Genomic DNA, 55,847 nt, shown 5'->3' with positions numbered 1-55,847 from the left:
ACATGGGCCGGGACCATTAAGGGTCGCATCGAGGCGAAATGACAGTCGGATGACCGGCTGTTTTGGCTGGCGCTAGTAGAGCACGGAACTGTTACGGATGTTTACAGAAATGGTCACGATATTGTGGAGATTTGTGGTGTCGTGACCATGGACTGCTTCAGTCGGTCCGTTTTGCCGCCTTTTGCGGCGCGATTACCGGCCCCCGCCGACGTCGAGCAGGGCGCCCGTCGTATATGACGCCGCGTCGCCCAGCAGCCAGACGATCGCTTCGGCGATCTCCTGCGCTTCGCCCGCGCGGCCGAGCGGTGTCTGCGCGCCGAGGCGCGCCGCGCGGCCCGGCTGGCCGCCGCTCGCATGGATTTCGGTCTCGATCAGGCCGGGGCGCACCGCGTTGACGCGCACGCCGTGCGGGCCGAGTTCCTTCGCGAGGCCGATCGTCAGCGAATCGACCGCGCCTTTTGAGCCTGCGTAGTCGACGTATTCGTTCGGCGAACCGAGCCGGGACGCGATCGACGACACGTTGACGATCGTGCCGCCGCGCCCGCCGCGATCGGTGGACAGCCGGCGCGCGGCTTCGCGCGCGCACAGGTAGGCGCCGAGCACGTTGGTATCGAACATCCGCCGCAGCCGGTCGACCGGCATGTCGGCGAGCGGCATCGATGGCGCGACGATCCCCGCGTTGTTGACGAGCGCGTCGAGGCGACCGAACGCCGCCGCGACGGTGTCGAACATCGCGATGACGTCCGCTTCGTTCGCGACGTCGCCGGCGACGACGCACGCGCGTGCGCCGGCGTCGCGAACGCCTTGCGCGGTCAGTTCGGCAGCCGCCGCGTCGCGCGCGTAGTTGATGCCGACGTCCCAGCCGCGCTCGGCCGCGAGCACGGCGGTCGCGCGGCCGATGCCGCGACTCGCGCCGGTAATGAGGACGACCCGGCGCTCGGACTGTGCTGGCATCGCGTGCGGCTCCCGATGAGTGTTACTTGGCCGCGTCGGACGCCCACTTGTCGCGGACGGGCGGCTGGTAGCGGCGCAGCTGTTCGATCAGTGCGACCGGATCGGAGTCGATGCACAGCGCGTCGAAGTAGGCCGGGCGCATGAAGCCTTCGTCGACCGTATGGCGCAGCAGCGCGATCAGCGGATCGTAGAACGAATCGATGTTGTACACCGCGACGGGCTTGCGGTGATAGCCGAGCTGCGCCCACGTATAGACCTCGAACAGTTCCTCGAGCGTGCCGGCGCCGCCGGGCATCGCGACGAAGGCGTCCGAGAGGTCGGCCATCATCTTCTTGCGGTGGTGCATGTCGGGCACGACGTGCAGCTCGGACAGCCCGGTATGGCCGACTTCCTTGTCGACGAGCAGCTCGGGGATCACGCCGACCGCGCGGCCGCCGGCCGCCATCACTTCATCGGCGATCACGCCCATCAGGCCGACGCGGCCGCCGCCGTAGACGAGCGTGAGGCCCGCATCGACGAGTGCGCGGCCGAATGCGCGCGCGGCGTCCGCATAGACGGGCCGCACGCCGGGTGACGAGCCGCAGTAAACACAGACTGCCTTCATTGTTTCGTATCCTTCGCGGCGGGCCTGGCGGTGACCGGGCTGCCGGCGGGGCGCGGGGAACCGTCGCGCGGCGGCAGGTAGTCGGTGAACTGGCGCTTGGGCAGCTTGCCGGAGACGAGATCGTCGAACAGCTGGCGCGAACGGCCGCGCAGGTACGGGGCCATGACCGAGATCACGTGCATGCTCACCTGGTGCAGCTCCTCGCGGATCGCGTCCTGGTCGTTGTACTTGCGCGGGTGCATCACGTACTGATACGACAGCCAGTACGTCGAGATCACGGCCATGTTGGTGGCGATGACTTCGATCTCGGCGGGCGTCGCGACCATTTCGGCATCCGACACGAGCAGCTCGCACATGTCGTGCGCGAAGCGCACCTTGTGGCTGATGATCTGCTTGAAGTGCGTCTCGAGCGTGCGGTTGCGCGCGAGCAGGTCGTTGAGGTCGCGATACAGGAACCGGTAGGTCCACATGAAGTCGGCCATGTACTGCAGGTACGACCAGGTCTCGTCGATCGTCGGACGGTGATCGTCGGGGAAGCGCAGCCGCCGTTCGATCTGCTGCTCGAACTGCGCGAAGATGCTGTTGATGATGTCGTCCTTGTTGCGGAAATGGTAGTACAGGTTGCCTGGACTGATTTCCATTTCCTCGGCGATCGTCGTGGTCGTGACGTTCGGCTCGCCGATCTCGTTGAAGAGTTTCAACGACAACTCGAGAATCCGTTCGCGGGTGCGGCGGGGAGGTTTCGCTTCCATGTCGTCCGGCCCTGTGTGTGCCGGACTGGCGGGCGCTGCAATCGATGCTGCGAGATTCGTCCGGCGCGGGTTGCTGTTCTAAGTCTGGCGGACGATTATAAACCGCTGTTTCCTTACAACGGGCGCATTTCGTGATCGCGATGCGTTCGACGCATGGTGCACCGCCGCACGCAGGCGATGCCGCGGAGGCTGCTAGAAGCCGAGCCAGCGTGCGATCACCGGGCCGAGCACGAAGCCCCACGTCGTCACGCACGCGAACAGCGCGACCGTGACCGCCGCGCTGCCGAGGTCCTTCGCGCGCTTCGACAATTCGTGGCGCTCGAGCGAGATGCGGTCGATCGCGGCCTCGACGCTCGAGTTCAGCAGCTCGACGATCAGCACCAGCAGCACCGACGCGATCAGCAGCGCGCGCGAGGCGGCGGGGACCGGTGAGAACGCACCGATCGGCAGCATCAGCGCGGCGAGCGTGAGCTCCTGGCGAAACGCGCTCTCCTCGCGGATCGCGACGCGAAACCCGTTCAGCGAATGCTTGAGCGCGTACCACGCACGCGTGATGCCTCGGTGGCGCTTGTACGGGTTCGGCGGCAGCGGCGCCAGCCGATCGTCGGGGCCGAGCGGTTCGTGCGTGTGCACGTCCGCGTCGGCGTGCGGCTCTTCTTCGTCGAACGGACGATGCGCTCGTTCCGTCGCGGCAGGGGGCGGGGTCTTGTCGTTCAGGTCTCGTTTCAAACGGCGGCACCTTCGGCGGGCGAGTACGCGGTCTTCGGCAGCGGCTTCAGATGCGACGCGAACTGCTCGGACGCCGCGCGCCACGAGAAGCGCTCGGCCCACGCGCGGGCCGTCTCGCGTTCGATCTTGAGCGCCTCGAGGCAGGCTTCCTGCAGGTCTTCGTGCATCGCGCCGGCATCGCCCCCGCCGAGCACGTCGATCGGGCCCGTGACGGGGTACGCGGCGACCGGCGTGCCGCACGCAAGCGCCTCCAGCAGCACGAGGCCGAACGTGTCGGTGCGACTCGGGAACACGAACACGTCGGCCGCAGCATACACCTTGGCGAGCTCGGCTTGCGACAGGACGCCGAGATAGTTTGCTTCCGGATAGCGCGACTTCAACTCGGCGAGCGCCGGACCTTCGCCCGCGACCCACTTCGAGCCGGGCAGGTCGAGGCGCAGGAACGCCTCGACATTCTTCTCGATCGCGACGCGGCCCACGTACAGGAAGATCGGCCGCGCGGTATTGAGCACCTTCGACTCCATCGGCCGGAAGATGTCGAGATCGACGCCGCGCGTCCACAGCACGACGTTCGTGAAGCCGAACTTCTCGAGGTCCTGCTTCACGACCAGGGTTGGCGCCATCACCGCGAGCGACGGTCCGTGGAACCAGTGCAGGAACTTGTAGGTCGCCGACAGCGGAATGCCGAAGCGCGCCTGCACGTATTCCGGAAAGCGCGTGTGATACGCGGTCGTGTACGGCAGCTTGCGCGAGCGTGCATAGCGTCGCGCGGCGAGGCCGAGCGGGCCTTCGGTCGCGATGTGCAGCGCGTCGGGTGCGAACGCATCGATCCGGGCGCGCAGCTTGCGGTACGGCAGGATCGACAGGCGAATCTCGGGGTAGGTCGGGCAGGGCACCGTGCGGAATTCCAGCGGCGTCAGCATTTCGACCCGGTGGCCGAGCGCGGTGAGTTCGCGGGTGGTGCTCTTCAGCGTGCGCACGACGCCGTTGACCTGCGGTTCCCACGCGTCGGTGACGATCATGATCTTCATCGCGGCATGTGTCCTGTAAGTGGAGTTGTGTCAGGCGGTGGCCTTGGCCTTGCGCGACGGGGCAGCGGACGGCGCGGTGCGCATCGCCGTCCAGTAGACGATCTTCAGTTCGCCTTCCATCGTTTCGACGAGCGCGGACAGGCTCTCGACCCAGTCGCCGTCGTTGCAGTACAGCACGCCGTCGATGTCGCGGATCTCCGCCTTGTGGATGTGTCCGCACACGACGCCGTCGCAGCCGCGGCGGCGCGCTTCATCGGTCATCACGGTCTCGAACTGCGAGATGAAGTTCACCGCGTTCTTCACCTGGTGCTTCAGGTATTGCGACAGCGACCAGTACTGGAAGCCCAGCCGGCTGCGGATCCGGTTGAACCAGCGGTTCAGCACGAGGATCAGCGTGTAGAGCGTGTCGCCGAGATACGCGAGCCATTTCGCGTGCTGGATCACGCCGTCGAACAGGTCGCCGTGCACGATCCACAGGCGTTTGCCCGCGAGCGTCGTGTGAAAGGCCTCGCCGCGCACCTGGATGTCGCCGAACGCGAGGTCGCAGAACTGCCGCGCGCCTTCGTCGTGGTTGCCCGGGATGTAGACCACCTGCGTGCCCTTGCGCGCCTTGCGCAGGACCTTCTGCACGACGTCGTTGTGCGCCTGCGGCCAGTACCAGCCTTTCTTCAGCTGCCAGCCGTCGATGATGTCGCCGACGAGGTACAGGTATTCCGAATCGTTGTGGCGCAGGAAGTCGAGCAGGTACGGCGCCTGGCAGCCGCTCGAGCCGAGATGGATGTCGGACAGCCAGATCGTGCGGTAGCGATGGGTGGACGGCTCGTGGTCGTCGTGCTGCGTGGCGTGCGCGGCCGCCGGCTCGTGTGACGCAAGGGCATCGGTTGCGGCCGAGCCGGACAGGAAGGCGGTGACGGCGCGGGCGCCGAGCGGTTGACGGAACAGGGAGGTCGCGGACGTTTTCTGGCCCATGCATGACTCGCGCCGGTTGACATTACCGGCATTGCGCCATGCGGGCGTGACTATGCCATGACAGTCACGAGACGTTCTTATTACTGTCGTTGCGGCGTGTTTAGCAGTGAATGCGGCGGCGTTGTGTGACCTGCCGAACCGACGTGTCTGTCGTGATCGGGCAAGGCGCGCAGGGCGGTCGCGCGGGCGTTTTCGAGGGGTTTCGTCTGACGGATGCGCGGATGCGCGGATGTGCGGATGTGCGGATGTGCGGAAGCGCGGAAGCGCGGAAGCGCGGAAGCGCGGAGCCGGCAGCGGTCGCGCGGCGCGTCAGCGCGGAATCGCGACGATGCGCGTGCGGGCGATGCGGTCGTGCGGGAACTGGCGATCGGCGTGCAGGCGGGCGGCGCCGGCCCATGCGCCGATCCACGCGGCGGCGAGCGCGAGCGTGACGGGCACCGACAGGCCGAGGAGCGGATGCAGCGCGAGCGGCGGCAGGAACCACAGCCAGCCGAGCGCGTAGCGGACGAGCGCGTGGCCGGTGTTCAGCGGCCGGCCGCTCGACGATTCGAGCCGCAGCCGCCAGGTCTTCATCGGCAGCGTCTGGCCGCCGTGGGTCCAGAACCAGACGAAGTACGCGCCGACGACGAGCGCGATCCAGGCGGCGAGGAGGTTGTGGTGGACGAGGCCGTTGCGCTGCTGCGTCGCGAGGCTGAATGCGAGGCCCGCGAAGAACACGACGCCGAACAGCAGCACGGCTTCGTACAGCAGCGCGGCGAGGCGCCGCCGCACGGACGGCGCGGCGACGGCCGGGGCCGCGGGTGCGGGGGCGCTCGCCACGGCGGGTCAGGAACCCTTGAACATCGACGGGGCGTCGGCCGGCGACACCGGCGTGACGGTCGCAGGCGTGGGGGCGGTGCCGGACGACGACGATGCCGTCACGGGCGGCGCGCCGACGCCGGCCGATGCGGGCGCCGGTGCCGGTGCAGGGGTGCTCGCCGGGTGCTCGTGCGAATTGACGAGCCGGCGTACATCACGGTCGGCGGCGGTCGGCGGCGCGCTGACGACGCTCGGCCGGCGCCGGCGCTCGGTCGCGGCGAGGCGCTGCTTCTGTTCTTCGGGCAGTTGCTGGTAGGCCTTCCACGCGCGCTCGCGCGCCTGCGCGGACAGCTCCTTCGCGCTCTGGTAATTCTCGCGCGCGACGCGGCGTTGCTCGGGCGTCATCCGCGCCCACTCGGACATCCTGTCTTGCAGGTGTTTCTGCTCATCAGGCGTCAATTTCGCGAAACGCGATGCGATCTTCAGCCATTTACGCTTGCGTGCATCGCTGAAGCCGTCCCACTGATCCGCGAACGGCGCGAGTGCCGCGCGTTGGGCGGGCGTCAGGCGCGCCCAAGACAGCGGGCCGTTGGCGGCCGGCAGCGGCAGCGGGGCGAGTTCGGTGGTCAGCCCGGCGGCGGCCGAGGTCGGCGCGGGCGCGCTGCTGGCCGCGGCGGAGACCGTCGCGGGGGGCGGGTTGAATCGGGAATAGGTGGCGACGTAGGAAACGGCGATCGCGATCACGCATCCGAAAAATACGGCCAGGCCGCGTTTCTGACTCACCCGTGCGATCCCCTCGTTATTGTCTGTTAGCGTGCGTGCGAAAGATACGCGTTGAACCCGTGATCGAGATACGCGTTGAGCGGCAGGTCGTCGCTGAGCATCGCCGCGTCGATGTCGGCGAGTTCGGCGGTGCGCTGCATGTCTTCCCAGTAGGCGATGCCGACCAGCCCCGCGAGCAGCAGGGCGAGCGGCCACGCGCGCAGCAGGCGGCGCGCGAACGACACCTGCGGGCGGCTCGCGGGCGGCGTGCCGTATGCGCCGGCCGCACCTGCGAAGGCGGGCACGAACACCGGCGCGGTCGCGGCTTCCGGCTTCTTGCGCGCGAGCGCGGCCCGGCGCGCGACGGCCAGACGGTCGGTGGTCGCGGCAGGCAGCGCCGCGGCACGTTCGTCCAGCGCGCGGCGGACCTTCAGCGCGAATTCGTGTTCTCGATTTACGGGAGCGGAGCTCATAGCGTGATTCCTTTGGCCTTGAGCGCTTGCGCCAGGGTATGGGTGGCCCGCGAGCAGTGCGTCTTGACACTGCCTTCGGAGCACCCCATAGCGGCGGCAGTCTCGGCGACATCCATATCTTCCCAATAACGCATCAGGAACGCTTCCCGTTGACGTGTCGGAAGTTTCTGGATTTCTTCGTCGATCAGGGCCAGAACCTGCTCCCGCTCGAGGCGGTGCTCGGTGCTCTCGACGCCCGCGTTGTCGTCCGCGGACTCGAGCGTTTCCAGCGGATCGAAGTCCTCGTCGTCCGTGTTGTTGAGCGACGAGAAGAGCGTGACCCAGGTATTGCGGACTTTCTGCCGGCGGAACCAGTCGTGGATCGCGTTCTGCAGGATCCGCTGGAACAGCAGCGGCAGTTCTGCCGCCGGCCGGTCGCCGTATTTCTCCGCCAGCTTGATCATCGCGTCCTGCACGATGTCGAGCGACGCATCGTCGTCACGCACGGCGTACGCAGCCTGCTTGAACGCGCGCCTTTCGACGCCCGCCAGAAAGTCGGCGAGTTCCTTGTCTGATGCCATTCCGTAAAGGTATGCGCTGCGGACTGCGGCGTGTGAAAGGTCGAAAAATTTCGTAAAACCCGCGGATGCTAACAAATTTTCGCGCGATTTGGCACCGGGGACGGCTCGGTACGTTGCGCGCGAGCCGCGTCCGCGGGCCGCCGGACGGGGCGCATGATGCGCTGCGGGATATTTTGCTTGACGCCCCAATCATGACCCGCTATCGTCAACGATTCGCAACATGAAGTGATGGTCTCATTTGAGGCTGGCCCAAGAAGCCCGCCCTTCAAACTGGACGCGCCGCTTGAACCCGAGCCACAAGCCCGGCAGAGAGCACCCGATCAATTTTTTGCCGAAAATTCGAAAGGTCAACATGAACATGCCCAGCGCGGAATTCTCCACGTCGGAACCCCTTTCCCCTCCCGATAGCGACTCCATCGGCGCCACCGTGCTCATGAAGGCACTGGCCGACGAGAACGTCGAATTCATCTGGGGCTACCCCGGCGGCTCGGTACTCTACATCTACGACGAGCTTTACAAGCAGGACAAGATTCAGCACGTGCTGGTGCGCCACGAACAGGCGGCCGTGCACGCAGCCGACGCGTATGCGCGTTCCACCGGCAACGTCGGCGTCTGTCTCGTGACGTCCGGCCCCGGTGTCACCAATGCGGTGACCGGCATCGCGACGGCCTACATGGATTCGATCCCGATGGTCGTGATCAGCGGCCAGGTGCCGACTGCCGCGATCGGCCAGGACGCGTTCCAGGAATGCGATACGGTCGGCATCACGCGTCCGTGCGTGAAGCACAACTTCCTTGTGAAGGACGTGCGCGACCTCGCGGAAACCGTCAAGAAGGCGTTCTACATCGCCCGCACCGGCCGTCCCGGCCCGGTGCTGATCGACATCCCGAAGGACATCTCCAAGACGCCGTGCCAGTACGAGCCGGTGAAGAGCGTGTCGCTGCGGTCGTATAATCCCGTCACGAAGGGCCATTCGGGCCAGATCCGCAAGGCCGTGTCGCTGCTGCTGTCGGCGAAGCGTCCTTACATCTATACGGGTGGCGGCATCATCCTCGCCGACGCGGCGCGCGAGCTGAACCAGTTCGCCGACCTGCTCGGCTACCCGGTCACGAACACGCTGATGGGCCTCGGCGGCTATCGCGCGTCGGACAAGAAATTCCTCGGCATGCTCGGCATGCACGGCACCTACGAAGCGAACATGGCGATGCAGCACTGTGACGTGCTGATCGCGATCGGCGCCCGCTTCGACGACCGCGTGATCGGCGACCCGGCGCACTTCGCGTCGCGTCCGCGCAAGATCATCCACATCGACATCGATCCGTCGTCGATCTCGAAGCGCGTGAAGGTCGACATTCCGATCGTCGGCGACGTGAAGGAAGTGCTGAAGGAGCTGATCGAGCAACTGCAGACGGCCGAGCATGGCCCCGACACCGAAGCGCTCGCGCAATGGTGGAAGGACATCGAGGGCTGGCGCTCGAAGGACTGCCTGAAGTTCGATCGCGAAAGCGAGATCATCAAGCCGCAGTACGTGGTCGAGAAGGCGTGGGAGCTGACGGACGGCAACGCGTTCGTGTGCTCGGACGTCGGCCAGCACCAGATGTGGGCGGCGCAGTTCTACCGTTTCAACAAGCCGCGTCGCTGGATCAACTCCGGCGGCCTCGGCACGATGGGCTTCGGCCTGCCGGCAGCGATGGGCGTCAAGATGGCGCACCCGGACGACGACGTGCTGTGCATCACGGGCGAAGGCTCGATCCAGATGTGCATCCAGGAACTGTCGACCTGCCTGCAGTACGACACGCCCGTGAAGATCATTTCGCTGAACAACCGCTATCTCGGCATGGTCCGCCAGTGGCAGCAGATCGAATACAGCAAGCGCTATTCGCATTCGTACATGGATGCGCTGCCCGACTTCGTGAAGCTCGCCGAAGCGTACGGCCATGTCGGCATGCGGATCGAAAAGACCTCGGATGTGGAGCCGGCGCTGAAGGAAGCGCTGCGCCTGAAGGACCGCACCGTGTTTCTCGACTTCCAGACCGATCCGACCGAAAACGTCTGGCCGATGGTACAGGCCGGCAAGGGCATCACCGAGATGCTGCTCGGATCGGAAGATCTGTAACGGCGCGACGCGCGCCCAGGTCCGATGCGGCCGCCTTCACGAAGGGCGGTGCGGCACCGGGTGGCGCGCGGCGCGAGTGAATCGACACGGACACATTCTGGAAGAAGCGAACATGAGACACATCATTTCCGTCCTGCTGGAGAACGAACCGGGCGCGCTGTCGCGCGTGGTCGGTCTGTTTTCCGCTCGCGGCTACAACATCGAAACCTTGACGGTGGCGCCGACCGAAGACCAATCGCTGTCGCGGCTGACCATCGTTTCCATTGGCTCGGACGACGTGATCGAACAGATCACGAAGCATCTGAACCGCCTGATCGAGGTGGTGAAAGTGGTGGACCTGACCGACGGTGCACACATCGAACGCGAGCTGATGCTGATCAAGGTACGTGCAGTGGGCAAGGAGCGCGAAGAAATGAAGCGGATGTCGGACATTTTCCGCGGCCGCATCATCGACGTGACCGAAAAGACCTACACGATCGAATTGACGGGCGCGAGCGACAAGCTCGACGCATTCATCCAGGGGCTGGACGCCAGCGCGATCCTGGAGACCGTGCGTACCGGCAGCTCCGGCATCGGACGCGGCGAGCGCATCCTGAAGGTGTGATGCCGATATTGCCAAAGAGGCACGCCGGGTGCGCCGTCATGTCCCGGCCCGCAGTACCCAATCCGAACGAATTGTTGAATTTTTGAATTAGCGAAGGAACCATCATGAACGTTTTCTACGACAAAGACGCTGACCTCTCCCTCATCAAGGGCAAGCAAGTCACGATCATCGGCTACGGCTCGCAAGGCCATGCACACGCGCTGAACCTGAAGGACAGCGGCGTGAACGTGACGGTCGGCCTTCGCAAGGGCGGCGCGTCGTGGAGCAAGGCCGAAAACGCAGGCCTGTCGGTCAAGGAAGTCGCGGAAGCGGTGAAGGGCGCGGACGTCGTCATGATGCTGCTGCCGGACGAGCAGATCGCCGACGTGTACGCGAAGGAAGTGCACGAGAACATCAAGCAGGGCGCCGCACTGGCATTCGCACACGGCTTCAACGTGCACTACGGCGCGGTGATCCCGCGCGCCGACCTCGACGTGATCATGATCGCGCCGAAGGCACCGGGCCACACCGTGCGCGGCACGTACTCGCAAGGTGGCGGCGTGCCGCACCTGATCGCGGTTGCGCAGAACAAGTCGGGCGCGGCACGCGACATCGCGCTGTCGTACGCTGCGGCGAACGGCGGCGGCCGTGCCGGCATCATCGAGACGAACTTCCGTGAAGAGACCGAAACCGACCTGTTCGGCGAGCAGGCCGTGCTGTGCGGCGGTACCGTCGAGCTGATCAAGGCCGGTTTCGAGACGCTGGTCGAAGCCGGCTATGCACCGGAAATGGCGTACTTCGAGTGCCTGCACGAGCTGAAGCTGATCGTCGACCTGATCTACGAAGGCGGCATCGCGAACATGAACTACTCGATCTCGAACAACGCCGAGTACGGCGAGTACGTGACGGGCCCGCGCGTCGTCACGGAAGAGACGAAGAAGGCGATGAAGCAGTGCCTGACCGACATCCAGACGGGCGAGTACGCGAAGAGCTTCATTCTCGAGAACAAGGCAGGCGCCCCGACGCTGCAGTCGCGCCGCCGCCTGACGGCCGAGCACCAGATCGAGCAGGTCGGTGCGAAGCTGCGCGCGATGATGCCGTGGATCGCGAAGAACAAGCTCGTCGACCAGACGAAGAACTAAGCACGGATCGAGCAAAACGTGCTGTTCCGGCCCTTCGAGTGGAGGGTCGGTATCAAAAAGCCGCCCGAAGGCAGCAGTGCCCCGGGCGGCTTTTGCTATCCTACGGGCTTTGCAATTCACCGAACACCGAACGAATCCATGAACTATCCTCATCCGATCATCGCGCGCGAAGGCTGGCCGTTCATCGCGATTGCAGCCGTCATCGCGTTGTTGATCCACGCCGTCGGGGGCTTCGGCTTCGCGTGGCCGTTCTGGCTGCTGCTCGTCTTCGTCGTCCAGTTCTTCCGCGATCCGCAGCGCCCGATCCCGGCGCAGCCGAACGCCGTGCTGTGCCCGGCGGACGGCCGCATCGTCGCGGTCGAGACCGCGCAGGATCCGTACGCGAACCGCGAAGCGCTGAAGATCAGCGTGTTCATGAATGTCTTCAACGTCCACTCGCAGCGTTCGCCGGTCGACGGCGCGATCTCCAAGGTCGAGTACTTCCCGGGCGCGTTCCTGAACGCGGCGATCGACAAGGCGTCGACCGAGAACGAGCGCAATGCGGTCGTGATCCAGACGGCGAGCGGCAAGACCGTCACCGCCGTGCAGATCGCCGGCCTCGTCGCCCGCCGGATCCTCTGCTACGTGCGCGCCGGCGAGCCGCTGTCGCGCGGCCAGCGCTACGGTTTCATCCGCTTCGGTTCGCGCGTCGACGTGTACCTGCCGCTCGGCAGCCGCGCGAAGGTGTCGATCGGCGAGAAGGTCTACGCGTCGTCGACGATCCTCGCCGAGCTCGAACAGTAAGCGGCGGGACGCACGATGGCCGCATTCAAACCGCGTCGGCCGCGCAACGGCGCCGGCCAGACGCCACGCCCGTTCCGCCGCAACAAGGTGATGGCACCGGATCCGGCGCCCATCGAGAGCCGCCGCGCCGCGCGCCAGCGGTTCCTGAAGACGCGCGGCATCTACCTGCTGCCGAACGCGTTCACGACCGCCGCGCTCTTCTGCGGCTTCTTCGCGGTCGTGCAGGCGATGAACGTGCGCTTCGAGATCGCCGCGATCGCGATCTTCGTCGCGATGGTGCTCGACGGGATGGACGGGCGCGTCGCGCGGATGACGCATACGCAAAGCGCGTTCGGCGAACAGTTCGACAGCCTGTCGGACATGGTGTCGTTCGGCGTCGCGCCGGCGCTCGTGATGTACGAGTGGGTGCTGAAGGATCTCGGCCGCTGGGGCTGGCTCGCCGCGTTCGTCTACTGCTCGGGCGCCGCGCTGCGACTCGCGCGCTTCAATACGAACATCGGCAGCGTCGACAAGCGCTTCTTCCAGGGGCTGCCGAGCCCGGCCGCAGCCGCGCTGATCGCCGGCTTCGTGTGGCTCGCCACCGACAACCGCGTGCCGATGAAGCTCGGCTGGCTGCCGTGGGTCGCGTTCGCGCTGACGATCTATGCGGGCGTGACGATGGTGTCGAACGCGCCGTTCTACAGCGGCAAGGCGCTCGACGTGCGGCACCGCGTGCCGTTCGCGGCGATCCTGCTGGTCGTCGTCGCGTTCGTGCTCGTGTCGTCCGATCCGCCGCTGATGCTGTTCTGCCTGTTCGTGCTGTACGGGCTGTCCGGCTACGTGTTCTGGGCCTATATGGCCGTGCGCGGGCGGGCGAACCCCGCGCGCTCGTCGCAGCGCGATCACTGACGCGCAACCTGCTGCGGAAACGGCGGCCCCGGATGCGAATCCGGGCCGCCGTTTTCATTTGCCCCTTTTTCGCATCCTGCTCGCCGCCTGTTCGGATCACGCGGCCCCGCCTCCCGGGTGCCGTCCGATTGCGCACCCGGCGGAATGCCGCTATAGTCGTCGGCATGACCGCATTTTCCCGCCTCTCCCTCCTTCTAGCCGGTGCGCCGCTACGCGCGCTAGCTTTGGCGCGCCTGCCGCGCTGACCGTTCTCGCCCTCCGTCAAGCCTCGTCTGTTGTTGAGCGTCGCCAGCGGTGGCGCGATCTCATTACGTTTGATTCCCGTATAAAGAGCCCTGGAGCCCCCCATGACAGACAAGCTGATCATTTTCGATACGACGTTGCGTGACGGTGAACAATCGCCCGGCGCGTCGATGACGAAGGAAGAGAAAGTCCGCATCGCGAAGCATCTCGAGCGGATGAAGGTCGACGTGATCGAGGCCGGCTTCGCGGCCAGCTCGAACGGCGACTTCGATGCGATCCACACGATCGCCGGTCTCGTGAAGGACAGCACGATCTGCTCGCTGGCGCGCGCCAACGACAAGGACATCCAGCGTGCGGCCGACGCGCTGAAGCCGGCCAACAGCTCGCGGATCCACACGTTCATCGCGACGTCGCCGCTGCACATGGAGAAGAAGCTGCGGATGACGCCGGACCAGGTGTTCGAGCAGGCGCGCCTCGCGGTGCGCTTCGCGCGCAAGTTCACCGACAACGTCGAATTCTCGCCGGAAGACGGCAGCCGCTCGGACCTCGACTTCCTGTGCCGCGTGCTGGAAGCGGTGATCGCTGAAGGGGCGACCACGATCAACATCGCCGACACGGTCGGCTACGGCGTGCCGGAGCTCTACGGCAACCTCGTGAAGACGCTGCGCGAGCGCATTCCGAACTCGGACAAGGCGATCTTCTCCGTGCATTGCCACAACGATCTCGGGATGGCGGTGGCGAACTCGCTCGCCGGCGTGAAGATCGGCGGTGCGCGGCAGGTCGAGTGCACGATCAACGGTCTCGGCGAGCGCGCGGGCAACACGTCGCTCGAGGAAATCGTGATGGCCGTGAAGACCCGCAAGGACTACTTCGGCCTCGACGTCGGCATCGACACGACGCAGATCGTGCCGACGTCGAAGCTCGTGTCGCAGATCACCGGCTTCGTCGTGCAGCCGAACAAGGCCGTGGTCGGCGCGAACGCATTCGCGCACGCGTCGGGCATCCACCAGGACGGCGTGCTGAAGGCGCGCGACACCTACGAGATCATGCGCGCGGAAGACGTGGGCTGGACCGCGAACAAGATCGTGCTCGGCAAGCTGTCGGGCCGCAACGCGTTCAAGCAGCGCCTGCAGGAGCTCGGCGTGTCGCTCGACAGCGAAGCCGAACTGAACGCCGCGTTCATGCGCTTCAAGGATCTCGCCGACCGCAAGGCCGAGATCTTCGACGAAGACATCATCGCGATCGTCTCGGAAGAGTCCGCGCTCGCGCACGAGCAGGAGCACTTCAAGTTCGTGTCGCTGTCGCAGCGTTCAGAGACGGGCGAGCAGCCGCAAGCGAAGATCGTGTTCGCGCTCGAGGGCAAGGAAGTGACCGGCGAGGCGCGCGGCAACGGGCCGGTCGACGCGACGTTCAACGCGATCGAGAGCGAAGTCGGCAGCGGTTCCGAACTGTTGCTGTATTCGGTGAACGCGATCACGACCGGCACGCAGGCGCAGGGCGAAGTGACGGTCCGGCTGTCGAAGAGCGGGCGGATCGTGAACGGCGTCGGCACCGATCCGGACATCGTCGCGGCGTCCGCGAAGGCGTACATCTCGGCGCTGAACAAGCTGCATTCGAAGGACGACAAGGTCAACCCGCAGCGCGCGTAAGCGCTGCGCGTCGAGCGCCCGAAGCATATGAAACGCCCCGTGCGGCCTTGCGCCGCGCGGGGCGTTTTTTCATCCGCCGCTCATTCGGCGGCCGGCGCGCGGAACAACCAGCGGCGCGCGGCCGGGCGGGGCGCCGGGCTGCGGCGGCGGAATTCGACCGCGATCCCGCGCCGCGGCGCATCGGCGACGAACGCGTCGAGCAGTTCGAGCACGTCGTGATCGATGTAGTCGGCGCGCGTCGCGTCGATGATCACGGCGGCGCGGTCCGGAATGTGCCGCAGGTGATGCTTGACCTGCACCTTGCCGAGGAACGACACGTCCTTGCGGAACGACAGCAGGAAGTGATCGTCGTGCTGCGCGAGCGTGACGGGGCTCTTCAGGTTCGCCACCGCGACCGCCAGCACGCTGCAGGCGAGGCCGAGCGCGATGCCGAACAGCAGGTCGACTGCCAGCACGCCCGCGATCGTCGCGGCGAACGGCACGAACGCGGCTGGACCCTGTTTCAGCACCGAGCGGAACAACGCCGGTTTCGCGAGCTTGAAGCCGGTGTGGATCAGGATCGCCGCGAGGCTCGCGAGCGGGATCAGGTTGATCAGCCCGGTGAGCGCGAACACGCTGGCGAGCAGCAGGATGCCGTGCACGATCGCCGACATCCGGCTTTGCGCACCCGCGTTCACGTTGACCGAGCTGCGCACGATCACCGACGTGATCGGCAGCCCGCCGACCGCGCCCGCAACGAGATTGCCGACGCCCTGGGCCTTCAGTTCGCGGTCCGGCTGGGTCGGCCGGCGCTTCGGATCGATCTGTTCGACCGCCTCCAGGCTCAGCAGCGTCTCGAGGCTGGCGACGACCGCGAGCGTGATCGCGACGCGCCACACGTCCGGATTGACGAGCTGCGCGAAGTTCGGGCCGAGCTCGGCGTGCTTCAGCGAAGCCGCGAGCGCCGCGAACGATTCGAGCTCCGGCAGCGTGACGCGATGCGCGGCGCCCGGCGCGACCGACGGCGCGATGGCGCCGAGCACCAGTGTCGCGCCGATGCCGAACACCACGACCGCGAGCGGCGCGGGCACCGAGCGCACCCAGCCGAAGCGCTTCAGCGCCGGCGTGTCCCACGCGACCAGCAGCGCGACGGAGACGAGCGCGATGGCCGTCGCGGCCCAGGCGGTCGGCAGGCCGGGCCATGACGCAAACGATTGCGCGGCCGGCCCGCCGATGCCGAATGCGAACGGAATCTGCTTCACGATCAGCAGCAGGCCGATCGCCGCGAGCATGCCCTTGATGACGGGCGACGGCACGTAGGCGGCGAAGCGGCCGGCGCGAAGCATGCCGAAGCCGAACTGCAGCACGCCGGACAGCAGCACCGCGAGCAGGAACGCGGAAAAGCTGCCGAGTTGCGCGATCCCTTCGACGACGATCACGACGAGGCCCGCGGCCGGCCCGCTGACCGACAGCGACGAGCCGCTCAGCAGCGCGACGATGATGCCGCCGACGATGCCGGACACGAGCCCGGCGAACGGCTCGACACCGGACGCGTTGGCGATGCCGAGACACAACGGCAGCGCGACGAGGAAAACGACGATACCGGCGACGATGTCGCGCGGCAGGGTGGACAGGCGCTCGTTCAGTTTCATGGTTGGGGTGATTTCATTGGCGTAAGGGGGGATCAGCCGAGTGCGGCGGCCATGACGGCATGGTCCGGTTCGGCGTCGGCCGGCGGTGCCGTATAGCCGGAGTCGAGTTCCTTCAGGCGGCCGTCGGCGAGCGAAAAGATCCAGCCGTGCACGAGCGGCGGCCGCTGGCGGCCATGCACGATCGGCGACGCGCGCAGCAGACGCACCTGTTCCAGCACGTTGAGCTCGGCCAGGCGGTCGGCGGCGGCCGTGTCGTCGAGTCCGTCGAGCGTGTCGCGATGGCGCCGTGCAAGCGCGCAAAGCGGCGCGATGCGGCGCGCGACGTGCGGCAGGTCGGCGGGCGGCGGCAGCAGCGACGCGCGTACGCCGCCGCATCCGTAGTGGCCGCACACGATCACGTGGTCGACTTCGAGCACGCGCACGGCGTACTCGAGCACGCTCGCCGAATTGTCGTCGTCGGGGTGGAACAGGTTCGCGATGTTGCGATGGACGAACAGCTCGCCGGGCACGCAGTGCGTGATGGTTTCAGCGGGCACCCGGCTGTCGGCGCAGCCTATCCACAGCACGCGCGGATTCTGGCCGCGCGCGAGTGCGTCGAAGAAGCCGGGCGTGTGTTCGTGCGTCTCGCGGGCCCAGGCGATGTTGGCAACCAGCATGCTCTTGGGGCGATTCATGAGGACTCCTTTCTGATAAGGACAAACGAATACCGGACGAAGTGGAGCAATATGATGCTTTCTGAACTGAAAGGTTCAATTTCGACTGATATTAGGGGTATGCCCTAACACCCGGTGCCACTGATACAAATTGTTTCAACTGGAACTGGCGAGGTGCAGCGAATGCACCAATACAACGCATGACATGTATCGTGCATGCCTGTTTCCCGCCAGCGGACGCGTGGCGCGGGGTTCCGCATAATGGCTTTCGGAGCGTCCGGGATCGGAAAGGATTGCCGCGTCGAATTCGGAATTAATCGAATATGGCGGGAAAAACGAAATGGCCATTCACGCAATAATTCGTGAATGGCCATCGTGAAAATTGCGCGTAAATGCGCAATCGATCCGATCAGAACAGATTGCGGCGGTCGGGATCGTGCAGCGGGTCCGGCGTTTTCTGCGTGGTGCGCAGGATGCCCTGCGGGTCGAAGTAGAAGCTGTACATCATGTACCAGACGTTGTCTTCGAGATAGCGGTAGGTCCACACCTCACGCTTCATCAGCGGGAAGTAGGATGTCTCGACCGGGCGGCCGAAATTGACGAGCACGTCGGTTTTGGTCCACTTGCCGATGTCTGCGCGATAGAACTCGCTCGGTTGCAGCACCTGGCGCACGTTGACGATCCGGTGGGCCGCGTCGACGTCGGCCGCGACGGTGATCTCGCCCATCGGCTGGGTCGGCCACATCAGGCGCTTCCCGCCGCCGGGCAGGTCGTAGATCTCGCGCGGCGGGCCCATGCGCGCGACGATCGCCGACTCGTCCTGACCGGCCTGGTATTGCTGCCACGGTTGCGCACAACCGGCGAGCAGTGCCGCCGCGCAGGCGACCAGCACCGGCAGGCGCACGGGAATGCGAATGCGCATGGGATTCTCCAGAACTCTCTGACCGTTCAGTTGTATCACGGACGGCGCGCGTCGGCGCGTCGTGGCGAAAAAATCGGTGCGGATCGCCGGCAGTGTGCCGTCGGGGTGTCGTGTCGCGCCGGGCTTGCGGCCGGCGGCGCCCGCGGCCTATGATCCGCGCTTCTCGGACAGATTGAAGGGCAGGGAGCCGATGCAGCTGTGGAAACGGTGCGCGCTCGCATTGAGCGCGGGGTGGATGCTGGCGTCGTCCGCGTTCGCGGCAGGCGAGCCGGTGCGGATCGCGCTGATCGAAGGGATGTCGGGCCCGTTCGCGAACGCGGGCGCGGCGGTCGAGCGCAACCTGCGCTTCGGCGTCGAACAGGTCAACGCGGCGGGCGGCGTGAAGCTGCGCGACGGCGCGCACCCGCTCGAACTCGTCGTGCTCGACAGCAAGGGCAGCCCCGAGGAGGCGCTCGTGCAGTTGCGCGCGGCGGCGGACCGGCACATCGGCTTCGTCGCGCAGGGCAACAGTTCGGCGGTCGCGGCCGCGCTCGTCGCGGCGCTCGACAAGCTGAACGCGCGCAATCCGGACAGCCGGATGCTGTTCCTCAACTATTCGGCCGACGATCCGGCGCTGACCGGCGCGCGCTGCAGTTTCTGGCATTTCCGCTTCGACGCGCACGCCGGGATGCGGATGGCCGCGCTGGCGGACGTGATGGCGCGCGACCGCGCGCTGCGCAAGGTCTACCTGCTGAACCAGGACTACAGCTTCGGCCACGACGTCAGCACGCTGGCGCGGCAGGCGCTGGCCGAGCGGCGCCCCGACGTGGCGATCGCCGGCGACGAATTCCACCCGATCGGCCGCATCAAGGATTTCTCGCCCTATATCGCGAAGATTCGGGCGAGCGGCGCGGACGCCGTCGTGACCGGCAACTGGGGCAACGACCTCACGCTGCTCGTGAAGGCGGCGCGCGAGCAGGGGCTGAATGCGAAGTTCTATACGTTCTACGGCAACAGCCTCGGCGCGCCGGCCGCGCTCGGCGACGCGGGCGTCGGGCGGGTGGTGGCCGTCGCGGACTGGCATCCGAACGCGGGCGGCGCGAAGTCGGATGCGTTCTACCGCGCGTTCCGAACCCGTTTTCCCGCAGCCCGGGACGACTATCCCGTGCGCCGCATGAGCCTGATGGTCGAGATGCTCGCGGCGGCGATGAATCGGGCCGGTTCGGCCGACCCCGTCGCGGTGGCACGTGCGCTGGAGGGGTTGTCGCTCGACGACGGCTTCCACGCGTCGACGATGCGCGCGCAGGATCATCAGCTGATCCAGCCCCTTTACGTGATGGAAATGGACAAGGCCGGCACGCCGGGCGTGCGCTTCGACAACGAGGGCTCGGGCTATGGCTTCCGGACGGTTCTCGCGGTGCCCGCGCCGCGCACGCAGATGCCGTCGACCTGCTCGATGACGCGCCCGTGACAGGGGGCGGTGGGAACGGCGTGCAGTTGTGTTACAATGCCCGCCGGTTGTAAGTCACGGCACGGCCATTCTTCCGTGTCCGCCTGTTCAGTTAGCAAGTAGGAAACAAAGGAAATCACATGTCTGTTGCAGATATCAAGAAGTCGGAAGTCGTTGCTCAGTTCGCCCGCGGTACCAACGACACGGGTTCGCCCGAAGTCCAGGTCGCACTGCTGACCGCACGTATCGTCGAACTGACGGGTCACTTCAAGACCCACGCGAAGGACCACCACAGCCGCCGCGGCCTGCTGCGCATGGTGAGCCGCCGCCGCAAGCTGCTCGACTACCTCAAGGGCAAGGATGCCGACCGTTACCGCGCGCTGATCGAGAAGCTGGGTCTGCGTAAGTAATCGAGGCGATTGCCGCCAGCAAGATGCCTGTGTCAGTCCGCTGATGCAGGCATTTTGTTTTTGCGCGGTGCGTAGCGTCACGCGCACCGCAGGTTGTCCGGCACGTGGTTGCCGGGCTGCCGGAACGGCTGATGCCGGGGTCGGGATTTGTGTCATTCCAGCGCGCCGCTCGACGAGCGCCGCGCTGGAATGGCATAAAAAACACACCTTGCTCCGGGTGATTCGGTCGGGACGCCGCCGCGCGGGATGGCCCGGGCGGCGAATGAAATGAATGAATTCAAAGGAGCAACCATGTCCATGTTCAACAAGGTCGTGAAGGAATTCCAGTGGGGCCAGCACAAGGTGCGCCTCGAAACCGGTGAAGTCGCCCGCCAGGCGAGCGGTGCCGTGATCGTCGACGTGGAAGACACCGTCGTGCTGGCAACCGTCGTCGGCGCGAAGTCGGCGAAGCCGGGTCAGGATTTCTTCCCGCTGACCGTCGACTACCTCGAAAAGACCTACTCGGCCGGCAAGATCCCGGGCGGCTTCTTCCGTCGCGAAGGCCGTCCGTCGGAACACGAAACGCTGACGTCGCGCCTGATCGACCGTCCGCTGCGCCCGCTGTTCCCGGAAGGCTTCTACAACGAAGTGCAGGTCGTGATCCACGTGCTGTCCGTGAACCCGGAAATCCCGGCGGACATCCCCGCGCTGATCGGTGCATCGGCCGCGCTCGCCGTGTCGGGCCTGCCGTTCAACGGTCCGGTCGGTGCCGCGCGCGTCGCGTACATCGACAACGCCTACGTGCTGAACCCGACGCGTGACCAGATCAAGGCATCGAGCCTCGACCTCGTCGTCGCCGGTACGGAGCGCGCAGTGCTGATGGTCGAATCGGAAGCTGATCAACTGCCGGAAGACGTGATGCTGGGCGCGGTCGTGTTCGGTCACGAGCAGATGCAGACGGCGATCGACGCGATCCACGAACTCGTTCGCGAAGGCGGCAAGCCCGAGTGGGACTGGCAGCCGGCACCGAAGAACGAAGCGCTGATCGCGCGCGTGACGGAACTGGCGCACGGCGACCTGCTCGCCGCTTACCAGCTGCGCGACAAGCAGGCACGTTCGACGAAGCTGAAGGAAGTCTACGCGGCGACCTCGGCGAAGCTCGAGGAAGACGCGCTGGCGGCCGGCACGGTCGCGGCCGACAAGGCCACCGTCGGCAACGTCCTGTTCGACATCGAAGCGAAGATCGTCCGTTCGCAGATCCTGAACGGCGAGCCGCGCATCGACGGTCGCGACACGCGCACCGTGCGTCCGATCGAGATCCGCACCGGCGTGCTGCCGCGCACCCACGGTTCGGCGCTGTTCACGCGCGGCGAAACGCAGGCGCTCGTCGTCGCGACGCTCGGCACGAAGGGTGACGAGCAGATCATCGACGCGCTCGAAGGCGAATACCGCGAGCGCTTCATGCTCCACTACAACATGCCCCCGTTCGCGACCGGCGAAACGGGTCGCGTCGGTTCGCCGAAGCGTCGCGAAATCGGCCACGGCCGTCTCGCGAAGCGCGCGCTGGTCAAGTGCCTGCCGAGCGCCGACGAATTCGGCTACTCGATCCGCGTCGTGTCGGAAATCACCGAATCGAACGGTTCGTCGTCGATGGCATCGGTGTGCGGCGGCTGCCTCGCGCTGATGGACGCCGGCGTGCCGATGAAGGCGCACGTCGCGGGTATCGCGATGGGCCTGATCCTCGAAGGCAACAAGTTCGCGGTGCTGACCGACATCCTCGGCGACGAAGATCACCTCGGCGACATGGACTTCAAGGTGGCCGGCACGGAGCAAGGCGTGACCGCACTGCAGATGGACATCAAGATCCAGGGCATCACGAAGGAAATCATGCAGGTCGCGCTCGCGCAGGCGAAGGAAGGCCGCATGCACATCCTCGGCAAGATGACCTCGGCGGTCTCGGGTGCGAACACGCAACTGTCGGAATTCGCGCCGCGCATGATCACGATCAAGATCAACCCGGAAAAGATCCGCGACGTGATCGGCAAGGGCGGTTCGGTGATCCGCGCGCTGACGGAAGAAACCGGCACGACCATCGACATCTCGGATGACGGCGTCGTGACGATCGCGAGCACGAACAGCGACGGCATGGCCGAAGCGAAGAAGCGCATCGAGCAAATCACGGCCGAGATCGAAGTCGGCCAGGTATACGAAGGCACGGTGCTCAAGCTGCTCGACTTCGGCGCGATCGTGAACCTGCTGCCGGGCAAGGACGGCCTGCTGCACATCTCGGAAATCGTCAACGAGCGCGTGAAGGACATCAACGACTACCTGAAGGAAGGTCAGCAGGTGAAGGTCAAGGTGATCCAGACGGACGAGAAGGGTCGCGTGCGTCTGTCGGCGAAGGCGCTGCTGAACGAAGCAGCGGCAGCGTCGCAGTCGGATACGCCGCCGCAGCAGTAAGCGGACAGGCGTGAGAACGGCCGGCAGTGCGAAAGCGTGCCGGCCGTTTTTTCTGTAGCATCGTTGTGCGGCGCAGCAGCGCCGGCGAGGCGCCCGTGCCGCGCACGGGTGCGCCACCCGATTCCGATCCTGGAGCGACCACCATGAAAGCCATCGAAATCACCGAATTCGGTGCCCCCGACGTGCTGAAGCTTGCGGAGCGTCCGCGCCCCGAACCGAAGCGCGGCGAAGTGCTGATCAAGGTGGCGGCTTCCGGCGTGAACCGGCCCGACGTATTCCAGCGCAAGGGCGCATATGCACCGCCGCCGGGGGCGTCGGATCTGCCGGGCCTCGAGGTCGCGGGCGAGATCGTCGGCGGCGACCTGTCGGATGCCGCGCTGAACCCGTTCGGTTTGAAGCTGGGCGATCGCGTCTGCGCGCTCCTCGCGGGCGGCGGCTACGCCGAGTACGCGGTCGCGCCGCTGCCGCAATGCCTGCCGGTGCCCGACGGGCTGACCGACATCGAAGCCGCATCGCTGCCCGAAACGTTCTTCACGGTGTGGAGCAACGTGTTCGACCGTGCGCTGCTCGGTGCGGGCGAGGGCGGCGAGCAGGAAACGCTGCTCGTGCAGGGCGGCTCGAGCGGGATCGGCGTGACGGCGATCCAGATCGCGCACGCGCTCGGCTATCGCGTGTTCGCGACGGCCGGGAATGCCGACAAATGCCGCGCATGCGAGGCGCTCGGCGCCGAGCGTGCGATCAACTACAAGACTGAGGACTTCGTCGAGGTCGTCAAGTCGCTGACGCACGATCGCGGCGTCGACGTGATCCTCGACATGGTCGCGGGCTCGTACGTGCCGCGCGAACTGTCCGCGCTCGCGGACGGCGGCCGCCTCGTGCTGATCGCGCTGCTCGGCGGCGCGAAGGCCGAGGTCAACCTGAACGAGATCCTGCGCCGCCGGCTGACGGTGACGGGCTCGACGCTGCGTCCGCGTCCGGTCGAGTTCAAGGCGCGCATCGCCGCGCAGCTGAAGGCGCGCGTCTGGCCGCTGCTCGCGGACGGCCGCATCAAGCCCGTGATCTACCGCGTGCTGCCGGCCGGCGAGGCCGCGCAGGCGCATGCGCTGATGGAAAGCGGCGAGCACATCGGCAAGATCGTGCTTGATTGGGGTACGACCGCCTGACGGTCCGTGCGGCCGGACTTGACATGCGCGGTTTGACCGGTTCCAGCCGCGCGCAGTAAAATCGCGGGTTTGCTTCGCCAGATCCAACCTGACGGCCGGTTTCCGGTGCGTTAATGACAAGATAGTGACGAGACAGACACGATGTCGAAACAACGAACGAAGCGAGTGATCGGCAACTGGAAGATGCACGGCCGGCTGGCCGGCAACCAGGCGTTGCTGAACGAAGTGGTGCAGGGTGCGGGCGCGGTGGCGGCCGAGACGTCGATCGGCGTGTGCGTGCCGTTCCCGTATCTCGCGCAGGTTCAGGCGCAGCTCGGCGGCGGCCGTGTCGCGTTCGGCGCGCAGGACGTGTCCGCGCACGAACAGGGCGCGTTCACCGGTGAAGTGGCGGCCGCGATGGTGGCGGAGTTCGGCGCGCACTATGCGATCGTCGGTCACTCGGAGCGTCGCGCGTATCACGGCGAGCGCAACGAAACCGTCGCTGCGAAGACGCAGCGTGCGCTCGCGGCAGGCCTCACGCCCGTCGTGTGCGTCGGTGAAACGCTCGACGAGCGTGAAGCGGGCGCGACCGAGCAGGTGGTCGGTGCGCAGCTCGACGCCGTGCTGGCCGTGCTGACGGCTGGCGAAGCGGCGCGCATCGTCGTCGCGTACGAGCCGGTCTGGGCGATCGGCACCGGCAAGAGCGCGACGTCGGCGCAGGCGCAGGACGTGCACGCATTCCTGCGCGCGCGTCTCGCGGCGAAGGGGGCGGAGGACGTATCGGTGCTGTACGGCGGCAGCGTGAAGCCGGACAACGCGGAAGAGCTGTTCGCGCAGCCGGATATCGACGGCGGCCTGATCGGCGGCGCGTCGCTGAAGGCGGAAGATTTCCTGGAGATCTGCCGGGCCGCGCGTTGAGCGGTCCGGGATCGAATTGAACCATGATGGCGGCCGGTCGGTCCGGTCGCCTGATCCAATCGGGTGGGTGTGATGCTGTTATTCAAGACGCTGATTATTGTCGTGCAGGTGCTGTCTGCACTGGGTGTGATCGGGCTCGTGCTGCTGCAGCACGGCAAGGGTGCCGACATGGGCGCTGCATTCGGCAGCGGCGCGTCGGGCAGCCTGTTCGGAGCGACCGGCTCCGCGAACTTCCTGTCGCGCACGACGGGCATCCTCGCGACGATCTTCTTCGTCGCGACGCTCGCGCTGACGTACCTCGGTTCGTACAAGTCGACGCCGTCGGCAGGCGTGCTCGGCGCGGCGGCGACCGCACCGGCATCGGCGTCCGCAGCGTCGGCGCCGGCCGTCGCGGCGTCTGCCGCCGCGGGTTCGGCTGCGAGCGCGCCGGGCCAGGATGTCCCGAAATAAAAAGTTAAACTTTTTGCGTTTGTGCGTTGAACAAATCTGGAACTCGGGTTAGAATTTAATTCTTGAAGCGATTCGCGGGAAACAAGCAGTACAACCCGAGTTGCATGCAGTGCCGACGTGGTGAAATTGGTAGACACGCTATCTTGAGGGGGTAGTGGCGAAAGCTGTGCGAGTTCGAGTCTCGCCGTCGGCACCAAAGTTACTCAATGCCAGCCGCTTCTAGTGGCTGGCATTTTTCATTTGTGGGGTGTGCCTTGCGATTGTCTTGTGGTCGCACGCACTCCGAAATGATTCCTTCCGCCGGAAGTGGTATTCTCCGGACGCTCAGAACCAACCGATAGAGGATTGCCTTGAACCTCGCAGCCTATTACCCCGTCTTGTTGTTCCTCCTCGTGGGCACTGGTTTAGGTATAGCGCTGGTCAGCATCGGCAAGCTCCTTGGTCCCAACAAGCCGGACGTCGAGAAGAACGCACCGTACGAGTGCGGCTTCGAAGCCTTTGAAGACGCCCGGATGAAATTCGACGTCCGGTACTACCTCGTCGCCATCCTGTTCATCATCTTCGATCTCGAAACCGCATTCCTGTTTCCGTGGGGCGTCGCGCTCCGGGACATCGGCTGGCCGGGTTTCATCGCAATGATGATTTTTCTGCTCGAATTCCTGCTGGGCTTTGCCTATATCTGGAAGAAGGGCGGCCTCGACTGGGAGTGATGGGTTAATCGCCGGTTTGCATGGGCGGCCACGCTGGGCCGCTCGTCTGGAGTGGAAAGCAAATGAGTATCGAAGGGGTCTTGAAGGAAGGGTTTGTCACCACGACGGCTGACAAGCTGATCAACTGGACGCGTACCGGCTCGCTGTGGCCGATGACGTTCGGGCTCGCGTGTTGCGCCGTCGAGATGATGCATGCGGGCGCGGCCCGTTATGACCTGGACCGGTTCGGGGTCGTGTTCCGTCCGAGCCCGCGTCAGTCGGACGTGATGATCGTCGCCGGCACCCTGTGCAACAAGATGGCGCCCGCACTGCGCCGCGTGTACGACCAGATGGCCGAGCCGCGCTGGGTGATCTCGATGGGGTCGTGCGCGAACGGCGGCGGCTACTACCACTACTCGTATTCGGTGGTCCGCGGCTGCGACCGGATCGTGCCGGTCGACGTCTACGTGCCGGGCTGTCCGCCCACGGCCGAGGCGCTGGTCTACGGCGTGATCCAGCTTCAGGCGAAGATCCGCCGCACCAACACCATCGCCCGTCAATAAAGCCCCGAGCGTCCCCTCAATATGGCAAGCAAAATCGAGACCCTCAAGGCAAACCTCGAAGCCGCGCTCGGCGCGCGCATGGTGAGCCTCACCGAAGCGATCGGTGAACTGACGCTCGTCGTGAAGGCGAGCGATTACCTCGAAGTCGCAAAGACGCTGCGCGACGATCCGAAGCTCCGTTTCGAGCAGCTGATCGACCTGTGCGGCGTCGACTACCAGACCTACGGCGACGGCGCCTACGACGGCCCGCGTTTCGCGGCCGTGTCGCAGCTGCTGTCGGTCACGAACAACTGGCGCCTGCGCCTGCGCGTGTTCGCGCCGGACGACGATCTGCCGATCGTGGCATCGCTCGTCGACATCTGGACCTCCGCAAACTGGTACGAGCGCGAAGCGTTCGACCTGTACGGCCTCGTGTTCGAGGGTCACCCCGACCTGCGCCGCATCCTCACCGACTACGGCTTCATCGGCCACCCGTTCCGCAAGGACTTCCCGGTGTCGGGCTATGTCGAAATGCGTTACGACCCGGAAGAGAAGCGGGTCGTCTACCAGCCGGTGACGATCGAGCCGCGCGAAATCACGCCGCGCGTGATCCGCGAGGATCGCTATGGCGGTCTGAAACATTAAGGGGGCGTCATGGCAGAAATCAAGAACTACACCCTCAACTTCGGCCCGCAGCACCCGGCAGCGCACGGCGTGCTGCGCCTGGTGCTCGAGCTTGACGGCGAAGTCATCCAGCGCGCCGATCCGCACATCGGCCTGCTGCACCGCGCGACTGAAAAGCTCGCGGAAAGCAAGACCTTCATCCAGTCCGTGCCGTACATGGACCGTCTCGACTACGTGTCGATGATGGTCAACGAGCACGGCTACGTGCTCGCGATCGAGCGTCTGCTCGGCATCGACGTGCCGGAGCGCGCGCAGTACATCCGCGTGCTGTTCGACGAGATCACGCGCGTGCTGAACCACCTGATGTGGATCGGCGCGCACGCCCTCGACGTCGGCGCGATGGCCGTGTTCCTGTACGCATTCCGCGAGCGCGAAGACCTGATGGACGTGTACGAAGCGGTGTCCGGTGCCCGGATGCACGCGGCGTACTACCGTCCGGGCGGCGTCTACCGCGACCTGCCTGACGCAATGCCGCAATACAAGGCGTCGAAGATTCGCAACGAGAAGGCGCTCGCGAAGATGAACGAGGCGCGCAGCGGCTCGGTGCTCGACTTCATCGACGACTTCTTCACGCGCTTCCCGAAGTGCGTCGACGAATACGAAACGCTGCTGACCGACAACCGGATCTGGAAACAGCGTCTGGTCGGGATCGGCGTCGTCAGCCCGGAGCGTGCGCTGCAGATGGGCCTGACGGGCCCGATGCTGCGCGGCTCGGGTATCGCCTGGGACCTGCGCAAGAAGCAGCCGTACGAAGTGTACGATCGCATGGATTTCGACGTGCCGGTCGGCGTGAACGGCGATTGCTACGACCGCTATCTGGTGCGCGTCGAGGAAATGCGCCAGTCGGTCCGTATCGCGAAACAGTGTATTGAGTGGCTCCGCAAGAATCCGGGCCCGGTGATGACCGACAATCACAAGGTTGCACCGCCGTCGCGCGTCGGCATGAAGACCAACATGGAAGACTTGATTCACCACTTCAAGCTCTTCACCGAAGGTTTTCACGTGCCGGAAGGCGAGGCGTACGCGGCAGTCGAGCATCCGAAGGGCGAATTCGGCATCTACCTCGTGTCGGACGGTGCCAACAAGCCGTATCGCCTCAAGATCCGCGCACCGGGCTTCGCGCACCTCGCGTCGCTCGACGAAATGGCGCGCGGTCACATGATTGCCGACGCCGTCACGATCATCGGTACGCAGGACATCGTGTTCGGCGAAATCGATCGCTAATGGTTGCGCCGTCCGCGCGAGCGGGCGGCGAGCAGTCGGTCACACGCGAAGTCACATGTGGTATGCGCTGAACCGGCGCGGCTTCGCAAGCTGTCAACAGTGAGCGCCAGGTCTGCCGTCCATGCACAGCAGTGCGGCAGGTTGTTCGTTCGGTAGGAATTGAAAGAGTCGTGTCTGAAAATGATCTCAGCTGAAGGCCTGAAGGAAATCGATCGAGCGTTGACGAAGTATCCCGCCGATCAGAAACAGTCCGCCGTGATGTCGGCGTTGGCCGTCGCTCAGGAAGAGCACGGCTGGCTGTCGCCCGAACTGATGCAGTTCGTCGCGGACTATCTCGGCATGCCGGCCGTCGCCGTGCAGGAAGTCGCGACGTTCTACACGATGTACGAGCTCAAACCGGTCGGCAAGCACAAGATCACGCTCTGCACGAACCTGCCGTGCCAGCTTGGCCCGCACGGTGGCGCGGAAGCGACCGCCGACTACCTGAAACAGAAGCTGGGCATCGGCTTCGGCGAGACCACGCCCGACGGCAAGTTCACGCTGAAGGAAGGCGAATGCATGGGCTCGTGCGGCGATGCGCCGGTGCTGCTGGTGAACAATCACAGAATGTGCAGCTTCATGAGCCGCGAGAAGATCGACCAGCTGCTTGAGGAGCTCTCGAAATGACGTCCCTCCACGACCGTCACATCAAACCGCTGATCCTCGCTGGTCTGAACGGCGAGAACTGGCATCTCGAAGACTACGTTGCGCGCGGCGGCTACAAGCAGCTGCGCCGCATTCTCGAAGAAAAGATTACGCCTGAGCAGGTGATCGCCGACGTGAAGGCGTCGGGCCTGCGTGGCCGTGGCGGTGCGGGCTTCCCGACCGGCCTGAAGTGGAGCTTCATGCCGCGCCAGTTCCCGGGGCAGAAGTACCTCGTCTGCAACTCGGACGAAGGCGAGCCGGGTACGTTCAAGGATCGCGACATCCTGCGCTGGAACCCGCATGCGCTGATCGAAGGCATGGCCATCGGCGCGTACGCGATGGGCATCACCGTCGGCTACAACTACATCCACGGCGAAATCTTCGAAGTGTATCGACGCTTCGAGGCCGCGCTCGATGAAGCGCGTGCCGCGGGTTTCCTCGGCGACAACATCATGGGCTCGGAATTCTCGTTCCAGCTGCACGCGCACCACGGTTACGGCGCGTACATCTGCGGCGAGGAAACGGCGTTGCTCGAGTCGCTCGAAGGCAAGAAGGGCCAGCCGCGCTTCAAGCCGCCGTTCCCGGCGAGCTTCGGCGTGTACGGCAAGCCGACCACGATCAACAACACCGAGACGTTCGCCGCGGTGCCGTTCCTGCTGTCCATCGGGCCGCAGAATTACCTCGAGATCGGCAAGCCGAACAACGGCGGCACGAAGATCTTCTCGGTGTCGGGCGACGTCGAGCGTCCGGGCAACTATGAAGTGCCGCTCGGCACGCCGTTCGCGACGCTGATGGAGCTCGCCGGCGGGATGCGCGGCGGTCGCAAGATCAAGGCCGTGATTCCGGGCGGCTCGTCGGCGCCGGTGATCCCGGGCGACATCATGATGCAGACCGATCTCGATTACGACTCGATCGCGAAGGCGGGCTCGATGCTCGGCTCCGGCGCGGTGATCGTGATGGACGAGACGCGTTGCATGGTGCGTTCGCTGCTGCGCCTGTCGTACTTCTACTACGAGGAATCGTGCGGCCAGTGCACGCCGTGCCGTGAAGGCACCGGCTGGCTGTATCGCGTCGTGAATCGTATCGAGCATGGCGAAGGCCGCCAGGAAGATCTGGACCTGCTGAACTCGGTTGCCGAGAACATCATGGGCCGCACGATCTGCGCGCTCGGCGATGCGGCGGCGATGCCGGTACGCGGGATGCTCAAGCATTACTGGGACGAATTCGCGTACCACGTCGAGCACAAGCACTGCATGGTCGGCGGCCACGCGCACGCGGCGGCAGCCTGAAGCGAAGCACCGGTTGCGGAATTTGAGCGCACGGTCGGGCCAAGGCGCGAACGGGCGGAAATAGGTTAAGGACCATTCACCATCATGGTTGAACTTGAAATAGACGGCAAGAAGGTCGAGGTGCCCGAAGGCAGCATGGTGATCCAGGCTGCGCACAAGGCGGATACGTACATTCCTCACTTCTGCTATCACAAGAAACTGTCGGTTGCGGCCAACTGCCGGATGTGTCTCGTCGAAGTCGAGAAGATGCCGAAGGCCGTGCCTGCCTGCGCGACGCCCGTGTCGGCCGGCATGATCGTGCGCACGCAGTCCGACAAGGCCGTGAAGGCGCAGCAGTCGGTGATGGAATTCCTCCTCATCAACCACCCGCTCGACTGCCCGATCTGCGATCAGGGCGGCGAATGCCAGCTGCAGGATCTGGCGGTCGGCTACGGCAAGTCGTCGTCGCGCTACTCGGAAGAGAAGCGCGTGGTGTTCCACAAGAACGTGGGCCCGCTGATCTCGATGGAAGAAATGTCGCGCTGCATCCACTGCACGCGCTGCGTCCGCTTCGGCCAGGAAATCGCCGGCGTGATGGAGCTCGGCATGCTGGGTCGTGGCGAACACTCGGAAATCACGACGTTCGTCGGCAAGACGGTCGACTCCGAACTGTCGGGCAACATGATCGACCTGTGCCCGGTCGGCGCGCTGACCAGCAAGCCGTTCCGCTACAGCGCCCGTACCTGGGAACTGTCGCGCCGCAAGTCGGTGAGCCCGCACGATTCCGTCGGCGCGAACCTCGTCGTGCAGGTGAAGAACAACCGCGTGATGCGCGTGCTGCCGTTCGAGAACGAAGCGATCAACGAATGCTGGATCTCGGACAAGGATCGTTTCTCGTACGAAGGCCTGAACAGCGAAGAGCGCCTGACGAAGCCGATGCTGAAGCAGGGCGGCCAGTGGATCGAAACCGACTGGCAGACCGCGCTCGAATATGTCGCGAAGGGCCTGAAGGGCATCGCCGCGGATCACGGCGCGAACGCGCTGGCGATGCTCGCGAGCGCGCACAGCACCGCTGAAGAGCTGTTCCTCGTGAAGCAGCTCGCCAACGAACTGAAGACGCCGAACGTCGACTTCCGTCTGCGTCAGCAGGATTTCTCGGCGCCGGTCCAGGGCGCACCGTGGCTCGGCATGCCGATCGCCGACCTGTCGAACGTGGATGCCGCGTTCGTCGTCGGTTCGTTCCTGCGCCGTGACCACCCGCTGTTCGCCGCACGCCTGCGTCAGGCTGCGAAGAACGGCGCGAAGCTGCACTTCCTGCACGCGACCGCCGACGACTCGCTGATCCCGACCGCGAAGCGCATCGTCGCCGCGCCGTCGGCATGGCTCGACGAGCTGGCCGGCGTTGCTGCAGCCGTCTCGCAACTGCGCGGCGTCGCGCTGCCGGACACGCTCGCGGGCGTCACGGCATCGCCGGCTGCGCAAGCCGTCGCCCAGTCGCTCGCGAACGGCGAGCGCCGTGCGGTGCTGCTCGGCAACGCGGCCGTCCGTCACCCGCAATTCGCGAAGCTGCACGCCGTCGCACAGTGGATCGCCGACCACACCGGCGCCACGTTCGGCTTCCTGACGGAAGCGGCGAACACGGTCGGTGCGCACGTCGTCGGCGCACTGCCGGGCGAAGGTGGCCTGAACGCACGCGAAGCGCTCGCGCAGCCGCGCAAGGGCTACGTGCTGCTGAACGTCGAACCGGAATTCGACACGGCCGATCCGGCGCAGGCGCTTGCCGCGCTGAACCAGGCCGAAATGGTCGTCGTGATGTCGCCGTTCAGGCACGGCCTCGATTACGCCGACGTGCTGCTGCCGATCGCGCCGTTCACGGAAACGGCCGGTACGTACGTGAACGCGGAAGGCTCGGTGCAGAGCTTCAACGGCGTCGTGCGCCCGCTCGGCGACACGCGTCCGGCGTGGAAGGTGCTGCGCGTGCTGGGCAGTCTGCTCGGCCTGCCGAACTTCGAATACGAAACGGCGGAAGAAGTGCGTCTCGCGGCGCTCGGCGACGCAGGCGTCGCGAACCGTCTGTCGAACCAGGCGTCGGTCGCACCGGCTCGCGTCGCGGCAGTTGCCGCGAACGGCAGCTTCGAGCGCCTCGCCGACGTGCCGATCTATCATGCCGACGCACTCGTGCGCCGCGCAGGTGCGCTGCACCTGACGGCCGCCGCGAAGGTGGCGAATGCCGCAGCCCTGCCGGCCGCGCTGTTCGACAAGCTGGGCTTGAAGGAAGGCGACGCGGTGCGCGTGCGCCAGGGCGAGCGTGCGGTGCAGTTGCCGGCCGTGCGCGACGCGAATCTTGCGGAGACGGTCGTTCGCGTGTCGGCGGCAACGCCTGCCGGCGCAGCGCTCGGCAGCCTGTCCGGTGAACTGGTGGTGGAGAAGGCGTAAATGAGCTTGTTCGATACGATCAACGCGGGCGGCGCCCAGCTTCTCGGCGTCGCGTGGCCGACGGTGTGGGCAGTCGTGCGCATCCTCGTCGTCTCCGTCGTCATCCTGCTGTGCGTCGCGTACCTGATTCTGTGGGAACGCAAGCTGATCGGCTGGATGCACGTGCGTCTCGGCCCGAACCGCGTCGGCCCCGGCGGCCTGCTGCAGCCGATCGCCGACGTGCTGAAGCTGCTGCTGAAGGAAGTCATTCAGCCGAGCGCAGCGAGCCGCTGGCTGTACCTGATCGCGCCGGTCATGACCGTCGTGCCGGCGTTCGCCGTGTGGGCCGTGATCCCGTTCCAGGCCCAGGCCGTGCTCGCGAACATCAACGCGGGCCTGCTGTACGCGATGGCGATCTCGTCGATCGGCGTGTACGCGGTGATCCTCGCCGGCTGGGCGTCGAACTCGAAGTACGCGTTCCTCGGCGCGATGCGCGCCGCGGCGCAGATGGTCTCGTACGAAATCTCGATGGGCTTCGCGCTGGTGCTCGTGCTGATGACGGCCGGCAGCCTGAACATGTCGGAAATCGTCAACTCGCAGCAGCATGGCTTCTTCGCCGGCCACGGCGTGAACTTCCTGTCGTGGAACTGGCTGCCGCTCCTGCCGGCGTTCGTCGTCTACTTCGTGTCCGGCATCGCCGAAACGAACCGTCACCCGTTCGACGTGGTGGAAGGGGAGTCGGAGATCGTCGCGGGTCACATGATCGATTACTCGGGCATGGCGTTCGCGCTGTTCTTCCTCGCCGAGTACATCAACATGATCGTGATCTCGGCACTCGCCGCGACGCTGTTCCTCGGCGGCTGGGATGCACCGTTCGAATTCCTGTCGTTCATTCCGGGCATCTTCTGGCTGGTGCTGAAGGTATTCGCGCTGCTGTCGGTGTTCATCTGGGTGCGTGCGACGTTCCCGCGCTACCGTTACGACCAGATCATGCGTCTGGGCTGGAAGGTGTTCCTGCCCGTCACGGTGATCTGGGTGGTCGTGGTCGGCTGCTGGATGATGTCGCCGCTCAACATCTGGGTGAAGTAAGGACGAAATCATGACGGCTATCCAACACTTCTTTAAGACCTTCTTCCTGACGGAGCTGCTGAAGGGGCTCGCGCTGACCGGTCGTTACACGTTCCGGCGCAAGTTCACCGTGCAGTTCCCGGAAGAAAAGACCCCGATCTCGCCGCGCTTCCGCGGGCTGCATGCGCTGCGCCGCTATGAAAACGGCGAAGAGCGCTGCATCGCGTGCAAGCTCTGCGAGGCCGTGTGCCCCGCGATGGCGATCACGATCGAATCGGAAACGCGCGCGGACAATACGCGCCGCACGACGCGCTACGACATCGACCTGACGAAGTGCATCTTCTGCGGTTTCTGCGAAGAAAGCTGCCCGGTCGATTCGATCGTCGAGACGCAGATTCTCGAGTACCACGGCGAAAAGCGCGGCGACCTCTATTTCACGAAGGAAATGCTGCTCGCGGTGGGCGATCGCTACGAGAAGGACATCGCTGCGGCGAAGGCTGCCGACGCGCCGTATCGTTGATTGTGTTTGCAGTGCCGGCCCGGCATGAACGGGCCGAGCCGCCGCGACGGGTGCGGCACGCGAGAGCGTCCCGCAAGCCGCGCCTGACTATGGCCTAACGATGAACCGGTAATCATGGAATTCACGACCGTACTGTTCTACATCTTCGCGCTGCTCCTGGTGGTATCCGGGCTGAAGGTGATCACTTCGCGCAACCCGGTGGCGTCTGCGCTTTTCCTTGTGCTGGCGTTCTTCAACGCCGCCGCGATCTGGATGCTGCTGGAAGCGGAGTTCCTCGCGATCCTGCTGGTGCTGGTGTACGTGGGCGCCGTGATGGTGCTGTTCCTGTTCGTCGTGATGATGCTGGACATCAACATCGATTACCTGCGCCGCGACTTCAAGCGCTTCGTACCGATGGCGACCGTCGTCGGCGCGATCATCGTGGTCGAGACCGCGCTGATCCTGTGGCGCGGCTACGGCGACACGCACACGGTGCACGCGATGGCGACGGGCGCGATGGCCGACTGGTCGAACACGCGACTGATCGGCAAGGTGATCTACACCGACTACATCTTCGCGTTTGAAATCGCCGGCCTGGTGCTGCTGGTCGCGATCATCGCCGCGATCGGGCTGACCGAGCGCAAGGGCAAGGACAGCAAGCGCCAGCGCGTGTCGGATCAGGTCAAGGTGCGCCGCAACGACCGCGTGCGCCTCGTGAAGATGGAAGCGGAAAAGCCGCAGCCGGAAACGGCGCAGAGCGAAGCCGGTTCGGGCACCAACGGCTAAGCGGAGGAAAAGAAAACCATGCTGACTCTTGCTCACTACCTCGTGCTCGGCGCGATCCTCTTTGCGATCGCGATCGTCGGGATCTTCCTGAACCGCCGCAACATCATCATCATCCTGATGGCGATCGAACTGATGCTGCTGGCGGTGAACACCAACTTCGTCGCGTTCTCGCACTACCTCGGCGACGTGCACGGCCAGATCTTCGTGTTCTTCGTGCTGACCGTCGCCGCAGCGGAAGCCGCGATCGGTCTCGCGATTCTGGTGACCCTGTTCCGTAAGCTCGACACGATCAATGTCGAGGATCTCGATCAGCTCAAAGGTTAATTTCAGGCAACGCTGTTATGTCAACGACACTCAATGAAAACCTGCTGCTGGCGATTCCGCTCGCTCCGCTGGCCGGCTCGCTGATTGCGGGGCTGTTCGGGAACGCAGTGGGGCGCAAGGGCGCACACCGGATCACGATCCTCGGCGTATTGATCGCGTTCCTCCTGTCGGCGAAAGTCTTCCTCGACGTGATAGGCGGCGCGAGCTTCAACGCGACCGTCTATGAATGGATGAACGTCGGCTCGCTGAAACTCGAAGTCGGCTTCCTCGTCGATTCGCTGACCGCGATGATGATGGTCGTCGTGACCTTCGTCTCGCTGATGGTGCACGTGTACACGATCGGCTACATGTCGGAAGAAGACGGCTACCAGCGCTTCTTCTCGTACATCTCGCTGTTCACGTTCTCGATGCTGATGCTCGTGATGAGCAACAACTTCCTGCAGCTGTTCTTCGGCTGGGAAGCGGTGGGTTTGGTGTCGTACCTGCTGATCGGCTTCTACTTCACGCGTGAGAGCGCGATCTACGCGAACATGAAGGCGTTCCTCGTGAACCGCGTGGGCGACTTCGGATTCCTGCTGGGCATCGGCCTGCTGCTCGCGTTCGCGGGTTCGATGAACTACGGCGAAGTGTTCGCGAAGCGTGCCGAGCTCGCAAGCCTGCACTTCCCGGGCACCGACTGGGGCCTGCTGACCGTCGCCTGTATCTGCCTGTTCATCGGCGCGATGGGTAAATCGGCACAGTTCCCGCTGCACGTGTGGCTGCCCGACTCGATGGAAGGCCCGACCCCGATCTCCGCGCTGATTCACGCGGCGACGATGGTGACGGCCGGCATCTTCATGGTGTCGCGCATGTCGCCGCTGTTCGAACTGTCGGATACCGCGCTGTCGTTCATCACGGTGATCGGTGCGATCACGGCACTGTTCATGGGCTTCCTCGGGATCATCCAGAACGACATCAAGCGCGTGGTCGCGTACTCGACGCTGTCGCAGCTCGGCTACATGACGGTCGCGCTCGGCGTGTCCGCGTACCCGGTCGCACTGTTCCACCTGATGACGCACGCGTTCTTCAAGGCGCTGCTGTTCCTCGGCGCCGGTTCGGTGATCATGGGCATGCATCACGACCAGGACATCCGCAACATGGGCGGCCTGCGCAAGTACATGCCGATCACGTGGATCACGTCGCTCGTCGGTTCGCTGGCGCTGATCGGTACGCCGTTCTTCTCGGGCTTCTACTCGAAGGACTCGATCATCGACGCGGTGAAGCTGTCGCACCTGCCGGGTTCGGGCTTCGCGTACTTCGCGGTCGTCGCGAGCGTGTTCGTCACGGCGCTGTACTCGTTCCGCATGTACTTCCTGGTGTTCCACGGCGAAGAGCGTTTCCGCAAGCCGAAGCATCCGGAATCGCCGATGGGCATGGCGGCTGCGCACGGCCACGACGATCACGGCCATGGCCACGGTCATGACGACCACGCGCACGAGCCGCACGAGACCCCGTGGGTCGTGTGGGTGCCGCTGGTCCTGCTGGCGATCCCGTCGGTGATCATCGGTGCGATCGCGATCGGCCCGATGCTGTTCGGCGATTTCTTCCAGCACGGCGTCGCATTCGACAAGGTGATCTTCATCGGCGAAAACCATCCGGCACTGGCCGAGATGGCCGAAGAGTTCCACGGCTGGGTGGGCATGGGCCTGCACTCGGTGTCGGGCCTGCCGGTCTGGCTGGCGCTCGCCGGTGTCGTCGTCGCGTGGTTCCTGTACCTGAAGCGTCCGGAGCTGCCGGCGTCGATCCGCCGCGCGTTCGGTCCGATCTACACGCTGCTGGACAACAAGTACTACATGGACAAGATCAACGAAGTGGTGTTCGCCCGTGGTTCGGTGGCGATCGGCCGCGGCCTGTGGAAGGAAGGTGACGTCGTCGTGATCGACGGCCTCGTCAACGGCAGCGCCCGGTTCATCGGCTGGTTCGCCAGCGTGATCCGCTTCCTCCAATCCGGTTACATCTATCACTACGCGTTCGCCATGATCATCGGCATGCTGGGGCTCCTGACCCTGTTTGTAACGCTCGGCGGCAAATAAGGCGGGGGACAACTTAATGCACGCTTTTCCGATTCTCAGTACCGCGATCTGGCTGCCGATCGTTTTCGGCCTCCTCGTGCTCGCGGTGGGTAACGACAAAAATCCGGGGACGGCCCGCTGGGTTGCGCTGATCGGTTCGCTGCTCGGTCTCGCGGTCACGATCCCGCTGATCACGGGCTTCGACTCGAGCACGGCTGCACTGCAGTTCGTCGAGCAGTCGACCTGGATCGAACGCTTCGACATCTCGTACCACCTCGGCGTCGACGGCATCTCGATGTGGTTCGTCGTGCTGACCGCGCTGATCACGGTGATCGTCGTGATCGCCGCGTGGGAAGTGATCACCGAGAACGTCGCGCAGTACCTCGCGGCGTTCCTGATCCTGTCCGGGATCATGATCGGCGTGTTCTCGGCGGCCGACGGCCTGCTGTTCTACGTGTTCTTCGAGGCGACCCTGATCCCGATGTACATCATCATCGGCGTGTGGGGCGGCCCGAACCGCGTGTATGCGGCGTTCAAGTTCTTCCTGTACACGCTGGCCGGCTCGCTGCTGATGCTGGTCGCGCTGATCTACCTGTACACGCAGACGCATTCGTTCGATCTCGCGACGTGGCAGAACGCCAAGATCGCGATGACGCCGCAGATCCTGCTGTTCATTGCATTCTTCCTCGCGTTCGCGGTGAAGGTGCCGATGTGGCCGGTGCACACCTGGCTGCCGGACGCGCACGTGGAAGCGCCGACGGGCGGTTCGGTCGTGCTGGCGGCGATCATGCTGAAGCTCGGCGCGTACGGTTTCCTGCGCTTCTCGCTGCCGATCACGCCTGACGCAAGCCACTTCCTGGCACCGGTCGTGATCACGCTGTCGCTGATCGCGGTGATCTACATCGGCCTCGTCGCGATGGTGCAGTCCGACATGAAGAAGCTGGTCGCGTATTCGTCGATCGCGCACATGGGCTTCGTGACGCTCGGCTTCTTCATCTTCAACCAGCTCGGCGTCGAAGGCGCGATCATCCAGATGATCTCGCACGGCTTCGTGTCGGGCGCGATGTTCCTGTGCATCGGCGTGCTGTACGACCGTGTGCACTCGCGCGAGATCGCCGATTACGGCGGCGTCGTCAACGTGATGCCGAAGTTCGCGGCATTCGCGATGCTGTTCTCGATGGCCAACTGCGGCCTGCCGGGTACCTCGGGTTTCGTCGGCGAGTTCATGGTGATTCTCGCGGCCGTCCAGTACAACTTCTGGATCGCGTTCGGCGCGGCATTCACGCTGATCCTCGGCGCCGCCTACACGCTGTGGATGTACAAGCGCGTGTACTTCGGCGCGGTGGCGAACGATCACGTTGCCAAGCTGAAGGACATCGGCCGTCGCGAATTCGTGATGCTGGCGGTGCTCGCCGCGTTCACGATGCTGATGGGCCTGTATCCGAAGCCTTTCACCGACGTGATGCACGTTTCCGTGGAAAACCTCCTCTCCCATGTCGCGCAGTCGAAGCTGCCGCTGGGCCAGTAATCGCGAGCGGAGGAAATCAAGATCATGCAAAACGCTCCTATGAATGTCCTGTTGCCTGACGCGCTGGTGATGGCCGCCATCGTCGTCGCATGGCTGAACGACACCTTTACCGGTGCTTCCGGCCGCCGCCTGACCTATCTGATCGCGGTGGTTTCGTCGGTCGTCGCCGGCGTGTGGTTCGCCGTGCAGGCGCTGGATCCGCAGCAGTACTACTTCTTCTCGCGGATGGTCGTCGTCGACTCGTTCGCGAGCATGATGAAGGCCGTCGTGTCGATCGGCTTCGCGGTCTCGCTCGTCTATTCGCGCAAGTACCTCGAAGACCGCGACATGTTCCGCGGCGACGTGTTCCTGCTGGGCATGTTCTCGCTGCTCGGTCAGCTGGTGATGGTGTCGGGCAACAACTTCCTGACGCTGTACCTCGGCCTCGAACTGATGTCGCTGTCGCTGTACGCGATCATCGCGCTGCGCCGCGATGCCCCGCAGTCGAGCGAAGCCGCGATGAAGTACTACGTGCTGGGCGCGCTCGCGTCGGGCTTCGTGCTGTACGGCATCTCGATGCTCTACGGCGCGACCGGCTCGCTCGAGCTGGGCGAGGTGTACAAGGCGGTCGGCGGCAACACCGATGCAGCCGTGCTGATGTTCGGCGTGATCTTCATCGTCGCCGGCATCGCGTTCAAGCTCGGCGCCGTGCCGTTCCATATGTGGGTGCCGGACGTCTACCAGGGCGCACCGACCGCGATGACGCTGTTCGTCGGCGGCGGCCCGAAGGTTGCCGCGTTCGCGTGGGGTTTGCGCTTCCTGGTGATGGGCCTGCTGCCGCTCGCACAGAACTGGCAGACCGCGCTCGTGATCCTCGCCGCGCTGTCGCTGATCGTCGGTAACATCACCGGTATCGTCCAGCGCAACATCAAGCGGATGCTCGCGTACTCGGCGATCTCGAACATGGGCTTCGTGCTGCTCGGCCTGCTCGCCGGCATCGTGAAGGGCGACGCGGCCGCACCGGCGAACGCGTACAGCTCGGCGATGTTCTACGCGATCGTCTACCTGATCACGACGCTCGGCTCGTTCGGCGTGGTGATGCTGCTCGCGCGCCGCGATTTCGAAGCGGAAACGATCGACGACTTCAAGGGCCTCAACAAGCGCAGCCCGGTGTTCGCGTTCGTGATGATGGTCATGATGTTCTCGCTGGCCGGTATCCCGCCGACCGTCGGCTTCTATGCGAAGCTCGCGGTGCTCGAGGCGACCGTCAACGCGGGCCTCACGTGGCTGGCCGTGCTGGCCGTGATCACGTCGCTGTTCGGCGCGTTCTACTACCTGCGCATCGTCAAGCTGATGTACTTCGATGCCCCGCAGGATACGACCCCGGTCACCGGCGATTTCTGCAAGCGCACGATCCTCGTGCTGAACGGTCTTGCAGTCGTCGTGCTCGGCCTGATCCCGAGCCCGCTGCTGACGGCCTGCCTGCAGGCGATCCGTCACACGCTGCCGCTGTAATGTCGGCAGCCGGCTGGTTCATCGTGCTGTTGGCGCTCGTGTGCGCCAACCTGCCGTTCCTGAACCAACGCCTCTTCGCCGTCGTGCCGATCGGTGCGACCAGGAAGAACGCGTGGGTTCGGATCGGCGAGCTGATCGTGCTGTATTTCGTGGTCGGCGCGCTCGGCTTCTGGCTCGAGTCGCGCGCCGGCAACCGCTTCGAACAGGGCTGGCAGTTTTACGCGATCACGTTCAGTCTCTTTGTCGTGTTCGCGTTTCCCGGCTTCACGTTCCAGTATCTCGTCAAACGACGCTGACAAGGGCCTGTCCGCGCTAATAACGAGCTTGCGAACGCGCCTTGCCGGCTGCAATGCAAGGAGTGAGGAGCGCCGTTTGGTCGCGCCAAACAAGCGACGATCGATGCCGCAGTGCGGCCGGCTAGGCGCGTTCCCCTGATTGGAAAAAATCATTCGTGGGGCTGGCCGCCAGAAGGGCCGATCGCGGCGTCATGCTCCTTGCGAATATGTCGAGTATTCGCTTCGTCGCAATCCTTGCGCTCGGCCCTTCTGGCGGCCAGCACAAGCTCGTTATTAGCGCGGACAGGCCCTTGGCCGTCGCGCTCATTCTTGGAGCCGCCGATGGCCGAACTACCCAATCACGATGCCGCACTGACCGAAACCTGCCTCGAGAGCGAGGCGATTTTCGACGGCTCGTTCCTCAAGCTCAAGCGCGATACCGTCCGTTTGCCGGACGGCAAGCAGGCCACGCGCGAATACGTCCAGCACCCGGGCGCGGTGATGGTGATCCCGCTGTTCGACGACGGTCGCGTGCTGATGGAAAGCCAGTATCGCTATCCGATCGGCAAGGTCATGGCCGAATTCCCGGCCGGCAAGCTCGATCCGAACGAAGGCGCGCTCGCCTGTGCGGTGCGCGAGCTGCGCGAGGAAACCGGCTACACGGCACGCGAATACGTGTTCCTGGCCCGGATTCACCCGATCATTTCCTATTCGACCGAATTCATCGACCTGTATCTCGCGCGCGGGCTGACGGCCGGCGAGCGCAAACTCGACGAAGGCGAATTCCTCGAAACCTTCACGGCGACGCAAGCCGACCTCCAGGAGTGGGTGCGCACGGGCCAGATCACCGACGTGAAGACGATCATCGGCACGATGTGGCTCGACAAGGTGCTGTCCGGCACCTGGCCGCTCGGCCCGGTCGTGCAGCCCTGACCGCGCGTCAGCGGCGGGTGGGGCGCCGCGTTACAATCGGGTGACGCGGCCGCTGTCCGGCCGCGCGATCCTGGTTTAGCACGATCGTTCACAAAAGCGCGTTTTGCGCTACACTCGTCAGACGCCCTGATTCAGCATGAAGGTCCTCGATTTACAGTGCCCGCACGGTCATCGGTTCGAAGGCTGGTTCGCTTCCGCCGATGAGTTCGAAGCGCAGTTGTCCCGCAAGCTGGTCGAATGTCCGGTGTGCGGGACGACCGAGATCAACCGAATGCCGTCGGCGCCTCGCCTGAACCTGTCGGGCGCGACGCAGGCGCAGCCGGCCGATCCGCGTGCGCTGCAGGCGCAGGTGATGCGCGCGCTGCGCGAGGTGCTGGAGAAGACCGAGAACGTGGGCGAGCGCTTCGCCGAGGAAGCGCGGCGCATCCATTACAACGAGGCGCCGGCACGCAGCATTCGTGGCGTCACGACGCCGGAGGATGCGCAATCCTTGGTCGAAGAAGGCATCGACGTGATGCCGCTGCCGATTCCTGCCGCGCTGAAAGAACCGCTGCAATGACGTATGCAGTGTGTCCTTGCCGGGCCGGGGACGGCCGCGGCCAGGAGACACTGCGCATGGATCTGGATTATTCCCCCGCCGACGACGCGTTCCGCGTTGACGTCCGCGCCTGGCTCGAGGCCAATCTGCCTCACGCACTGCGCGCCAAGGTACTCGATCACAAACGACTCGACCGCGAGGATTTCGCGAGCTGGCACCGGATTCTCGGCCAGCGCGGCTGGTCCGCGCCCGCCTGGCCGGCCGAATACGGCGGCCCGGACTGGAACGCGACGCAGCGGCACATCTGGGATGAGGAGTGCGCACGCATCGGTGCGCCGACCGTGCTGCCGTTCGGCGTATCGATGGTCGCGCCGGTGCTGATGAAATACGGCAGCGAAGCGCAGAAGCGCCAATATCTGCCGCGCATCCTCGACGGCACCGACTGGTGGTGCCAGGGCTATTCCGAGCCGGGCTCCGGGTCGGACCTCGCATCGCTGCGCACGCGCGCCGAACGCCATGGCGATCACTACGTCGTCAACGGCCAGAAGACATGGACGACGCTCGGCCAGTACGCGGACATGATGTTCTGTCTCGTGCGTACCGATCCGGCGGCGAAGAAGCAGGAGGGCATCTCGTTCCTGCTGATCGACATGAAGACGCCCGGCATCACGGTGCGCCCGATCATCACGCTCGACGAGGATCACGAAGTCAACGAAGTGTTCTTCGAGGACGTGAAGGTGCCCGTCGAGAATCTCGTCGGCGATGAAAACCGCGGCTGGACCTACGCGAAATACCTGTTGGGCCACGAGCGCACCGGCATCGCGCGCGTCGGCGCATCGAAGCGCGAGCTCGCATTCCTGAAGCGCGTGGCGTCGAACCAGCGCAAGAACGGCAAGCCCTTGCTCGCCGATCCCGTGTTTGCTGCCAAGGTGGCGGCACTCGAGGTCGAGCTGATGGCGCTCGAGGTGACGGTGCTGCGCGTCGTGAGCCGCGAGACGAGCGGCAAGGGGCCGGGTCCTGAAGCGTCGATGCTGAAGATCAAGGGCACCGAGGTGCAGCAGGCGCTCACCGAGTTGATGTTCGAGGCGATCGGGCCGCTCGCCGCGCCGTTCGACGTCCCGTTCCTCGCGGGCGAACGCGAACACAGCAGTGCCGGCGACGACGATGCGGCGCCGCTCGCCGCGTACTACTTCAATTACCGGAAGACGTCGATCTACGGCGGTTCGAACGAGATTCAGAAGAACATCATCGCGCAGATGATCCTGGGGCTGTGATCAGGGAACGGAGACAACCATGGATTTCAGCTTTACCGACGAGCAGGAACAGTTCGCCGATGCACTGCGCCGTTATCTTGGCGAGCAATACGGTTTCGACGCGCGCCAGGCCATCGTGCGCAGCGATGCGGGCGTGTCGGACGCGCAATGGAGCGCATTCGCGGAGCTGGGCCTGACCGCGTTGCCGGTGCCGGACGCACAGGGCGGATTCGGCGGCGGCCCGGTCGACATGCTGGTCGCGATGCAGGCGCTCGGCCGCGCGCTCGTGGTCGAGCCGTACTGGGCGACGGCGGTCGGCGTCGAGGCGCTGCGTGTCGCCGGGTCCGGGACGGGCAACGATGCCGCGCTGCTGGAAGCGGTTGCACAAGGGCAGAAGCGCCTCGCCGTTGCATTCCACGAACCGCGGGCGCGCTACGACCTGTACGAACTCGAAACGCACGCACGCGAGCAGGGCGGCACGCACCGGTTGACCGGCACCAAGTCGGTCGTTCAGCACGGCGCGCAGGCGCATGCGTGGATCGTGCCCGCGCGCGTCGACGGCGGCGGCATCGGCCTGTTCGTCGTCGAGCGGGATGCGGCGGGCGTCAAACTCGTCGACTACCGGACGATCGACGGCCAGCGTGCCGCGACGATCGAGTTGCATGAAACGCCCGCGCGGCAGCTGACGGGCGGCGCACGCGATGCGGCCGCACTCGAGCAGATTGCCGATTACGCGACCTTCCTGCTCTGCGCGGAAGCGGTCGGCGCACTCGACGAACTGAACCGCGCGACGGTCGAATACACGAAGACGCGCGAACAGTTCGGCGTGCCGATCGCGCGCTTCCAGGCGCTGCAGCACCGGATGGTCGACATGCTGATTCACGCGGAGCAGGCGCGCTCGCTGACTTACCTGGCCGCCGTGCGTTACGCGGGCGGCGATGCCGACGCGCGGCGCAAGGCGGTGTCGGCCGCGAAGGCGCGGGTCGGCGCGGCCGCGCGCTTCGTCGGCCAGCAGGCCGTGCAACTGCACGGCGGCATGGGCGTGACCAACGAGGTCGCCGCCGCGCACCTGTTCAAGCGGCTGTCGATCATCGAGACGACACTCGGCGACACCGATCATCACCTTGCGCGCATCGCGGCCCTGCCGGATTTCGCGCAGACCGACGCGGCATGACGGCGACGCGCGAGCGCGCCAGAGGAGATAGACAGTGGGTATCAGTTACGAAGATCTGGAAGTCGGCAGTACGACCGAAATCGGCCGCTACACGTTCGAACCGGACGACATCAAGGCGTTCGCGCAACGCTACGATCCGCAACCGTTCCACCTCGACGAAGCGGCCGGCAAGGCATCGCCGTTCGGTGGACTGGTTGCGAGCGGCTGGCATACGTGTTCGGTGTTCATGAGCCTGCTCATCAAGAAGCTGGGACCGGATTCGACCAGCATGGGCTCGCCCGGCATCGATTCGATCCGCTGGCTCAAGCCCGTGCGTGCCGGCGACACGATCACGATGTACCAGAAGGTCCACGACAAGCGCGTGTCGGCGAGCAAGCCCGATCGCGGCATCGTGTCGACGGAGTGGATCGGCCTCAACGGTGCCGGCGACACGGTGATCACCGTGCATACCAAGGTGATCTTCGGCCTGCGTCATCCGCAAGGAGCGGACGCATGACGGACGTGACATTGCCGCTGATCGCGTCGACCCAGGCGCTGCATGAGCGGGTCGGCGCGGAACCGCTCGCGAGCGGCTGGGTCGAGCTCGACCAGCGTCGGGTCGACGGTTTCGCCGACGCGACCGGCGATCACCAGTGGATTCACGTCGATCCCGAGCGCGCGCGGCGCGAGTCGCCGTTTGGCGGCCCGATCGCGCACGGCTTCCTGACGCTGTCGCTGATTCCCGCGCTGATGACCGATGCGATGCGCTTCGAGCAGAAGATGGGGGTGAACTACGGACTGAACCGCGTGCGGTTCCTGAAGCCGGTGCCGGTCGGCGCACGCGTGCGCGCGCTGTTCGCGGTGAAGGAAACCGCGGCGGCTGCGCAGGGCGGTGTGCAGGTGACGTGGTCGGTGTCGGTGCAGGTTGAGCGTCCTGATGCGCCGTTGCTCGTTTGCGCGGCGGAATTCATTACGCTGCACTACTTCTGAGGCGCGCAGCGGCATCGACGGATGCCCCTGTGTCTCACGGCGCGTGCTGCTTCAGTGCTTCGCGTATTGCGTCGCGCCGAACAGCATCTCGCGCGCCTTGTCGTCTTGCAGCGGCTTGCGCAGCGACGCGAGGACTTCGACGCCGCGCCGCACGGCCGGACGCGCGGCAATCGTTTCGTGCCAGCGCTTCACATTCGGCAGTTCGTCGAGCACGATGCCCTGGTTCTGCCACGAACGCGTCCACGGGAACGTCGCAATGTCCGCGATCGTGTACGTGTCGCCCGCGAGATAGTTGGATTCGCCGAGACGTTTTTCCATCACGTTGTACAGGCGCTTCGCTTCGTTCGTGTAGCGATTGACCGCGTACTCGATCTTCTCCGGCGCATACAGCCGGAAGTGGTGCGCCTGCCCGAGCATCGGGCCGACGCCGCCCATCTGGAACATCAGCCATTCGAGCGTCGCGTAGCGCGCGGCCGGCTCGGTCGGCAGGAACTTGCCGGTCTTTTCCGCCAGGTACACGAGGATCGCGCCCGATTCGAACAATGAGATCGGCTTGCCGCCGGGGCCGTCCGCGTCGACGATCGCGGGGATCTTGTTGTTCGGGCTGATCTTCAGGAATTCGGGCGTGAACTGGTCGCCTGCACCGATATCGACCGGATGCGCACGATACGCGAGGCCCGTTTCCTCGAGCATGATGTGTACCTTGTGGCCGTTCGGGGTCGCCCAGCTGTAGACGTCGATCATCGTCAACTCCTTTATTGCATGCGCGAAAACGGCGCCGACAGGGCGCCGCGACAGGCGGTCATTAGAGCATGGATCGATGCGGGTTGCAGGCGACGGAAACGTGCGGCCGCGCGCCTGCACGCGCGTGTCGCTGCGGCGACGGCAATGCCGTTCGAGCAGCGGGCGCGCGCCGGATCAGCGCTTGAAGCGCGGCTGGCGTTTCTCGAGAAACGCGGTAATGCCTTCGAGCGCGTCCGTGTGATGCAGCGACGCGACGAAGTGATCGCGCTCGGTGCCGAGATGCGCATCGAGCGGCTGCGCGATTGCATCGTCGAGCAACGATTTGATACGCGTCAGCGCGTTCGGCGAGATGCCGGCAAGCGAGTCGGCCCACGCGAGCGCGTCGGACAGCGCGGCACCGGGCACGGCGAGCCGATTGACGACGCCGAGCGCGTGCAAGCGCTCGGCCGCGATGGGCTTGCCCTCGAACAGGATTTCGGCGGCGAGCGCTCGCGGCAGCGCACGCGCGAGGAACCACGAGCCGCCGCCGTCGGGCGTGAGGCCGACGCGTGCGTACGACATCACGAACTTCGCGTCGTGCGCGGCAACGATCAGGTCGCACGCGAGCGCGAGCGAGAAGCCCGCGCCGGCCGCCGCACCTTCGACAGCCGCGATCACGGGTTTCGTCGCCGCGCGGATCGCCGTGATCCACGCGGCGAGCTGATCGATGCTGTCGGCCTGACAGGACGGATCCTTCGAGCGGTTGTCGAGCAGCCGGTTCAGGTTGCCGCCCGCGCAAAAGAAGCGATCGGCGCCCGTGAGCACGACCGCGCGGATTGCGGGATCGCGCTCCGCGGTGGCGAGTGCTTCGACGCCGGCCGCATACATGTCGGGATGCAGCGCGTTGCGCGCGCCGGGATTGGATAGCGTGAGGACGAGCGTCGATTCGCTCTCGGGCGGACGCGAGGCCAGCAGTTCAGCACTCATGCGAGCGTGTCTCCATCGAATGGCAAGGCTGCGGCACCGCATGTCACGCGGGCTCGTGCACATGCCCGTGAGGATACTGCCGCAGCGGATGTATTGTTGTCGTGACGGACGCGAAACTGCTTTAGACTAGCACGAACGTGCTTTTCGGCGTGACGCATCCCGATGCGGCCGGCATCGCTGCGGCCGCGCATCAGCAACGAAGGAGACTCCGATGCTACAGCTGTGCGGTATTCCGTTGTCCAACTATTACAACAAGGTGAAGTTCGTCCTGCTCGAACATGACATCCCGTTCGAGGAATCGGCATGCAGCCTGCCGATCAGCGATCCGGCACTGCTCGCCGATTCGCCGCTCGGCAAGATTCCGTTCGTGAAGACGGAAGAGGGCGCGCTGTTCGAGTCGCAGGTGATCATCGAGTATCTGGCGGCACGTTATCCTGACAAGGCCATTTTCCCTGCCGGACCGTTCGCGGCCGCGAAGGTGCGCGAACTCGTCGAGACGCTCGAGCTGTATCTCGAATGGACCGCGCGCGAGGTCTATACGGAAGCGTTTTTCGGCGGCAAGGTCAGCGACGGGATGAAGGCGCACGTCGAGAAGCGCCTGCCGCGCGCGATCGATGCGTTCAAGCGGATGGCGCGGTTCTCGCCCTACGTGCTGGGTGACACATTCAGTCTTGCGGACATTGCCGCAGCGATCCATCTGCCGGTGATCGGGATGGCGACGAAGGCCATCTTCGGCCGCGACTTCCTGCTCGATGCCGGCGTCGACTGGAAGGCGCACGCGAAGCTGGTCGGCGAGCGGCCGGCCGCGCAGCGCGTGGCGGCCGATCGCAAGGCCTATATCGAGGCAACGAGCGCCGCGCGTTCGTAAGCGCGGCACGGGCGCGGTGTCGTGCCGCGCCCGGCCGACCATGCGAAACCTACAGGCGCGCGAGCCGTTCGAGCGCGGAGGCGAGTGTGCTCTCCTGTTTCGCGAAGCAGAAGCGTACGACGCCCGATTCGTGCGGCGCGTGATAGAACGCCGACACAGGAATTGCCGCCACGCCGATCTCCGACGTGAGCCACTTCGAGAATTCCGCTTCGGGCAGGTCGCTGATCGCCGAATAGTCGACGCACTGGAAATACGTGCCAGGGCACGGCAGCAGCTTGAAGCGCGTGCGTTCGAGGCCGGCGCGGAAGAAGTCGCGCTTCTGCTGGTAGAAGTCGGGCAGCGTCAGGTACGGTGCCGGATCTCGCAGGTAGTCGGCGAGCCCGATCTGCATCGGTGTGTTCACCGTGAACACGTTGAACTGGTGGACCTTGCGGAACTCCGCGGTCAGCGCGGCAGGCGCCGCGACATAGCCGACCTTCCAGCCCGTCACGTGGTAGGTCTTTCCGAAGCTCGACACGATGAAGCTGCGCGCGGCCAGTTCCGGGTAGCGTGCGACGCTCTCGTGCCGCGCGCCGTCGTAGACCATGTGTTCGTACACTTCATCCGACAGGATCAGCACGTTGGTGCCGCGCACGATCTCGTCGAGCTTGCGCATGTCGGCCTCGCGCCACACGGTGCCGGTCGGGTTGTGCGGCGTGTTGATCATGATCATCCGCGTCTTCGGCGTGATCGCGGCGGCCAGGCGATCGAACGGGATCGCATAGTCGGGCGCTTCCAGCGTGACGAACACGGGCTTGCCGCCGGCGAGCTCGATCGACGGCAGATAGCTGTCGTAGGTCGGCTCGACGACGATCACTTCGTCGCCCGGATGCACCGCGCACAGGATCGCCGTCAGCAGTGCCTGCGTCGCGCCGGCCGTGACCGTGATCTCGGTGGCCGGATCGTAGCGCCGGCCGTAGACCTGCGCGATCTTGTCGGCGATCGCGTCGCGCAGCGGCGCGACGCCCGCCATCGGCGGATACTGGTTGTGACCGTTGCGCATCGCGGCCGCGACCGCGTCGATGATGCGCGGGTCGCAATCGAAATCCGGGAAGCCCTGGCCGAGGTTCACGGCGCCTTTCTCGGCGGCCAGCGCACTCATGACCGTGAAGATCGTGGTGCCGACGTTCGGCAGGCGCGAGGGGAAAACGGGAGTCGTAGGCATGTCGGAAGGAGCGTTCATCGATACGGTCGCAAGCGGGTGGTGCCGGGCCCGTCAGGCCGGCGTGATGGTGGTGGCCGACGCGGCATCGAGCGCGCAGGCTTCGGTAAACGGCGCGGGCTGCGCGATCCGGAAGCCGAAGTCGCGAGCGGTGCGCTTCGCGAGCTTGAGCAGCGCTCGGTCCTTCGACACGAGCCATTCGGCCTGCGCGGCGCGCGCGAGTTCGAGAAACTTCTGATCGTCGCGGTCCTTGCACTTCGGCAGCGGCGGCGCGTCGGCGTCGACGGGCGGCGGCTCGACGAGGCTCGTCAGGCGAGCGACGGTCGCGAGCGCTTCGGCTTTATCGATTGCGCGGGCCTGGAATTGCGGGTAGTCAAGCACGAGCGCGAGTTCGTTCAGGCAGCGGCCGTCGATCACGGCGGCCAGCGTGCCGCGTTCGAGCGCAGCCCGGATCGGGCGTGTGGCAGGGTCGTCGAATACGAGTATGTCGATCCAGACGTTCGAGTCGAGCACGACGCGTTGTGCGGCATGCGGGGCGAGGGAGCGGGTCATTCGTTACAATCGGTGGTTTTCGTCTGACCGCAAGGCACGGCGTGCCAGCGAGCCTCTATGATAATCGTTCTCTCCCCAGCCAAATCCCTCGACTACGATACGCCCGCCCACGTCCCGTCTTACACGAAGCCTGCATTCGTCGACGACGCGTCGGAACTGATCGATAGCCTGCGCAAGCTGTCGCCGCAGGACATCTCGACGCTGATGGACATCTCCGACCCGCTCGCGCGCCTGAATTTCCAGCGCTATGCGGACTGGTCGCCGACCTTCACGACGGCCAATGCGAAGCAGGCGGTGCTCGCGTTCAACGGCGACGTGTACGAAGGGTTCGATGCCAAATCGCTGTCGGCCGCCGATCTCGACTATGCGCAGCAGCATGTGCGCGTGCTGTCGGGCCTGTACGGGCTGCTGCGTCCGCTCGACCTGCTGCAGCCGTATCGGCTCGAGATGGGTACCCGTTTCGCGAACGCGCGCGGCAAGGATCTGTATGCGTTCTGGGGCGACCGGATCACGCGGGCACTGAACGAGCAGCTCGAGACGCGCAGCGGCGCGGCGCGCGTGCTGGTCAACTGCGCGTCGACCGAGTACTTCAAGTCGGTCAAGCCGAAACTGCTGGCCGCGCCGATCGTCACGCCGGTGTTCGAGGACTGGAAGGGCGGCCGCTACAAGATCATCAGCTTCCATGCGAAGCGCGCCCGTGGCCTGATGGCGCGCTATATCGTCGAGAACCGCATCGCCGAGCCGGCGGCGCTGAAGGATTTCGCGGTGGAAGACTACGCGTTCGATGCCGCTGCGTCGAACGATTCGACTTACGTATATCGCCGGCGAATCGGCGAGTGACCAGGCCGGCCGTTCACGAGACGGCTGGCGCATGCATGAGGCCGGACACGCGGCAAACCGCCCGTTCCGGTCGATATTGGAGAGACAGATGACCCTTTCGATCACCAGCAATTTCGACGCGGGCGCCATCGACGTCGTGTCGTGCGACAGCCCGGACGCGATCCGGCTGCGCGTACGCGGCGACAACCGCTCGGAATTCGCGCAATGGTTCTACTTTCGCCTGACGGGCGCGCGTGGCGAGCGGTGCGTGATGTCGTTCGAGAATGCGGCCGAATGCGCGTATCCGTCGGGGTGGCGCAACTACAGCGCGGTCGCGAGCTACGACCGGGTCGACTGGTTCCGCGTGCCGACGTCGTTCGACGGCAAGACGATGACCATCGACCATACGCCCGAGTTCGACAGCATCTACTACGCGTATTTCGAGCCGTACTCGGAAGAGCGTCATGCGGCGTTCCTCGGCGCGGTTCAGCAATTGCCGCAGGCGAACGTCGTCGAGCTCGGCCGCACGGTCGAAGGCCGCCCGATGTCGCTGCTGACGCTCGGCACACCGGACGTCGACGGTGCACCGAAGAAGAAGGTGTGGATCATCGCGCGCCAGCACCCCGGCGAGACGATGGCCGAGTGGTTCGTCGAAGGGCTTGTCAAGCGGCTGGCCGGATGGGGCGACTGGGCGGGCGATCCGGTGGCGCGCAAGCTGTACGACCGCGCGACGTTCTACATCGTCCCGAACATGAATCCGGACGGCAGCGTGCACGGCAACCTGCGCACCAACGCGGCGGGCGCGAACCTGAACCGCGAGTGGATGGAGCCCGATGCCGAGCGCAGCCCCGAAGTGCTGGCCGTGCGCGATGCGATCCATGCGATCGGCTGCGACATGTTTTTCGACATTCACGGCGACGAGGACCTGCCGTATGTGTTCGTCGCGGGTTCGGAGATGCTGCCGCGCTTCACCGGGCAGCAGGGCACGGAGCAGACCGCATTCATCAATGCGTTCAAGGTCGCGAGCCCGGACTTCCAGACCGAGCACGGCTATGCGGCGACCAAGTACAAGGAAGACGCGCTCAAGCTCGCGTCGAAGTACATCGGCCATCAGTTCGGCTGCCTGTCGCTGACGCTCGAGATGCCGTTCAAGGACAACGCGAACCTGCCCGACGAGCGGGTCGGCTGGAACGGTGAACGGAGCGCTGCACTCGGTGCGGCGATGCTGGCGGCAATCCTGGTGCACGTCGAGACGTTCGCGTAAGCGCGTCGTCGTCGATACGAAAAAAAGCCGGCGCATCGTGCGATGCGCCGGCTTTTTTGCTTCTGTCGTTGCCGCTCCGTCGTATCAGGACTTCTTTGCTGTCTTCTTCTTCACGGCTTTCTTCTGGCCGCTTGATTTCTTCGTCGCGACGGCTTTCTTGCCGGTGCGGCCGGATGCCTTGACCTTGCCGCGGTGCGACTTGCCCTTGAACTTCTTCGTCGACGACGACGGGCGCTCGACGCGCGGCTTCAGCGGCGGTACGGGATCGTTCCAGCTGAACGCAAGCATTTGCTGACCGACGTAGCCGCAGCGGAATTTCAGCGGTGTCGGGTCGCTGCCGTCGGTGTGGACGCCGAGACCGTCCACGGTGACGATGTTGTCGACCTTCACGCGCTGCTTGCCCTGATCGAACGAATCGTTCCACGGCGTGATCGTCGCGTTGCCGCTTTCGAACGCGTTCGGCGCGAAGTCGACACGGTCGAAGGCCGACGACGTACTGGCGATGAAGCTGCCGTGCGCCGCACAATCGGCGACGATCGGATCGGCATGCATCTCGTTGACGAATTTGTTGATCAGTTCGGAGCGCTGGTCGAGGAGGTCGGCGAATACCGGTGCCGGAAGCGCAAGTGACAGGCCCGCGACACAGGCTGCCAGCTTGCCGAGCGCCCGGAAAATCCGGAGCGAGGCAGGTGAGCTGTCCATCTGGTTATTGGTGAGGAGCGAATGAGACATCGGGCACGTATAGATGCCCGATGAAGAACAGGAGTTCAATCTTAGCGTAAAAAAGTTGTGCGGCAGTAGATGTCGCACTCTCCCACGCTGCGGAAGCGGATTGTCGCGTGCATCGATCGCATCGGGACCCGCGCGTTCAGGCGCGGGGGCCGCCGAGGCGATAGCGCCGAACGTCGAACGTCGTGACCCACGCCGGACGATAGACGGCGATGAGCGCGGTGGCCATGCCGGTGAACCACGCTTCGCCCAGCGCGAGCAGCGCGGTGTTCAGCAGATAGCCGGCGGGAATCACGACGGGCACGCCGTCCGCGAGCGCGAGCTGGACACCGGCCGCGGCCGCGGCGACCGCGACGATCGCGATGGCCGGTGACAGGAATCCCTGGCCGGTGATGAACGACGCGAGGTTGTGCGGGAGCCACGCGATCGCGGCACGTTGCAGCAACGCGGACACGGCGACCGGTAACGCGCCGTAGATCAGATAGGTGAGGCCGATGCCTTGCCACGGCGCATCGAAGACGATCGCGGCGACGGCCGTGACGACCCCCATCGCGAGCAGCGCAAGCGTCCAGTCGAACAGCGTGACGAGCAGCGTCGCGCCGAGCAGGTGCATGACGATGCCGTCCTCGAGCCATGCATTCGAGGCCCAGAGCACCGTGATCGCAGTGACGAGCGCGAGCCACACGTGCTGGAGCGTTGCGTCCTGCAGACGGACGAAGGGACGATTCCAGAGCGCGAGCACGAGCAGCGCCACGGCGGCGATCCAGCCACCGATGCCAACCCAGAGCGGAAGCGGTGTGAAGAGAAAACCCATGGGTCCATATTACTCGTTGAGCATCAAAGGTGGGAATCCGCACATGTCGACCGTCGCAATATCGATACTGTCCGATCAGCTCTCGCGCCGAAACCGCGCCGTCGGTTCGGCCGCGAGCGGCAGGTCCCGGGTGCCGGCGTTCGCGGCAGGCAGCGGGTATGGACGGTCGCTCCGTTGCGTGCGCAGCGGGACCCGGCCGCGTTCGCCGATGACGGGCTTGCTGGCGCGATCACGGTTCGCCAGCAGCACCTCGAGATGGGGTGACAGCCAGCCGTTGTAGATCGCGACTGCGGCGGCGCGGTTTGCCGCGCCCAGCTGCTGGAAGATGCTGGCGAGGTGGATCTTCACGGTGCCTTCGCTGATGCCGAGCGTGCGGGCGATCATCTTGTTGGTGCTGCCCATATGGACGAAGCGCATGATCTGCGCCTGTCTCGGCGACAGGAGACTGCTCGGCGGGCGGCGCGGCAGCGATTCGGCGAGCGTCTGGAAATGGGCGTCGTGGCGTGCCGCGGCGGCGGAGGGCAGCAGGCTGAGCGCGATCGGCGGGATGTAATGGCCACCCAGCAGAACCATTTCGAGTGCCCGCACGATCAGGTGCGGCCGTGTGGAGTGCGGGATCACGCCCGCGACGCCATAGTTGTAGAAGCGCTGGATGGCTTCCGGGGTGGATTCGTCGATCAGTACCGCGGCGGGTGTCGGCGAGCAGGCGCTGCAGAGCGCCTGGAGTTCGCTGTGCCGGCCGACGTCCAGCCAGTCGATGGCAACGAGGTCGAAACGTTGGGTGCGCAGCAGCCGGCGCGCCTGGAAACCATCGGGCGCATCGTTGATGCTGGCGTGACGGTCGATCTGCCGCAGCAGGGCCTTCAGTCCGTCACGCCGTTCGGCGTCTGAGTTCAGCACCAGGAACCGCATATTCAACCTCCGTAAGGTGAGTCATTGCGCTGCCGTTGGCATGCGTTGGATCCGATAATGACAAAAACCTTACACGATGTCTGCTTGGCTGAAAGGCTTAGGAAAAGTCTGAAATTTCGCGTGACGGGAAATGCGGGCGATAAAAAAGCCGCTCCGGCTGGCACCGGGAGCGGCTTCGTCGGGCAGGCTCAGCGGGCCTGCGGTGTACGATCAGTGAAAGTGCGGCTGGGCGGGTGATGCGTCTTCCGGCATTTCCGCGTGGACGATCTCGCCGAGCGGATCCGCATAGAGCGGCACGCCGCAATCGTCGCAGTACTCGGGCTCGAAGCGGCCTGCGTGCCGGCGGACGTCGGTTACGCCGCATTCCTTCAGCAGACTCACGATCTCCTCGAGCGGCCCTTCGATCGGTGCTTCGCCTTCGAGCGTCGCGCTGTCGATCGACACGTCGCCGTTCTCTCGGCCGTAGAGCGGCCATACAACGCCATAGATCACGTCGTTGCTGGCGCGTCGCGTGAAGCCGACGCGATACTCGTCGATCCGGCGCTCGCCGAAGCCCGCGACCACGGCGCGCAGCTCTTGCGGTGCCGCACCAAGTGTGTCGAAAAGATAACGGATGGCCGTTCGGACCGTGTGCGGACGGATGCGCTCGTCCGCATCACGGCAGGCCGAATAGTACGCGTCCGGAAGCAGGCATTCGAACTCGCAGCCGGGGAGGGCAACCGACAGGTTCGGGCCGCCCTGGGCGGTCCATTGCTCGAGGCACTGACCGCGTTCGATCCGGTTGCCGTGCTCTTCTTCCTGCCAGCGGAACAGCGGTGCGCCGGCCGGCGCGGCGACGACGGCGAGCAGGAAGCGCGGGTCGGCCAGGATCGGCGAGGTTTCGGGCAGGTCGCCGAAGCTGAGCTTGGCGGCGTGCTGGCCGAGCGCCGCGTGCGCGAGCTGCTGGGCGAGCCGGTAGGTCTCGACGTGGTGGCGCGGCAACTGGTCGATGCTGTACAGGAACGGGGCCAGCCCGACGAGCGTGCCGGTGGCGAGCACGTGCGCCTGCAGGTGCGTGCGCAGTGCGTCGGCGACGTCGCCTTTCAGCGGGCCCGACGGAATCATGTAGCGCGTCCAGGCGAGAACGGGAACGGCGACCAGCAGCGCATCGTACGGCTGGCCGTCGTGCTCGACCACCATCGATTCACTATGCGTCTCGGCCATGTCGGCGAGCGCGCCATAGGCATCGGGGTGGTTCTGCTGCAGATGGTCGAGTGCCGCGTCGAGCGTGGTCTGGTTGCCGTTGCGAACGATCTTGGCGAGCAGCGCGTCGAGCTTCGCTTCCCAGAAGCGATCCTCGATGCGGCTGCCCGAGGCGAAGAGCGCAAGCGACAGACCGACCAGTTTGTCGGCGTCGGGGGGGAGACGTTTGGCGATTCGCTGGCGCATATTAAATACGTATAGAAAGAGGCGAAGAACCTCACATTCTAGTCCGTTCTTTGCACCATAAGCGGTCTCGTGCTGCGGCATGGCCGGAAGGCCGAATCGGCGGGGCTGAAGAAAAATCCATC

General features: G+C 65.2%; 55 protein-coding genes, 1 tRNA gene and 1 pseudogene. 37 read left to right on the top strand and 20 right to left on the bottom strand.

The features are described 5' to 3' along the window. Positions 1 to 192 precede the first annotated feature (192 nt). The 10 genes from U5771_RS13565 to U5771_RS13520 form a co-directional block, all read right to left on the bottom strand. On the bottom strand, positions 193 to 954 hold the full coding sequence (locus U5771_RS13565) for an SDR family oxidoreductase (RefSeq protein ID WP_322024448.1): 762 nt from the start codon (positions 952 to 954) through the stop codon (positions 193 to 195). 22 nt (positions 955 to 976) lie between these two features. After that, complete coding sequence (locus U5771_RS13560; protein WP_322024447.1) at positions 977 to 1,558, bottom strand: TIGR00730 family Rossman fold protein; 582 nt, start codon at positions 1,556 to 1,558, stop codon at positions 977 to 979. Next, positions 1,555 to 2,310: a TetR/AcrR family transcriptional regulator gene (locus U5771_RS13555; RefSeq protein ID WP_322024446.1), complete on the bottom strand. Its 756-nt coding sequence runs from the start codon at positions 2,308 to 2,310 to the stop codon at positions 1,555 to 1,557. Before U5771_RS13555 ends, U5771_RS13560 begins: the two co-directional genes overlap by 4 nt. A 192-nt stretch (positions 2,311 to 2,502) precedes the next feature. Next, a complete protein-coding gene (locus tag U5771_RS13550; protein WP_322024445.1) occupies positions 2,503 to 3,039 on the bottom strand; it encodes a diacylglycerol kinase in 537 nt (178 codons plus the stop codon). Then, positions 3,036 to 4,070, bottom strand: a complete 1,035-nt coding sequence (locus U5771_RS13545; RefSeq protein ID WP_322024444.1) for a glycosyltransferase family 1 protein — start codon at positions 4,068 to 4,070, stop codon at positions 3,036 to 3,038. Before U5771_RS13545 ends, U5771_RS13550 begins: the two co-directional genes overlap by 4 nt. Before the next feature lie 30 nt (positions 4,071 to 4,100). Beyond that, entirely contained in the window at positions 4,101 to 5,039 is a 939-nt protein-coding gene (locus tag U5771_RS13540) for a UDP-2,3-diacylglucosamine diphosphatase (RefSeq protein WP_322024443.1), read from the bottom strand. 309 nt (positions 5,040 to 5,348) lie between these two features. Further along, positions 5,349 to 5,858, bottom strand: coding sequence for an RDD family protein (locus U5771_RS13535; protein ID WP_322024442.1), 510 nt, complete (start codon positions 5,856 to 5,858; stop codon positions 5,349 to 5,351). Between the two features lie 6 nt (positions 5,859 to 5,864). Next, the gene (locus U5771_RS13530) at positions 5,865 to 6,620 is read right to left on the bottom strand and encodes a DUF3106 domain-containing protein (RefSeq protein ID WP_322024441.1); all 756 of its coding nucleotides are present in this window, start codon (positions 6,618 to 6,620) and stop codon (positions 5,865 to 5,867) included. A gap of 26 nt (positions 6,621 to 6,646) precedes the next feature. Then, positions 6,647 to 7,072: a DUF3619 family protein gene (locus tag U5771_RS13525; protein WP_322024440.1), complete on the bottom strand. Its 426-nt coding sequence runs from the start codon at positions 7,070 to 7,072 to the stop codon at positions 6,647 to 6,649. Further along, a complete protein-coding gene (locus U5771_RS13520) occupies positions 7,069 to 7,632 on the bottom strand; it encodes an RNA polymerase sigma factor (RefSeq protein ID WP_059468121.1) in 564 nt (187 codons plus the stop codon). The genes U5771_RS13525 and U5771_RS13520 overlap by 4 nt, the downstream gene beginning before the upstream one ends. Before the next feature lie 352 nt (positions 7,633 to 7,984). On the opposite strand from U5771_RS13520, the gene U5771_RS13515 reads away from it, so the two are divergent. The 6 genes from U5771_RS13515 (at position 7,985) to U5771_RS13490 (ending at position 15,036) form a co-directional block, all read left to right on the top strand. After that, a complete protein-coding gene (locus U5771_RS13515) occupies positions 7,985 to 9,748 on the top strand; it encodes an acetolactate synthase 3 catalytic subunit (RefSeq protein WP_322024439.1) in 1,764 nt (587 codons plus the stop codon). A gap of 112 nt (positions 9,749 to 9,860) precedes the next feature. Beyond that, positions 9,861 to 10,352, top strand: coding sequence for an acetolactate synthase small subunit (gene ilvN, locus U5771_RS13510; RefSeq protein WP_006750445.1), 492 nt, complete (start codon positions 9,861 to 9,863; stop codon positions 10,350 to 10,352). A 104-nt stretch (positions 10,353 to 10,456) separates the two neighbouring features. Next, positions 10,457 to 11,473 (top strand): ketol-acid reductoisomerase, encoded by a 1,017-nt coding sequence (ilvC, locus tag U5771_RS13505; RefSeq protein ID WP_014896490.1) that lies wholly within the window; start codon positions 10,457 to 10,459, stop codon positions 11,471 to 11,473. Between the two features lie 138 nt (positions 11,474 to 11,611). After that, the gene (locus U5771_RS13500; protein WP_011352710.1) at positions 11,612 to 12,256 is read left to right on the top strand and encodes a phosphatidylserine decarboxylase; all 645 of its coding nucleotides are present in this window, start codon (positions 11,612 to 11,614) and stop codon (positions 12,254 to 12,256) included. 15 nt (positions 12,257 to 12,271) lie between these two features. Next, positions 12,272 to 13,144 (top strand): CDP-diacylglycerol--serine O-phosphatidyltransferase, encoded by an 873-nt coding sequence (gene pssA, locus U5771_RS13495; protein WP_322024438.1) that lies wholly within the window; start codon positions 12,272 to 12,274, stop codon positions 13,142 to 13,144. 347 nt (positions 13,145 to 13,491) lie between these two features. Further along, a complete protein-coding gene (locus tag U5771_RS13490) occupies positions 13,492 to 15,036 on the top strand; it encodes a 2-isopropylmalate synthase (RefSeq protein WP_322024437.1) in 1,545 nt (514 codons plus the stop codon). An 80-nt stretch (positions 15,037 to 15,116) separates the two neighbouring features. Here U5771_RS13490 and U5771_RS13485 read toward each other — a convergent pair. Both U5771_RS13485 and U5771_RS13480 read right to left on the bottom strand, forming a co-directional pair. Further along, a pseudogene (locus U5771_RS13485) lies at positions 15,117 to 17,176 on the bottom strand (SulP family inorganic anion transporter). Positions 17,177 to 17,729: 553 nt separating this feature from the next. Continuing rightward, on the bottom strand, positions 17,730 to 18,242 hold the full coding sequence (locus tag U5771_RS13480; RefSeq protein WP_322024436.1) for a hypothetical protein: 513 nt from the start codon (positions 18,240 to 18,242) through the stop codon (positions 17,730 to 17,732). A gap of 190 nt (positions 18,243 to 18,432) precedes the next feature. Between U5771_RS13480 and U5771_RS13475 the strand changes: the two genes are divergently transcribed. From U5771_RS13475 to U5771_RS13340, 28 genes are all read left to right on the top strand, one after another. Continuing rightward, entirely contained in the window at positions 18,433 to 19,692 is a 1,260-nt protein-coding gene (locus U5771_RS13475) for a branched-chain amino acid ABC transporter substrate-binding protein (protein WP_322024435.1), read from the top strand. 119 nt (positions 19,693 to 19,811) lie between these two features. Beyond that, the gene (gene rpsO, locus U5771_RS13470) at positions 19,812 to 20,081 is read left to right on the top strand and encodes a 30S ribosomal protein S15 (protein WP_006398792.1); all 270 of its coding nucleotides are present in this window, start codon (positions 19,812 to 19,814) and stop codon (positions 20,079 to 20,081) included. A 291-nt stretch (positions 20,082 to 20,372) separates the two neighbouring features. Then, positions 20,373 to 22,520 (top strand): polyribonucleotide nucleotidyltransferase, encoded by a 2,148-nt coding sequence (gene pnp / locus U5771_RS13465; RefSeq protein WP_322024434.1) that lies wholly within the window; start codon positions 20,373 to 20,375, stop codon positions 22,518 to 22,520. A 143-nt stretch (positions 22,521 to 22,663) separates the two neighbouring features. Continuing rightward, positions 22,664 to 23,683, top strand: coding sequence for an NAD(P)H-quinone oxidoreductase (locus U5771_RS13460; RefSeq protein ID WP_322024433.1), 1,020 nt, complete (start codon positions 22,664 to 22,666; stop codon positions 23,681 to 23,683). A 141-nt stretch (positions 23,684 to 23,824) separates the two neighbouring features. Beyond that, the gene (tpiA, locus tag U5771_RS13455; RefSeq protein ID WP_322024432.1) at positions 23,825 to 24,580 is read left to right on the top strand and encodes a triose-phosphate isomerase; all 756 of its coding nucleotides are present in this window, start codon (positions 23,825 to 23,827) and stop codon (positions 24,578 to 24,580) included. Positions 24,581 to 24,652: 72 nt separating this feature from the next. Next, positions 24,653 to 25,030, top strand: coding sequence for a preprotein translocase subunit SecG (gene secG / locus U5771_RS13450; protein WP_322024431.1), 378 nt, complete (start codon positions 24,653 to 24,655; stop codon positions 25,028 to 25,030). A gap of 111 nt (positions 25,031 to 25,141) precedes the next feature. Then, positions 25,142 to 25,226: transfer RNA gene (locus U5771_RS13445), tRNA-Leu, on the top strand. Between the two features lie 154 nt (positions 25,227 to 25,380). Beyond that, positions 25,381 to 25,740, top strand: a complete 360-nt coding sequence (locus tag U5771_RS13440; protein WP_006398798.1) for an NADH-quinone oxidoreductase subunit A — start codon at positions 25,381 to 25,383, stop codon at positions 25,738 to 25,740. Positions 25,741 to 25,802: 62 nt separating this feature from the next. After that, the gene (locus tag U5771_RS13435; RefSeq protein WP_006398799.1) at positions 25,803 to 26,282 is read left to right on the top strand and encodes a NuoB/complex I 20 kDa subunit family protein; all 480 of its coding nucleotides are present in this window, start codon (positions 25,803 to 25,805) and stop codon (positions 26,280 to 26,282) included. 21 nt (positions 26,283 to 26,303) lie between these two features. Beyond that, complete coding sequence (locus U5771_RS13430; protein ID WP_322024430.1) at positions 26,304 to 26,906, top strand: NADH-quinone oxidoreductase subunit C; 603 nt, start codon at positions 26,304 to 26,306, stop codon at positions 26,904 to 26,906. A gap of 9 nt (positions 26,907 to 26,915) precedes the next feature. Then, positions 26,916 to 28,169 carry an NADH-quinone oxidoreductase subunit D gene (locus U5771_RS13425; RefSeq protein ID WP_044844663.1) on the top strand — a complete coding sequence of 418 codons (1,254 nt, stop codon included), beginning with the start codon at positions 26,916 to 26,918 and terminating at the stop codon, positions 28,167 to 28,169. A gap of 180 nt (positions 28,170 to 28,349) precedes the next feature. Continuing rightward, positions 28,350 to 28,835 (top strand): NADH-quinone oxidoreductase subunit NuoE, encoded by a 486-nt coding sequence (nuoE, locus tag U5771_RS13420; protein WP_006478266.1) that lies wholly within the window; start codon positions 28,350 to 28,352, stop codon positions 28,833 to 28,835. After that, complete coding sequence (gene nuoF, locus U5771_RS13415) at positions 28,832 to 30,142, top strand: NADH-quinone oxidoreductase subunit NuoF (RefSeq protein ID WP_322024429.1); 1,311 nt, start codon at positions 28,832 to 28,834, stop codon at positions 30,140 to 30,142. The genes nuoE and nuoF overlap by 4 nt, the downstream gene beginning before the upstream one ends. A gap of 84 nt (positions 30,143 to 30,226) precedes the next feature. Then, on the top strand, positions 30,227 to 32,557 hold the full coding sequence (gene nuoG, locus U5771_RS13410; RefSeq protein WP_322024428.1) for an NADH-quinone oxidoreductase subunit NuoG: 2,331 nt from the start codon (positions 30,227 to 30,229) through the stop codon (positions 32,555 to 32,557). Beyond that, the gene (gene nuoH / locus U5771_RS13405) at positions 32,558 to 33,625 is read left to right on the top strand and encodes an NADH-quinone oxidoreductase subunit NuoH (RefSeq protein WP_322024427.1); all 1,068 of its coding nucleotides are present in this window, start codon (positions 32,558 to 32,560) and stop codon (positions 33,623 to 33,625) included. Positions 33,626 to 33,635: 10 nt separating this feature from the next. Next, on the top strand, positions 33,636 to 34,124 hold the full coding sequence (gene nuoI, locus U5771_RS13400; protein ID WP_011885529.1) for an NADH-quinone oxidoreductase subunit NuoI: 489 nt from the start codon (positions 33,636 to 33,638) through the stop codon (positions 34,122 to 34,124). Positions 34,125 to 34,238: 114 nt separating this feature from the next. Then, the gene (locus tag U5771_RS13395) at positions 34,239 to 34,889 is read left to right on the top strand and encodes an NADH-quinone oxidoreductase subunit J (protein ID WP_322024426.1); all 651 of its coding nucleotides are present in this window, start codon (positions 34,239 to 34,241) and stop codon (positions 34,887 to 34,889) included. 18 nt (positions 34,890 to 34,907) lie between these two features. Next, positions 34,908 to 35,213: an NADH-quinone oxidoreductase subunit NuoK gene (gene nuoK / locus U5771_RS13390; RefSeq protein ID WP_004185739.1), complete on the top strand. Its 306-nt coding sequence runs from the start codon at positions 34,908 to 34,910 to the stop codon at positions 35,211 to 35,213. A 17-nt stretch (positions 35,214 to 35,230) separates the two neighbouring features. Beyond that, complete coding sequence (gene nuoL / locus U5771_RS13385; RefSeq protein ID WP_322024425.1) at positions 35,231 to 37,285, top strand: NADH-quinone oxidoreductase subunit L; 2,055 nt, start codon at positions 35,231 to 35,233, stop codon at positions 37,283 to 37,285. 16 nt (positions 37,286 to 37,301) lie between these two features. Then, positions 37,302 to 38,792, top strand: coding sequence for an NADH-quinone oxidoreductase subunit M (locus tag U5771_RS13380; protein WP_322024424.1), 1,491 nt, complete (start codon positions 37,302 to 37,304; stop codon positions 38,790 to 38,792). Positions 38,793 to 38,831: 39 nt separating this feature from the next. Continuing rightward, entirely contained in the window at positions 38,832 to 40,286 is a 1,455-nt protein-coding gene (gene nuoN, locus U5771_RS13375) for an NADH-quinone oxidoreductase subunit NuoN (protein ID WP_322024534.1), read from the top strand. Then, entirely contained in the window at positions 40,286 to 40,582 is a 297-nt protein-coding gene (locus tag U5771_RS13370) for a DUF2818 family protein (RefSeq protein ID WP_321820491.1), read from the top strand. Before nuoN ends, U5771_RS13370 begins: the two co-directional genes overlap by 1 nt. Before the next feature lie 321 nt (positions 40,583 to 40,903). Then, complete coding sequence (locus U5771_RS13365) at positions 40,904 to 41,494, top strand: NUDIX hydrolase (protein ID WP_322024423.1); 591 nt, start codon at positions 40,904 to 40,906, stop codon at positions 41,492 to 41,494. 136 nt (positions 41,495 to 41,630) lie between these two features. Further along, positions 41,631 to 42,053, top strand: a complete 423-nt coding sequence (locus U5771_RS13360; RefSeq protein ID WP_006750470.1) for a DUF1178 family protein — start codon at positions 41,631 to 41,633, stop codon at positions 42,051 to 42,053. 56 nt (positions 42,054 to 42,109) lie between these two features. After that, entirely contained in the window at positions 42,110 to 43,306 is a 1,197-nt protein-coding gene (locus tag U5771_RS13355) for an acyl-CoA dehydrogenase family protein (protein ID WP_322024422.1), read from the top strand. Positions 43,307 to 43,325: 19 nt separating this feature from the next. Next, the gene (locus tag U5771_RS13350; RefSeq protein ID WP_322024421.1) at positions 43,326 to 44,459 is read left to right on the top strand and encodes an acyl-CoA dehydrogenase; all 1,134 of its coding nucleotides are present in this window, start codon (positions 43,326 to 43,328) and stop codon (positions 44,457 to 44,459) included. Positions 44,460 to 44,493: 34 nt separating this feature from the next. After that, positions 44,494 to 44,955, top strand: coding sequence for a MaoC family dehydratase (locus U5771_RS13345; RefSeq protein ID WP_322024420.1), 462 nt, complete (start codon positions 44,494 to 44,496; stop codon positions 44,953 to 44,955). After that, entirely contained in the window at positions 44,952 to 45,428 is a 477-nt protein-coding gene (locus U5771_RS13340; protein ID WP_322024419.1) for a MaoC family dehydratase, read from the top strand. The genes U5771_RS13345 and U5771_RS13340 overlap by 4 nt, the downstream gene beginning before the upstream one ends. Before the next feature lie 51 nt (positions 45,429 to 45,479). Here the strand turns inward: U5771_RS13340 and U5771_RS13335 are convergent, their stop codons facing one another. Both U5771_RS13335 and U5771_RS13330 read right to left on the bottom strand, forming a co-directional pair. Beyond that, positions 45,480 to 46,172 carry a glutathione binding-like protein gene (locus U5771_RS13335; RefSeq protein WP_322024418.1) on the bottom strand — a complete coding sequence of 231 codons (693 nt, stop codon included), beginning with the start codon at positions 46,170 to 46,172 and terminating at the stop codon, positions 45,480 to 45,482. Between the two features lie 174 nt (positions 46,173 to 46,346). Beyond that, complete coding sequence (locus U5771_RS13330; protein WP_322024417.1) at positions 46,347 to 47,138, bottom strand: oxepin-CoA hydrolase, alternative type; 792 nt, start codon at positions 47,136 to 47,138, stop codon at positions 46,347 to 46,349. A 211-nt stretch (positions 47,139 to 47,349) separates the two neighbouring features. On the opposite strand from U5771_RS13330, the gene U5771_RS13325 reads away from it, so the two are divergent. Next, entirely contained in the window at positions 47,350 to 48,006 is a 657-nt protein-coding gene (locus U5771_RS13325; protein ID WP_322024416.1) for a glutathione S-transferase, read from the top strand. A 49-nt stretch (positions 48,007 to 48,055) separates the two neighbouring features. On the opposite strand, the gene U5771_RS13320 is transcribed toward U5771_RS13325, so the two are convergent. Both U5771_RS13320 and U5771_RS13315 read right to left on the bottom strand, forming a co-directional pair. After that, positions 48,056 to 49,228, bottom strand: coding sequence for a pyridoxal phosphate-dependent aminotransferase (locus U5771_RS13320; RefSeq protein ID WP_322024415.1), 1,173 nt, complete (start codon positions 49,226 to 49,228; stop codon positions 48,056 to 48,058). Between the two features lie 33 nt (positions 49,229 to 49,261). Beyond that, positions 49,262 to 49,759, bottom strand: coding sequence for a putative toxin-antitoxin system toxin component, PIN family (locus U5771_RS13315; RefSeq protein ID WP_322024414.1), 498 nt, complete (start codon positions 49,757 to 49,759; stop codon positions 49,262 to 49,264). 57 nt (positions 49,760 to 49,816) lie between these two features. On the opposite strand from U5771_RS13315, the gene yaaA reads away from it, so the two are divergent. Together yaaA and U5771_RS13305 are read left to right on the top strand one after the other, a co-directional pair. After that, positions 49,817 to 50,599 (top strand): peroxide stress protein YaaA, encoded by a 783-nt coding sequence (yaaA, locus tag U5771_RS13310; protein ID WP_322024413.1) that lies wholly within the window; start codon positions 49,817 to 49,819, stop codon positions 50,597 to 50,599. 88 nt (positions 50,600 to 50,687) lie between these two features. Further along, the gene (locus U5771_RS13305) at positions 50,688 to 51,842 is read left to right on the top strand and encodes a M14-type cytosolic carboxypeptidase (protein WP_322024412.1); all 1,155 of its coding nucleotides are present in this window, start codon (positions 50,688 to 50,690) and stop codon (positions 51,840 to 51,842) included. A gap of 84 nt (positions 51,843 to 51,926) precedes the next feature. Here the strand turns inward: U5771_RS13305 and U5771_RS13300 are convergent, their stop codons facing one another. The 4 genes from U5771_RS13300 to U5771_RS13285 all read right to left on the bottom strand — a co-directional run bounded on the left by U5771_RS13300 (position 51,927) and on the right by U5771_RS13285 (position 55,725). Further along, positions 51,927 to 52,574, bottom strand: coding sequence for a BspC domain-containing protein (locus tag U5771_RS13300; protein ID WP_322024533.1), 648 nt, complete (start codon positions 52,572 to 52,574; stop codon positions 51,927 to 51,929). Between the two features lie 136 nt (positions 52,575 to 52,710). Then, entirely contained in the window at positions 52,711 to 53,385 is a 675-nt protein-coding gene (locus tag U5771_RS13295; protein ID WP_322024411.1) for an energy-coupling factor ABC transporter permease, read from the bottom strand. Between the two features lie 75 nt (positions 53,386 to 53,460). Then, positions 53,461 to 54,297: a response regulator transcription factor gene (locus U5771_RS13290; RefSeq protein WP_322024410.1), complete on the bottom strand. Its 837-nt coding sequence runs from the start codon at positions 54,295 to 54,297 to the stop codon at positions 53,461 to 53,463. Positions 54,298 to 54,507: 210 nt separating this feature from the next. Beyond that, positions 54,508 to 55,725, bottom strand: a complete 1,218-nt coding sequence (locus U5771_RS13285) for a DUF2863 family protein (protein WP_322024409.1) — start codon at positions 55,723 to 55,725, stop codon at positions 54,508 to 54,510. Positions 55,726 to 55,847: the final 122 nt, after the last annotated feature.

Origin of the sequence: Burkholderia sp. BCC1977 (assembly GCF_905339595.1) — a bacterium.
Classification (GTDB): domain Bacteria; phylum Pseudomonadota; class Gammaproteobacteria; order Burkholderiales; family Burkholderiaceae; genus Burkholderia.
Note: the sequence above shows the minus strand (reverse complement) of the source record. Positions and strands in the feature narration are given on the sequence as shown.

Bases quoted from the DNA above. Each gene is read 5' to 3' on its own strand.
- U5771_RS13565 (WP_322024448.1), bottom strand. From the start codon at position 954: ATGCCAGCACAGTCCGAGCGCCGGGTCGTCCTCATTACCGGCGCGAGT.
- U5771_RS13560 (WP_322024447.1), bottom strand. From the start codon at position 1,558: ATGAAGGCAGTCTGTGTTTACTGCGGCTCGTCACCCGGCGTGCGGCCC.
- U5771_RS13555 (WP_322024446.1), bottom strand. From the start codon at position 2,310: ATGGAAGCGAAACCTCCCCGCCGCACCCGCGAACGGATTCTCGAGTTG.
- U5771_RS13545 (WP_322024444.1), bottom strand. From the start codon at position 4,070: ATGAAGATCATGATCGTCACCGACGCGTGGGAACCGCAGGTCAACGGC.
- U5771_RS13540 (WP_322024443.1), bottom strand. From the start codon at position 5,039: ATGGGCCAGAAAACGTCCGCGACCTCCCTGTTCCGTCAACCGCTCGGC.
- U5771_RS13525 (WP_322024440.1), bottom strand. From the start codon at position 7,072: ATGAGCTCCGCTCCCGTAAATCGAGAACACGAATTCGCGCTGAAGGTC.
- U5771_RS13520 (WP_059468121.1), bottom strand. From the start codon at position 7,632: ATGGCATCAGACAAGGAACTCGCCGACTTTCTGGCGGGCGTCGAAAGG.
- U5771_RS13515 (WP_322024439.1), top strand. From the start codon at position 7,985: ATGAACATGCCCAGCGCGGAATTCTCCACGTCGGAACCCCTTTCCCCT.
- ilvN (WP_006750445.1), top strand. From the start codon at position 9,861: ATGAGACACATCATTTCCGTCCTGCTGGAGAACGAACCGGGCGCGCTG.
- ilvC (WP_014896490.1), top strand. From the start codon at position 10,457: ATGAACGTTTTCTACGACAAAGACGCTGACCTCTCCCTCATCAAGGGC.
- U5771_RS13500 (WP_011352710.1), top strand. From the start codon at position 11,612: ATGAACTATCCTCATCCGATCATCGCGCGCGAAGGCTGGCCGTTCATC.
- pssA (WP_322024438.1), top strand. From the start codon at position 12,272: ATGGCCGCATTCAAACCGCGTCGGCCGCGCAACGGCGCCGGCCAGACG.
- U5771_RS13490 (WP_322024437.1), top strand. From the start codon at position 13,492: ATGACAGACAAGCTGATCATTTTCGATACGACGTTGCGTGACGGTGAA.
- U5771_RS13480 (WP_322024436.1), bottom strand. From the start codon at position 18,242: ATGCGCATTCGCATTCCCGTGCGCCTGCCGGTGCTGGTCGCCTGCGCG.
- U5771_RS13475 (WP_322024435.1), top strand. From the start codon at position 18,433: ATGCAGCTGTGGAAACGGTGCGCGCTCGCATTGAGCGCGGGGTGGATG.
- rpsO (WP_006398792.1), top strand. From the start codon at position 19,812: ATGTCTGTTGCAGATATCAAGAAGTCGGAAGTCGTTGCTCAGTTCGCC.
- pnp (WP_322024434.1), top strand. From the start codon at position 20,373: ATGTCCATGTTCAACAAGGTCGTGAAGGAATTCCAGTGGGGCCAGCAC.
- U5771_RS13460 (WP_322024433.1), top strand. From the start codon at position 22,664: ATGAAAGCCATCGAAATCACCGAATTCGGTGCCCCCGACGTGCTGAAG.
- tpiA (WP_322024432.1), top strand. From the start codon at position 23,825: ATGTCGAAACAACGAACGAAGCGAGTGATCGGCAACTGGAAGATGCAC.
- secG (WP_322024431.1), top strand. From the start codon at position 24,653: ATGCTGTTATTCAAGACGCTGATTATTGTCGTGCAGGTGCTGTCTGCA.
- U5771_RS13435 (WP_006398799.1), top strand. From the start codon at position 25,803: ATGAGTATCGAAGGGGTCTTGAAGGAAGGGTTTGTCACCACGACGGCT.
- U5771_RS13430 (WP_322024430.1), top strand. From the start codon at position 26,304: ATGGCAAGCAAAATCGAGACCCTCAAGGCAAACCTCGAAGCCGCGCTC.
- U5771_RS13425 (WP_044844663.1), top strand. From the start codon at position 26,916: ATGGCAGAAATCAAGAACTACACCCTCAACTTCGGCCCGCAGCACCCG.
- nuoE (WP_006478266.1), top strand. From the start codon at position 28,350: ATGATCTCAGCTGAAGGCCTGAAGGAAATCGATCGAGCGTTGACGAAG.
- nuoF (WP_322024429.1), top strand. From the start codon at position 28,832: ATGACGTCCCTCCACGACCGTCACATCAAACCGCTGATCCTCGCTGGT.
- nuoG (WP_322024428.1), top strand. From the start codon at position 30,227: ATGGTTGAACTTGAAATAGACGGCAAGAAGGTCGAGGTGCCCGAAGGC.
- nuoH (WP_322024427.1), top strand. From the start codon at position 32,558: ATGAGCTTGTTCGATACGATCAACGCGGGCGGCGCCCAGCTTCTCGGC.
- nuoI (WP_011885529.1), top strand. From the start codon at position 33,636: ATGACGGCTATCCAACACTTCTTTAAGACCTTCTTCCTGACGGAGCTG.
- U5771_RS13395 (WP_322024426.1), top strand. From the start codon at position 34,239: ATGGAATTCACGACCGTACTGTTCTACATCTTCGCGCTGCTCCTGGTG.
- nuoK (WP_004185739.1), top strand. From the start codon at position 34,908: ATGCTGACTCTTGCTCACTACCTCGTGCTCGGCGCGATCCTCTTTGCG.
- nuoL (WP_322024425.1), top strand. From the start codon at position 35,231: ATGTCAACGACACTCAATGAAAACCTGCTGCTGGCGATTCCGCTCGCT.
- U5771_RS13380 (WP_322024424.1), top strand. From the start codon at position 37,302: ATGCACGCTTTTCCGATTCTCAGTACCGCGATCTGGCTGCCGATCGTT.
- nuoN (WP_322024534.1), top strand. From the start codon at position 38,832: ATGAATGTCCTGTTGCCTGACGCGCTGGTGATGGCCGCCATCGTCGTC.
- U5771_RS13370 (WP_321820491.1), top strand. From the start codon at position 40,286: ATGTCGGCAGCCGGCTGGTTCATCGTGCTGTTGGCGCTCGTGTGCGCC.
- U5771_RS13365 (WP_322024423.1), top strand. From the start codon at position 40,904: ATGGCCGAACTACCCAATCACGATGCCGCACTGACCGAAACCTGCCTC.
- U5771_RS13360 (WP_006750470.1), top strand. From the start codon at position 41,631: ATGAAGGTCCTCGATTTACAGTGCCCGCACGGTCATCGGTTCGAAGGC.
- U5771_RS13355 (WP_322024422.1), top strand. From the start codon at position 42,110: ATGGATCTGGATTATTCCCCCGCCGACGACGCGTTCCGCGTTGACGTC.
- U5771_RS13350 (WP_322024421.1), top strand. From the start codon at position 43,326: ATGGATTTCAGCTTTACCGACGAGCAGGAACAGTTCGCCGATGCACTG.
- U5771_RS13340 (WP_322024419.1), top strand. From the start codon at position 44,952: ATGACGGACGTGACATTGCCGCTGATCGCGTCGACCCAGGCGCTGCAT.
- U5771_RS13335 (WP_322024418.1), bottom strand. From the start codon at position 46,172: ATGATCGACGTCTACAGCTGGGCGACCCCGAACGGCCACAAGGTACAC.
- U5771_RS13330 (WP_322024417.1), bottom strand. From the start codon at position 47,138: ATGAGTGCTGAACTGCTGGCCTCGCGTCCGCCCGAGAGCGAATCGACG.
- U5771_RS13325 (WP_322024416.1), top strand. From the start codon at position 47,350: ATGCTACAGCTGTGCGGTATTCCGTTGTCCAACTATTACAACAAGGTG.
- U5771_RS13320 (WP_322024415.1), bottom strand. From the start codon at position 49,228: ATGAACGCTCCTTCCGACATGCCTACGACTCCCGTTTTCCCCTCGCGC.
- U5771_RS13315 (WP_322024414.1), bottom strand. From the start codon at position 49,759: ATGACCCGCTCCCTCGCCCCGCATGCCGCACAACGCGTCGTGCTCGAC.
- yaaA (WP_322024413.1), top strand. From the start codon at position 49,817: ATGATAATCGTTCTCTCCCCAGCCAAATCCCTCGACTACGATACGCCC.
- U5771_RS13305 (WP_322024412.1), top strand. From the start codon at position 50,688: ATGACCCTTTCGATCACCAGCAATTTCGACGCGGGCGCCATCGACGTC.
- U5771_RS13300 (WP_322024533.1), bottom strand. From the start codon at position 52,574: ATGTCTCATTCGCTCCTCACCAATAACCAGATGGACAGCTCACCTGCC.
- U5771_RS13295 (WP_322024411.1), bottom strand. From the start codon at position 53,385: ATGGGTTTTCTCTTCACACCGCTTCCGCTCTGGGTTGGCATCGGTGGC.
- U5771_RS13290 (WP_322024410.1), bottom strand. From the start codon at position 54,297: ATGCGGTTCCTGGTGCTGAACTCAGACGCCGAACGGCGTGACGGACTG.
- U5771_RS13285 (WP_322024409.1), bottom strand. From the start codon at position 55,725: ATGCGCCAGCGAATCGCCAAACGTCTCCCCCCCGACGCCGACAAACTG.